Below are 55,295 nucleotides of genomic sequence, written 5' to 3'. Positions count from 1 at the left end.
CAAGGCGCTGAACCGCAAGGGCGAGATCGCCGCCCCGCCAGCACGGCCGCAGGCGGCGTAAGGGGCCTTGTCGTGGTCGAACACACCCGTCATCCCCGCGAAGGCGTTAGGGCATTCACGCATGTAGCTTTGTGCTAAGTCTTTGATAGCACAATAAAAGCCCCTCTCTCCTTGGGAGAGAGGGGTTGGGGTGAGGGGGCGTTACGGGCGGCAGCCCGGAAATAAGGTTCGCCTTCGGTGACGTATGATTGTTTCCGGCCAGCCAGAGGCTGGCGCCACCCTCACCCCAACCCCTCCCCCTCAAGGGAGAGGGGCTTTTCCCCGGAATTTCAGGCGCTTACCGCTCATGAGAAATGTGTGCATGCCGTAGCCCCCAAGGGGCGAGGGGCTTTGGTCAGGCGACCTTGGCGTGGGAGATGGCTTCGCGGACGCTGACGCCCTTGCGCAGGATGTTGTCCACGGCGCGGCCCTGGACCATGTTGATGCCGACCTTCTGGGCGTAGACGAGGCTCGACACGCTGTCGCAGCGGGCCAGGATGAACTTGCAGCGGTCCTGCTCGTTGATCCGGTCCATGAAGTACTTCTCGAAGGTCGGGTCCATTTCCAGCATGTCGCTGGACCAGAAGATCTTCGCGTAGTCGACGTTCAGGTATTCCAGATCGAAGTTGGTGACCCAGAAGGGATTCAGGCCATCGACCGCGATCTGGTACTGGCGGTCCTGGGCGAACTCCACCACCTCGTTGAACAGCGTCAGGTTCTCGATCAGGTCGCCCTTGGAGATCTCAAGAACGACATGGCCGCGGAAGTCGATCGGCAGGCGTTCGTCGAACTTCACGAAGCCGGTGGAAATCACCGTCGACAGGTTGATGTTGATGCCGATGCGCCGGCCGCGCATGAAGCTGAGCCCGTGGTTCAGCGCGCGCAGCACCGACTGGTCGAGGTTGGCCGTGAAGTAGTTGAACAGCCATTTGTTGGCGGTGATGTCGTAGTCCGGGCAGAGCCGCTCCTGGAGCAGCTTGATCGAGATGTACAGCTCGAAATAGGCCATCTCCTCGTCGGCGCTGCGGCCGATGTTGGCGATGGCCTGGTTGAACAGGAAGGGCGAGAGGTCGAACATCTGCATGGCGCGTTCGAGCTTCGCCATTTCCTCCAGCGTGATCGGCGGCTTCGTCTCGGTGGCGTGGTTGCCCGTTTCGGTCGCCTGAAGCTCCTCGATGAAGCGGATGACGTTGATGAAGTTCAACGCCAGTTCCATGATCGAGTAGAGCGAATATTCCTTGTAGGGGTTGGGCCCGGTCAGGGTGGTCTTGGACAGGAAAATCTGCTCGACCTTCTGGCAGACGTCGGTGACGCCGGTCAGCTTCAGGCCCTTGTAGAGGATGATGACGTCGCCGTTGGAGATGTTGAAGGACTGGAGGTAGGAGGCCTTGTTGGCCAGTTCCTGGATGATCGTGCGGACGATCATCTGGCTCGACGGGTCCTTGTCCTTCAGCAGCGACAGGTGCATGTGGATCAGCCGCATGCCCTGCAGTTCGGATTTCGCGGAGCGCAGAAGGTTCAGCAGCTTGTCGTTGTCGAACTCGGGCTTCTGGTCCTTGGCGGCGGCAACGGCGGCTTGCTTCTCCGTCGTGGAGAGGCGGACGCGGTCGCGCCCCATGGGTGGTCTGCCGCCGAACCTGCTCATACGCGAATTCCCCCAAGCCGGCACAAAAAGTTGTGCGCGCACCCTAAAGCCGGGCAGTGTCCCCGCGAACCGGATCCGCCGGTTACACGGCCTGGATACGGTGCCTAAGAGATATTAGCCCTATCCTTTTTTAAGAATGCCTTAAAGCGTGGTTAATTGGGGAAAAATGTTTCAAATTTTCCTTGGACAAGCTGAATTCTGTCAAGGCGAAAGCGGTGTGCGGGGCCATCCGGCCCCGCCGTCACGCGTCGTTTTCCACCCCGGTCGGCACGATGCGCACGCGCCGGTCGAGCACCGCGAGGCCCACGCGGCCATGCTTCAGCGCCAATGCGTCCTCGCCGAACAATTCGCGCCGCCAGCCATGCATGGCGGGCACCTGCGCGTCGTCGGCGGCGGCGATCGCCTCCAGGTCGGCGGCCGACGCCACCAGCTTCGAGGCAACATTGTTTTCTTCGCACTTCATCTTCAGAAGCACGCGCAGCAACTCAACGATCGGTTGAAGACCCGGCGGCGGCTCCTCCCGCGGCTCGATGCGCGGCAGCTCGGAGTCGGGCAGGTCCAGCCCCCGCTGCACGCAGGCCAGCACGTCGGCGCCCTGGCGCCCCTCGGCGAAGCCGCGGCCCATGCCGCGCGTGCGGGCGAGGTCGTCGACGGTGGTCGGCGCGTGCGCCGCGATCTCCAGCAGCGCTTCGTCGCGCAGGACGCGCGACCGCGGCTGGTCGCGCCGCTGCGCCTCGCGCTCCCGCCAGGCAGCCAGTTCCTTGAGGATGGCCATGAAGCGGGGCTTGTTGGTGCGCACCTTCAGCCGCAGCCACGACGTCTCCGGATCGACCTGATAGGTCGCCGGGTCGGTCAGGACGGCCATCTCCTCTTCCAGCCAATGGGCGCGGCCGGTGCGGACGAGGCGGCGCTTCAACTTCTCGTAGGCCGGGCGCAGGTGGATGACGTCGGACAGCGCGTAGGTCAGCTGGCGCTCCGTCAAGGGGCGCTGCGACCAGTCGGTGAAGCGGCTGGACTTGTCGATGCGGGCGCCGGCCAGCTTGGTGACCAGCGTCTCGTACCCCACGCTCTCGCCGAAGCCGCAGACCATGGCGGCAACCTGCGTGTCGAACAGCGGGTGCGGGATCTGGCCGGTCAGGTGCCAGAAAATCTCGACGTCCTGGCGGGCGGCGTGGAAGACCTTCAGGATCGAGGAATCCATCATCACGGCGAACAGCGGGGCCAGGTCGATTCCCTCCGCCAGGGGATCGATGGCGACGGCGCCGCTCGGGCCGCCGACCTGCACGAGGCAGAGCTGCGGCCAGTAGGTCTTCTCGCGCAGGAATTCGGTGTCGACGGTGATGTACTCGGCCCCCGCCAGCGAGCGGCAGAAGGCGTCCAAGTCTGCGGTCGTGGTGATCAGTGTCATGATCGCTTCATACACGAGCGCGGGGCCGCGCGAAAGCTCGCCCTTCGGCATGTCCGCCCGGTTGGGGAGGAGGGCACGAAAGCACGGATGCAGGGTTGACAATCGGCCGCTCTCGGTGTGGTGTGTCGGGCCGCCGTTACGCGCAGGATTCCGACCTTTTCCAAGGTGTTTCGACCCATGCACCCCTACCGCACGCACACTTGCGGACAGCTCCGTGAAGAGAACGCCGGCCAGACCGTCCGTCTGTCGGGCTGGATCAACCGCAAGCGCGACCATGGACAGCTGCTGTTCATCGATCTGCGCGACCATTACGGCCTGACGCAGTGCGTGGTCGATACCTCCAACCCGGCCTTCCAGGTGGCCGAGCGGCTGAAGCTGGAATCGGTCATCACGGTGACCGGCAAGGTGGTGAAGCGCACGCCGGAGACCATCAACGACCGTCTGCCGACCGGCCGCATCGAGGTGCAGATCGGCGAATTGACGGTGCAGAGCGAGGCGGAGCAGATCCCGCTGCAGGTCAACCAGGACGCCGACACCGGCGAGGACGTGCGCCTGCGCTACCGCTTCCTCGACCTGCGCCGCGAGCGCATCCACGAGAACATCGTCCTGCGCTCCCGCGTCATCGCCTCGGCGCGCCGCCGCATGATCGAGCAGGGCTTTACCGAGTTCCAGACGCCGATCCTCACCGCCTCCTCGCCGGAAGGTGCGCGCGACTACCTGGTGCCCAGCCGCAACCATCCGGGCAAGTTCTACGCCCTGCCGCAGGCGCCGCAGCAGTTCAAGCAGCTGCTGATGGTCGCCGGCTTCGACCGCTACTTCCAGATCGCCCCCTGCTTCCGCGACGAGGACGCGCGCGCCGACCGCTCGCCGGGTGAGTTCTACCAGCTCGACTTCGAGATGTCCTACGTCACGCAGGAGGACGTCTTCGCCGCCATCGAGCCGGTGCTGCACGGCATCTTCGACGAGTTCGGCGCCTTCCGCCGCGAGAGCAAGCCGGTCATCGACCAGGCGCCGTTCCGCCGGATCACGTTTGCCGAGTCGATGCTGAAGTACGGCAACGACAAGCCGGACCTGCGCAACCCGCTGGTCATCACCGACGTGACCGACGTCTTCAAGCGCGACGACGTCGAGTTCCGCGCCTTCAAGCAGACCATCGAGAAAGGCGGCGTGGTGCGCGCCATCCGCGCGCCGAAGGTCGCCGACAAGCCGCGCAGCTTTTTCGACAAGCTGAACGACTGGGCTCGCGGCCTGGGCGCGCCGGGCCTCGGCTACATCCTGTTCGAGGCGGCCGGCGGCAAGGGCCCGATCGCCAAGTTCGTGCCGGAGGCCGCCCAGGCGGAGCTGCGCACGGTGGTGGGCCTTGAGGACGGCGACGCGGTCTTCTTCGTCTGCGACCAGCCCGGCCCGGCGGCCAAGCTGGCCGGCTTCGCCCGCACGAAGATCGGCGAGGAGCTGGACCTGATCGAGAAGAACGCCTTCCGCTTCTGCTGGATCGTCGACTTCCCGATGTTCGAGCTGGACGAGGAGACCAACAAGGTCGTCTTCAGCCACAACCCGTTCTCCATGCCGCAGGGCGGCCTGGAGGCGCTGAACACGTTGAACCCGCTCGACATAAAGGCCTACCAGTACGACATCGTCTGCAACGGCGTGGAGCTGTCGTCGGGCGCCATCCGGAACCATCTGCCGGAGGTGATGTACAAGGCTTTCGAGATCGCCGGCTACCCGCCGGAGGAGCTGGAAGCCCGCTTCGGCGGCATGCTCAGCGCCTTCAAGCTGGGCGCCCCGCCGCACGGCGGCTCGGCCCCGGGCATCGACCGCATCGTCATGCTGCTGGCCGACGAGCCGAACATCCGCGAGGTCATCGCCTTCCCGCTGAACCAGCGCGCCGAGGACCTTCTGATGCAGGCTCCGGCCCCGGTGGACCAGGCGCGCCTGCGCGAATTGCACCTGAAGCTCGACCTGCCGAAGCCGAAGGTCGCGGCGGACGCGTCGAAGGCGGCGAACTGAGTTTGGGTTCCGTCCCTCTCCTCCTGCCAAGGGGGAGAGGGGGTCCAACAAAAAGCCCCTCGTCCGCGTGGACGAGGGGCTTTTTGTTTGGTCCGCTCAGGTTGTTTGGTCCGCTCAGGCCGCGACGCTGCCGGGCGGCGGCGGGACCAGGCGGTAGAAGTTGGTGTCGGTCAGGACGAGGCAGCTGAGCGTCTTGTAGTCGCCCTCGTCCTCCGTGCTGACGACCTGGGCGTGCGGGATCCCGAACAGGACCACGGTGGCCTTCACGCGCCAGCACCGTCCGTTGGTCGCGCCGACGGTCTGGAACACCTGGCCGACCTGAACCTGCTTCTTGCTCATCACGAACCCTCTCGTGCCATCGTTGCGCGTCCCGCAACGCCAAGTGGGTGCGGGCCGGCGCGACCATGCTTAGCCGGGCTTCCTCAAAATATGGTAAAGCGCAGGTGAACGGCCGAGGGAGGGGCTCGCCAGCCGGGCTCAGCAACCGGACTTCGGCAGGGCCTCGATCTTCTCCAGCACCGCGTTGACGGTGAAATCGCCGTAGTCGATCTGCATGGATTCGGCGACGCCGTTCTGCAGCAGGCGAAGGCTCATCTCGTATTCCGGCTGGGCGGCGTCGCTCTTCAGCGGAAAGAAAGCCATGCGCACCGGCCAGGCCGTCTTGCCCTTCAGCAGCGGGTCGGTCGTGTCCTCCTTGGCCTCGGCGGCGGTGCCGATGACCGTGGAGACCTCGGTGGCGCCTTCGGAGTCGGCGCCGTCGAAGACGATCCGGTTGAAGAAATGCTCGCCCGCCCCGGCATGGTCCAGGATCGCCAGCGTGTGGGCGGTCGGGAACATGGTCTGGTCGGGCAGCTTCATCTCCTGCGGCTCCGGCTTGGAGAAGCTGGCGGACCCGCTGCCGTCCTTGTCCAGAACCGCCTCGCCGCGCACCTCCTCGTCGACCTCGCCGTTGATCAGCTTGCGGACGTTGAAGCGGTAGCGCTGTCCGTCCTTGGCCTCCCAGGTCGTGTAGTTGGTGTTCATCGCCATCTCGTCGCCCTCCGAGTAGGCGAAGCGCAGCTGGAAGCGCTGCTCGGTCGTCCAGCCGTCGCAGGCGTCGGCCCATTCGAACAGCATGCGGCCGCGCACGTCCGTCACCTTGGAGCTGTTGCGCGCCGACAGGAGCGACATCTTGTAGACCGCGCGGTGCGGCAGGATGTTGCCAGCGGATCCGGAAAGGGCCGACCCGGACGGGGGCGTACCCGGTGCCGCCTCGGCCGGTTTCGCCAGGGCCAGCAGGGAAGCCGAGGTCACCAGGAACGCGCCGAAGGTCGCGCTAAGGGCGAGGCGGGCGGCGAAGCGGCGGTTCTGCAAGGCGAGTTCCACGGGTGATTGGTGTCGTCGGATGGATTATGGGTGTTTCGGTGGCGGATCGGAAGGCCCGACCACCCGAATAACCGGAAACGGGAGAATACACTCATGAGCACCGACGCCCAAGCTTCGCGGCCAACCCTGCTGGTCACCCGGCGCCTGCCCGCCGCCGTGGAAGCCCGCGCGGCGCGCGATTTCGATGCCCGTCTGAACGCCGACGACAGGCCGCTCGGCGCCGCCGACCTCGTGGCGCGGGCCGACGGCGTCCAGGGCATCCTGTGTGCGGCCGGCGACCGGCTGAACGCGGAGGCCATCGCGGCGCTGCCGGCCGGCGTGCGCATCCTGGCGACCTTCTCCGTCGGGACCGACCACATCGACCTGGCCGCGGCGAAGGCGCGCGGGCTGGTGGTGACCAACACGCCGGACGTCCTGACGGACGCAACGGCGGACATCGCGCTGCTGCTGATGCTGGGGGCCGCCCGGCGCGCGTCGGAGGGCGAGCGGATGATCCGCGCCGACGCCTGGACCGGCTGGACGCCGACGCAGTTGCTCGGCACCCACCTCGGCGGGAAGAGGCTGGGCATCGTCGGCATGGGGCGGATCGGACAAGCGGTCGCCCGGCGCGCCCGCGCCTTCGGGATGACCATCCATTACAGCAACCGCAAGCGCCTGCCGGCGGAGTTGGAGGAGGGGGCGGTCTTCCACGCCGATCCGGAGGCGATGCTGGCGGTCAGCGACGTGCTGTCGCTGCACTTCCCGGCCACGGCGCAAACCACCCACTGGCTGAACGCCGCCCGCATCGACCGGCTGCCGCCGGGGGCCATCGTGGTCAACACCGCCCGCGGCAGCGTGGTGGAGGACGCCGCCCTGATTGCCGCGCTGCGCAGCGGCCGGATCGCCGCCGCCGGGCTCGACGTGTTCGAGAACGAGCCGAGGCTGCACCCGGACTACCGAACCCTGGACAACGCCTTCCTGCTGCCCCACCTCGGCAGCGCGACGGTGGAGACGCGCAACGCCATGGGCTTCAAGGCGCTCGACAATCTGGACGCCTTCTTCGCCGGCGCCGAGCCGCCCGACCGAGTTATCTAAAATTAGAAACGGAATTGAATAAAATACCGATAAAAATTTGCCGACTTGGGTGGAGGTGGGAAAATGCTGCCGGGGCGCGGACCGGCCCCGGCGCGGGCCAAACCGCGGGAATCCTGGGTTGTGGCGCTGACTCACTGTTGGCACAGGGGTTGCGAGATGGCTTGGCGTAGGTTTCGCCGATCATGAGGAGCCCGCCCATGAACGCCATCGCCGCCGCCCTGAACCCCACCCTGGATCCTGGTGCCGCCACCGCCGCCGACCAGCATGAGGGAAGGGTGTGGACGCCGGTTCCGCGGGGGGTGCGCCTCGGCACGCCGCGTCCGATCGAACAGGAGTTCCTGAAGCAGCAACTGGCCGACGCCCAGGCGACCATCGCCGAGCAGCAGGAGCGGATCGCCCATCTGGAAAGCCTGACCATGACGGACGAACTGACCGGGCTGCTGAACCGCCGGGGCTTTTATGACCACTTCCGGCGGGAACTGGCGGCGGCCCGGCGCCTCGGCGTTCCTGGCGGCACCCCCGGCGGCGTTCCCGGCGGAACGGGCTGCGGCGTTGTGGTGATGATCGATTTGGATGGGTTCAAGGGGATCAACGACACCCACGGGCACCTCGCCGGCGACTCCTACCTGCGGCAGGTCGCGCGCCTGATCGCCTCCGCCGTCCGGCGCGAGGACGTGGTCGCCCGGATCGGCGGCGACGAATTCGCGATCCTGCTGACCGGGGTGAGCGCCGACGCCGGCGCGGCGCGCGCGCAGCAGCTCCTGGACTTGGCAACGGGCTGGCATCTCCATTGGAACGGCGCCGATCTGCCGATCCGCTTCTCGCTCGGCGTCCAGGCCTATGGTGCTGGCGACCACGAGGACGAGGTGATGCGCAAGGCCGACGCCCACATGTACGGGAACAAGGGCCGGCGGCGCCATCGCAAGGCCACCCGCCGCGCGTCCGCCTGAGCCGGTCTGGACGGGCGCCCGACATACGGCGGGCAGCGGAGCGGGGCAGCCTGTCGCACCCCCTCGCCGGCCCTTGACCGAACCTCGCCTTCGGCCTCAGCTTCGCGGACGTTGCGACACAGCGGGGCCTCTCCTGACCGATCCTTCGCCTCTCCCCACCATCACCGATGACGCGCCGGCGCTTCGTGCCGCCGAACCCCCGGGGATTCCCGTCGCCGCGGATCCGTCGGGTGAGCCGCGGCCCGATGGGCAGAGGATCGCGGACATGCTGAACGTCATCCGGCCGGGATTCGCAGCCCTGCGCGACGCCGCCGACGTCGAGGAACTGGCGGCGCGCGCGGCCTGGACGGTGCGCCGCCTGACAGGGCTGAACCGGGTGGCCGTTTGCCGGTTCGACGCGGCCGGCGACGGAGAGGTGATCGCCGAGGACCGGCTCGGCCCCGACGAACCGTCGATCCTCGGGTGCCGCATTCCGGCGGGCGCCATTTCGGTGGACGCTGGCGCCCTGCTCAGCGTGCCGGTCACGGTGGCGGGAAATCCCTGGGGGGTGATCCTCGGCCACCACCGCCAGCCCCGGTCTGTGCCCCCGGTGGAGCGGGCCTTGGCCGAGGCCGTCGCCGATACGGTCAGCCTGGGGATCCGCGCGCTGAAAGGCGCGGCGGGGCCGAATGCCCGGCCCGACGACGGAAGCCGGACGAAGTCGGAATTCCTGACCGAGGTGAACCACGAGCTGCGCACGCCGCTGAACGCCATCATCGGCTATTCGGAATTCCTGCTGGAGGCGGATGCCGGTCTGCTGACCGACCGCCAGCGCGACTTCATCCGCAATATCCGGGCGTCGGGCGCCCATCTGCTCGAAGTCATCAACGACGTGCTCGACCTGTCGAAGATCGAGGCCGGACGGTTCGATCTGCACGACGACGAGGTCGACGTCGCCCTGTCCATCGCGGAGGTCCACGCCCTGCAGGAGCACGCGCTGGTCTCCGCCGGGCTGAGCTTCGACGCCATCCTGCCGCGGCCGTTGCCCCGGCTGCGCGCCGACCGCCGTGCGCTCCGCCAGATGCTGCTGAACCTCGTGTCCAACGCAGTCAAATACACCGAGGCCGGCGGAAGGGTCGTGATTGAGATCGCGCGGACGGAGGATGGGCCGGATCACGGAGGGGTGTCCGTCACCGTCGTGGACACCGGAGTCGGCATTGCCGAAGAACATCACGCGATGGTGCTGGAGCCCTTCCGTCAGGTGCCGTCCGGGCGGATCCGCAACCGGACCGGCACCGGCCTGGGCCTTCCCATCGTGCGGTCGCTGGTCGAGGCCCATGGCGGGCGGTTGACGCTGGACAGCGCGCCGGGCCGGGGAACCCGCGTCGCGCTGCGATTCCCGGCAGAGCGCGTGATCGCATAACAGGGGTGGGCGAACCGCCCGTTCCCACGCCAACACGGCGATTCGCCATAAATGCTGTGTGGCGATGCGGCGATGGTAACGACAATTTAACCGTCGCGGCACGACAGTGATCGGGTTATACCGGTCCCTGACGCGTCCGCCAGCGGGAGTGGCCGCCACGTCCGGGACGGGCGACAGCCCTGGGAGGGGTTCGATGCTCGCGGAACCGAAAGGCCACACGATGTCGTCGGCGGAAGTCAGGCCGGTAAAACGGGTCCTCATCGTGGAGGACAACGAGCTGAACATGAAGCTCTTCCACGATCTTCTGGAAGCGCACGGCTATGAGACCCTTCAGACCCGCGACGGGGTGGAGGCTCTTGCTCTGGCGCGCGAGCACCATCCGGACCTGATCCTCATGGACATCCAGCTGCCCGAGGTGTCGGGCCTGCAGGTGACGCGGTGGATCAAGGAGGACGAGGCGCTGAAATCCATTCCGATCATCGCCGTGACCGCCTTCGCCATGAAGGGTGACGAGGAGAAGATCCGGGAAGGCGGCTGCGAGGATTACATCGCCAAGCCGATTTCGGTGACGAAGTTCCTCCAATCCGTTCAAAAGTTTCTCACCTAACCAAACCCACGGGATCGGTCGAACCTCGCCATGTCCGCGCGTGTCCTTGTCGTTGACGACGTCTTGCCGAACGTGAAACTGCTCGCGGCGAAATTGACGCGCGAGTATTTCGACGTCATCACCGCTTACAACGGTCCCGAAGCCCTGGAACTGGTGCGGAAGGAGTCGCCGGACATCGTCCTGCTCGACGTCATGATGCCGGGGATGGACGGCTTCGAGGTGTGCGAGAAGATCCGGTCTGATCCCGACACCATGCACATTCCGGTCGTCATGGTGACCGCCCTGTCCGACGTGGCCGACCGTGTCCGCGGGCTGGAGGCCGGGGCCGACGACTTCCTGACGAAGCCGGTCAACGACATCGCCCTGTTCGCGCGTGTCCGCTCGCTCGTCCGTCTGAAGATGATGATGGACGAATGGCGGATGCGCGAAAGCACGTCGGGCCAGTTCGGCGTCATCGAGCGGTCCGGCACGCTGCGCAACGAATCCTTCGAGCGCGCGCGGGTTCTGGTGCTGGAGGACTCCCTCCTCGATCTGGAGAAGATCACGGAGACGCTGAAGCGCGACCACGACCACGTGATGTCGGCCAACACCTGCGCCAAGGCACTGGAGCGCGCGCTGAGCGACGACCTCGACCTGGTGGTCATCAGCCTGACGCTGATGAACGAGGACGGCCTGCGCCTGTGCTCGCAGCTGCGCTCGCACGAGCGCACGCGGCAGGTGCCGATCCTGCTGGTGGTGGACGAGGGGGACCTGAACCGCGTCGCCAAGGGGCTGGAGCTGGGTGCCAACGACTACGTCATCAAGCCGCTGGACCGGAACGAGCTGCTGGCCCGCGCCCGCACGCAGGTCCGGCGCAAGCGGTACCAGGAGCGGCTGCGCGCGAATTACGAGCACAGCCTGTCCATGGCGCTGACCGACAGCCTGACGGGCGTCTTCAATCGGCGCTACGTCAACGCGCACCTGCCGCGCCTGCTGGAGCGGGCCATCGACAGCCACAAGCCGGTGGCGATCCTCCTGTTCGACATCGACCACTTCAAGGTCGTCAACGACAGCTTCGGCCACACCATCGGCGACGAGGTCCTTAAGGAGGTCTCCAACCGGGCCAGCCGCAACCTGCGCACCTTCGACCTAGTCGCCCGCCTCGGCGGCGAGGAGTTCATTGTCATCCTGCCGGACACCGACGTCGAGGCGGCCATGACCGTCGCCGAACGGCTGCGCAACCACATCGCCAACAGCATGTTCAAGGTGACCGCCGACGTTGGGGCGGTCCCGGTGACCGTGTCCATCGGCGTCGCCGTGGGTGGGCGCCTGGGCGATTCGTCGGAAGGGCTGATCCGTCGCGCCGACGACGCGCTGTACGAGGCGAAACGGTCGGGGCGCAACTGCGTGATCGCCGACCCGCGGTCCGACTTCCAGGGCGTTGCCGCCCCCGCTCCCGCGCCATAGCGGGGGATGGGGTGGGCGACACTGAGGTTTGCCATCGGTCGCGCGCGATGACCTGAAAATGCAAAAGGCCGCCTGATGAGGCGGCCTTTTCGATTCCGGCGGTTCCGGGAAACCTTACTTGATCTTGGCTTCCTTGAACTCGACGTGCTTGCGCGCCACCGGGTCGTACTTGCGGAACGACAGCTTCTCGGTGGTCTTCTTCGGGTTCTTCTTCTTCACGTAGAAGAAGCCGGTGTCAGCCGTGCTCACCAGCTTGATGAGGACGGTGTTCTGCTTCGCCATGATCTCAATCCCGACAAATATTCCGTGACCCGCCAGCCCGGCGGGGCGGCGTCGTAGCGGGGGAAGATACCCGCTACAGCCGCCATGTCAAGTCTTTGTAACCCACAAGCCCTTGTAATTCACAGGGTGAAGAGCCAGGACACGCAAGGAAACGCGCCCCGTTCACCGTCAGCGTTCCGCCACCGTGTTGCTGGAGGCGAGCGCCACCGCGCGCTGGTACATGGTCGGTTCCGACAGCAGGCGCAGCGCGACCTTCAGGTCCAGCTCCGGCTCATGCTCCTTCCAGGGGCAGGCTTCGCGCAGATGGGCCAGCGCGTCCTCGTCGTCGGCCGCCTTCGCGCGCCAGCCGGCGAACTGGGCCATGGGCCGGACACGGCCGTCGCGCAGGTCGGTCAGCAGGGCGGACGCGTCGTCCTGTCCGCCGCGGCTGGTGCAGACCGTGGGCTGGACGCCCTGGCGGTGCAGCGTGTAGCCGGCGGGCGTGTAGATGCGGCTCCAGGTCAGGAACAGCTCCCCGTCGTTCGGCAGGCGGGTCACCGTCTGGACGCTGCCCTTGCCGTAGGACGACGCACCGACAACCACGGCGCGCCCGGAGTCCTGGAGCGCCGCTGCGACGACCTCCGCCGAGGAGGCGGACCGTCCGTCGACCAGCACGACCATGGGCAGGCCGTCCGCGATGTCGTCCGGAGCCGCCTCGAAGCGCTGCCGGCTGTCCGGATGCCGCCCCTCGGTGGTGATGATCTTGCCGCGGGCGATGAACAGGTCGGCCACGGCGACCGCCTGGTCGAGGAGCCCGCCGGGGTTGCCGCGCAGGTCGAGCACATAGCCGCGCAGGCCCTTGCCGATGCTCTGGCGCGCGGCCATGGTGGCCTCGCGCAGATTGGCGGCGGTGGCCGCGTTGAAACGGTCCACCTTGAGGATGCCGACCTGGTCGGTGACCGACATGCTGACCGTGTTGGGCACCACGCGCTCGCGCCGGATCGGCGCGCGGCGCGGCGCGTTGCCGTCGCGCGCGATGGTCAGCAGCACCATGGTCCCGGTCGGGCCGCGCAGGCGGTCGCGCATCTCCGTCTCGGTCAACTTGGCGGTGAGTTCGCCGTCGATGGCCAGGAGCTGGTCGCCGTCGCGGATGCCGGACCGGTCGGCGGGGCTGCGCGCCAGGACGTTGCGGATCACCGTGCGGTTGGCGCTGGTTTCCAGCGACAGCCCGATGCCGCCATAGCCTTCACGCTGCGCCCGCTCGCTGGTCGCGCGCTGCGTGCCGGTGTAGCGGGAGTAGCCGTCGAGGTCCACCATCACCGAGTCGAGGACCGCTTGGTAGACCCGTTCGGGCGACGCCTGGTAGAGGGTGGGGGAATAGAGCCGGGCGCGCTCCGCCGCCTTGGTGGTCAGGGCGGCCCAGCCCGCTGCGTCGGACGCGGATGGCACTGCGTACTCGCCCACCTGATTGTCCGAGACGTACAGGCGTACGGCGTTGCCGGACCGCTCCACGCGGGTGGCCGGGTCGATGGTGGTCAGACCCTTCAGCCCGTCCAGCCCCAGCTTGGTGAAGTCGGGCAGTTGCAGGTACACCTCGGCGATCTTGCCGTAGGCGACGGAGAAGACCTGTTCGCTGATGAAGAAAGCGTCGGCGGCGGCGGCCGGCGGGGGTGGCTCCCCCCGATGGCCGAAGATCAGCATGACAGCTGCGATTGGGATTGCCGCGAGCGGGATAGCTAGGCGCCGTCGCGGCGAAGATCCTCGATTGCGAATGCCCATGGCGCGCCGAACGCGGCCTCCTTGTCCAGAGGCGGACCCGGACGGGGAACGTCCGGATTCGAATGGTCAAGGAATATCACTTCGGATGAAGGGTCGGACGCGACAAAAGTCGGCGCCTTACCCCTTTGTTGCGGAAACTCAATGGATGTGGCCTACCGGCCACGGTCGCGCTTCCGCGCTGCGGACAGGGTTTTCCGGACCGGGGCGCTTGGCCGGTGGCCGGAATGCAACGGTTGATCCGCTTCCTGGTCTGTCGGCAGGGCGAACAGCGTGCTTCCGGTCAGCGGGTCCGCCTCCACCAGGATCACCGTGACCGGCGCGCCGAGCCGGTAGACGCGGCCGGTGCGTTGGCCGACCAGGGCGTGGGCGTGCTCGTCATGCTCGTACTGGTCGTCGGGCAGGGTGCTGGCCGGGATCAGCCCGTCGGCGCCGCTCTCGTCCAGGCGGATGAACAGGCCGAAGCGGGTGACGCCGGACACCCGGCCGGTGAAGGTTTCTCCGACCCGGTCGGCCAGGAAGGCCGCGGTGAAGCGGTCCACGGCGTCGCGTTCCGCGGCAGCCGCCCGTCGTTCCATGGTCGAAATATGTTCGCCGATGTCCTCCAGCCCGGCCATCGCCGCGTCGTCCAGCCCCCCGGGGCCGAGCCCGTGGGCGCGGATCAGGGCGCGGTGCACGATCAGGTCGGCGTAGCGCCGGATCGGCGAGGTGAAATGCGCGTAGCGGGTCAGTGCGAGACCGAAATGACCGATGTTCTCCGGGCTGTATTCGGCCTGCGACTGGCTGCGCAGGATGACCTCGCTGACCAGCTGCGATTCTGGCTTTCCAGACGCCTTGGCGAGGATGCGCGTGAAGTGCGACGGCGTCAGCGTTGGGACCTTGGGCAGGGCGTAGCCGATGCCGCCCAGGAATTCCCGTAGGGACTCCTGCTTGTCGGGCGAGGGCTGGTCGTGCACGCGGTAGAGGCCGGGCATGCCGGCGCTCTCCAGGCTTTCCGCCGCGGCGACGTTGGCGCAGATCATGAACTCTTCGATCAGGCGGTGGCTGTCGAGGCGTTCGCGCGGGGCGATCTCCGCCACCCGCCCGCGGCCGTCCAGTCGGACCTTCCGCTCCGGCAGGTCAAGCTCAAGCGTGCCGCGCTTTCCGCGCGCCGCCCACAGGCAGGCGAAGGCGCCGTAGAGGGGTTGCAGGACCGTCTCCAGCAGCGGTGCCGTGACCTCGTCCGGAGCGCCGTCGCGGGCGGCCTGGACCTGTTCGTAGGTCAGGCGCGCGGCGGAGCGCATCAGGCCGCGCACGAACTGGTGCCGGAGCAAGGCGCCGTGGCGGTCGATCCACAGATGGACGGCGAAGCAGGCGCGATCCTCCTGCGGGCGGAGCGAGCAGAGGTCGTTGGACAGCGCCTCCGGCAGCATCGGCACCACGCGGTCCGGGAAGTACACCGAGTTTCCGCGCTCGTACGCGGCCCGGTCGAGCGCGGATCCGGGGCGTACGTAGAAGGCGACGTCGGCGATGGCGACCAGCAGGTGCCAGCCGCCCTCGTTCGCCGGATCGGGGTCCGGCTCCGCCCAGACCGCGTCGTCGAAGTCGCGGGCGTCGGCCCCGTCGATGGTGACCAGCGGGATGGTGCGCAGGTCGGTGCGGCCGGTGAGGGAGGGGACGGACGCCGCCTGCGCCTCGCGCACCGCGGCGGGCAGGAAGTCGGTCGGCAGGCCGTGGGTGTGGATGGCGATCAGGCTGACGGCACGCGGCTCCGCCGTATGGCCCAGCCGCTCCACCACGCGCGCCTGTGGCAGGCCGAGGCGTCCGGCGGGCAGGACGTCCACCAGCACCAGCTCGTCGGGCTCGGCGTCGTTGCGGTTGGCCGGCAGGACCATCAGCTCGGTCTTGTTGCGCTTGTCGGTGGGGATGACGCGGCCGCCGTCCGCAGTCGGGCGGTAGACGCCGAGGACGCGACCGACCGTGCCCTCGATGCGGCGGATGGTGCGCGCCTCGTAGAGGCGGTCGTTGATTCGGCTGATCTTGGCCAGGACGCGGTCGCCCACGGCCAGCGCGGGGTGGCCCTTCTTCTCCGGCATCATGAAGATGCGCGGCGGCTTGCCCTCGCCGGTCCAGGTCAGGGGGCGGGCCAGCACCTCGCCGTCGGGGTCGACGGCGGACACCTCCAGCACCGCGACCTCCGGCAGGGACTGCGGCGGGGCGACGCGCTTGCCGCGTCCGCGCTCCACGGTGCCGTCGGCCTCAAGTTCCTTCAGCAGCTCCTTCAGCCGCTCGCGGTCGGCGGTGCCGGACAGCTTGAAGGCGCGGGCGATCTCACGCTTGCCGACCGGAGTCGCGCTGTCGCGGATGAAACCGAGGATCGTGTCCTTGTCGGGAAAGGTGCCGGTGCGGCGGGGCGTGTCGCTCAAGGGAGTCCGGGGAGTTCGGAGGGAATGGCTTAAGTAAGCCCTGAGCGTGGGGAATCCAACCGCAACGCCGTGCTTCCGCCACAAACACGCGCGAGAACCAGCGGGAGCGTGGCGGGAGTGCATCCATGAAGCTGGTCGGGACCGTGTTGGCCCTGCTTGCGGGAGTGATGGGATTGGCGGCAGGGGCTTACCTGGTCGCCGCCACCCTGCTTGCCCGCGTGGCCATCGAGGGACAGCCAGCGGTCCGGGACGGGGTTGAGGTGTTCGTCTGCACAAACGGGGTCCACACCGACCTCGTGCTACCGGCCGTTAGCCGAAGCATGGATTGGACCACGGAGCTGAGGCGCAGCGATTTTCCCGGCGCCGATCCCTGGACGACGCATTTTTCCTTCGGTTGGGGCGACCGAGCCTTCTACGTGGAGACACGCCGGTGGGAGGATCTGCGCCCGGCCACCGTCCTGTCGGCGCTGTTCGGGGGCGGGCCGACGGTGATGCACGTCTACGCCCTCTACACGCCGGCCGGCAGCCCGGACTGCGGCGCGCTGACCCTGCGGGAGGGGCAGTACCGGGCGCTGGTGGACTATGTGCGGGGCAGTTTTCGCCGGGACGGGGGAGGGGTGGTCCGGCCGCTCCCCGGCAGCGGCTACGGCCTGACCGACCTGTTCTACGAGGCGGTCGGGCGCTACAGCCCCATTGACACCTGCAACGAATGGACGGGCCAGGGCCTGCGCGCGGCGGGTGTCACGGTGGGCGCGTGGACGCCGCTGGAGGGCGGCGTCATGCGCTGGGTCCGTTAGGCCCGCTTTCGGGCACCGTTCATCAGGCCCGCTTGCGGGCCGGGGCGGGCTTTTCCGCGTCGGCCTTTTCCGCCTTCTCCGCCTTGGCCTTGGGCTCGGCCTTCTTAGGGGCGGCCTTCTTGGCGGCCGGTTCCTTCTTGGTCGCGGCCTTCGCCTTGGTCGCCTTTTCCGCCTTCGCGGGCGCCTCGGCGCCCTCCGCGGCGGCGGGTTCCGCGTCCTTCGGCGCCTTGCCCTTCTTGGCGGCGTCCTTGGCGGCCTTGGCCTCCAGCAATTCCAGCCCCTGCTCCAGCGTCACGCTCTCCGGGTCGGTTCCCTTGGGGATGGAGGCGTAGGTGGAGCCGTGCTTGACGTAGGGGCCGAAGCGGCCGGAACCAGTGGTGACCGGCTTGCCGGTCTTCGGATGGTCGCCCAGTGTCTTGGCCGGCGCCGATGCCTTCTTGGCGGCACCGGCCAGCAGGTCCACCGCACGGTTGATGCCGATGGTCAGCACGTCGTCGTCCGGCGTCAGCGACTTGTAGACGCTGCCGTGCTTCAGGTAAGGGCCGAAGCGGCCGATGCCGGCGCTGATCTCCTCGCCCGTCTCCGGGTGCTTGCCGATGGTGCGGGGCAGGGCCAGCAGCTTCAGCGCGGTGTCCAGGTCCACGTCGGAGGCCGACATGCCCTTGGGCAGGGAGACTCGCTTGGGCTTCGGCTCCTCGACCTTGGCCTTCTTCTTGCCCTTGCCCTTCTTGCCGTCGGCGGGCGCCTCCTCGACCAGCTCGGCGGGCGCCGCGGCGGCGGGGGCCGGGCCCAGCTGGATGTAGGCGCCGTAGGGGCCACGCCGCACGGTGACGGGCAGGCTGGTCTCCGGATCGGCGCCCAGCTCGCGCGGGCCCTCTTGCGCCTCCCCGCCCTCGTCGTTGGCGACGGCGAGCGGGCGGGTGTAGCGGCATTCCGGATAGCGGGAGCAGCCGATGAAGGCGCCCATCTTGCCGAGCTTCAGCCCCAGCCGGCCCTGGCTGCACACCGGGCAGACGCGCGGGTCATGGCCGGGGCCGTTGGTGTTGGCCGGGAAGAAGTGCGCGCCCAGCTCCTCGTCCAGCGTGGTCAGCACCTGGGTGATGGTCAGGTCCTTGGTGCCGTCCACCGCCACGTGGAAGGCGCGCCAGAAGTCGCGCAGGACCGTCTTCCAGTCGATCCGCCCATCGGATATGTCGTCGAGCTGGTTTTCCAGCTCCGCCGTAAAGTTGTACTCCACATACCGGTTGAAGAAGTTCTTCAGGAAAGCGGTGACCAGACGGCCGCGGTCTTCCGGGATGAAGCGCCGCTTGTCGAGCCGAACGTAGTTGCGGTCCTGCAGCACCTGGAGGATGGAGGCGTAGGTGGAGGGCCGGCCGATGCCAAGCTCCTCCAGCTTCTTCACCAGGCTCGCCTCGGTGTAGCGGGGCGGCGGCTGGGTGAAGTGCTGCTCCGGCGCGATGTCGCCGCGGGCGAGGTCGTCGCCCTGCTCCATGGCGGGCAGGCGGCGTTCCTGCTGGTCGTCCTCGGCTCCGTCGTCGCGGTCCTCCTGGTAGACCTTCAGGAAGCCGTCGAAGACCACGACAGAGCCGGTGGCGCGCAGCACCACGTCCCTGGAGGGTGAAGCGATGTCCACGGCGACCTGGTCCAGCACCGCGCTTTCCATCTGGCTGGCCAGCGTGCGCTTCCAGATCAGCTCGTAGAGGCGCAGCTCGTCGCTTTCCAGATAGGCGACGACCGTCTCCGGCCGGCGGAACAGGTCCGTCGGGCGGATGGCCTCGTGCGCCTCCTGGGCGTTCTTGGCGGCGGTCTTGTAGACGCGCGGCTGGGCCGGGACGTAGCGCTCCCCGTAATGGGAGCCGATCAGGCTGCGCGAGCCCTCAATCGCCTCCTGCGAGAGGCTGACGCCGTCGGTTCGCATGTAGGTGATCAGGCCGACCGTCTCGCCGCCGATGTCCACGCCCTCGTACAACTTCTGGGCGGTCCGCATGGTGCGGGTGGCGCCGAAGCCCAGCTTGCGCGAGGCCTCCTGCTGGAGGGTCGAGGTGGTGAAGGGCGGGGAGGGGTTGCGGCGGCTCTGCTTGCGCTCCACCGTCGCGACCGCGAAGGCCTGCGGGCGGATGCGGGCCACCGCGGCCTCCGCCGCCTCGCGGGTCGGCAGGGCGAACTTGTCGAGCCGCTTGCCGTCCAGCTGGGTCAGCTGCGCCGTGAAGGCCGCACCGCCCGGCGTGGCGAAGCCCACGTCGATGGTCCAGTATTCCTGCGGCTTGAAGATCTCGATTTCCGATTCGCGCTCGCAGATCAGGCGGAGCGCCACGGACTGCACGCGGCCGGCGGACTTGGAGCCCGGCAGCTTGCGCCAGAGGACCGGCGACAGGGTGAAGCCGACCAGATAGTCCAGCGCGCGGCGGGCCAGATAGGCGTCCACCAGCTCCTGCGAGACGTCGCGGGGGGCTTCCAGCGCGGCCTGGACGGCGGTCTTGGTGATCTCGTTGAAGGTGATGCGCTGCACCTTGCTGTCGTCGATCAGCCGCTTTTCGCGCAGCAGCTCCGACAAATGCCAGGCGATGGCTTCCCCTTCGCGATCCGGGTCGGTGGCGAGGTAGACGCGCTCGGCCCCTTTGACCGCCTTGGCGATCTCATCGATGTGGCGCTTGGAGCGGTCGCCCAGCTCCCAGTCCATGGCGAAGTCCTCGTCCGGACGCACCGATCCATCGCGCGCCGGAAGGTCGCGCACATGGCCGAAGCTGGCCACCACGGTGTAGTCCGAGCCAAGGTATTTGTTGATGGTTTTCGCCTTGGCCGGCGATTCGACGATGACGACGTTGCTGCCCGGCAAGAGTCCGCGCCCCTGATAGTGCCTTTACCCACGAACGGTGGTGTGGACCGGGATCAGATCAGGTTCACCTGATTCCCCGGCTGGCGCTGGACCCGGCCCGCAAGCTCAAGTTCCAACACGACGGTCAACACCACCGGTGCGGACAATTGGCACCCGCGAACGAGTTCGTCAATGGCAACCGGACTTGGGGACAGGTTTTCCAAGACGGTGGTGCGGGCCTGCTCCAGCTCCGACTCGGTCGGCGGCGTGGGGCGCGGCGGCGCGAACAGGTCGCCCTGGCGCTCGCGCACCGCGGGTGGCGCCAGGCTTTCCAGCGCCCGGATGACGTCGTCCACGCTTTCCACCAGAACGGCCCCCTGGCGCAGCAGGTTGTTGGTGCCCTGGCAGCGCGGATCGAGCGGCGATCCGGGCACGGCCATGACCTCCCGCCCCTGGTCCAGCGCCATCCGGGCGGTGATCAGCGAGCCGGAACGCAGCGCCGCCTCCACCACCAGCACGCCCAGCGACAGGCCGGAGATCAGCCGGTTGCGCCGCGGGAAGTGGCGGGCCTGCGGCGTGGTGCCGGCCGGGCTCTCCGCCACCACCACGCCCTGCTGCACTATGTCGCGGTAGAGGCGCTCGTTCTCCGGCGGGTAGACGATGTCCACGCCGCCCGCCACCACGGCCGCTGTCCCGGTGCCAAGCGCGCCGGCGTGGGCGGCGGTGTCGATGCCGCGGGCGAGGCCGGAAACGACCAGCAGCCCGGCCTCCCCCAGCTCCCGCGCCAGCCGTTCGGCGAACTTCTTGCCGTTCATGGAGGCGTTGCGCGCCCCGACCATGGCGACCCCGCGCCGCCGCAGCAGATGCGCGTGGCCGAGCACCGAGACGACTGGCGGCGCATCGTCCAGCGCGGCCATCGGTTCCGGATAGTCCGGCTCGCAGGAGCAGAGCAGGCGGGCGCCGACGCGTTCGTTGGCGAGCAGTTCGCGCTCTACATCGGGCTTGGCGGCGATGCGCAGGGGCTTCGCCCGGCCGCCACGCTTGGCGAGGTCGGGCAGCGCCTCAAGCGCCGCGCGGGCGGTGCCGTACCGCTCCAGCAGCCTGTGGAAGGTGATCGGCCCGACGTTCTCCGTCCGGATCAGGCGGAGCCAGTCGAACCGTTCGGCGTCGGAAAGGGTGCGGCGCGGTTGAATCATGCGCCATTTTGTACAACCTGAACCGTGCCATTTTCAACATGCATGCGTGTGCGGAGGAACGGTTTTACGCGCGCGAGGGCTGGACTCCGCAATCATCCTGATCCGGTCGCCGCACCGTCCAGCGCCACGCGTATTGGACGATGAACAGCGTGGTCGCAATTTCAACGATGCTGAAGAAAATGTAATAGGGCGTGGGCGTGCCGGAGAGCAGCGTCGCGAGTTGCACGGCCGTCATGATCGTGCCTGCGATGATGTTCGCCAAGCGGTTGGGGCGGTGCGCCAGCGTTCGCGACAGCAGGACCATCGCGATCGGGATTTCCATCAGCACCGAGGCACCGAGCAGGAATGCCTGGTCGATTTGCATGCCCTCGACGGACCCGCTGAGAAACTGCTTCAGCTGGCCCGGATCCATGAGGGTCACAATGTCGCAATACAGGTAGTTGAGCATCGCGAAAACCCACAGGAGGGATAATCGCTTGCCTTCCTTTGGTGCGCCTGCGCCGTTTGTGTTGTCGTCCATTGTGTCCGCCCTGCGGATCGGCTTCGAATTGGAGGCGCCGTAGGTTGCGCTGCGCTCCACTCCACCCAACTTACGAAATGCTATGCTGCTTTCTTCTTCCCGAAGCTGATCTTCGGTTCTTCACCCTTCAGGAGGCGGCGGATGTTGGCGGCGTGGCGCAGGTAGACCAGCGCCGCGATGAAGAGGCATAGGGCCGCCACCAGCGGACCGCCGAAGAACCAGCCGACGATTGGGCTGAGGCCGAGCGCGGTCAGGGCGGACAGGGACGAGATCTTGAACAGGAGGGCCATTGCCAGCCACGTCGCGCAGGCGATGACGCCGACCGGCCAGGACACGGCCAGCAGGACGCCCAGCGCGGTCGCCACGCCCTTGCCGCCGTTGAAGCCCAGCCAGACCGGGAAGGTGTGGCCGAGCATGGAGGTGCCGCCGGCGATCAGGGCGGCGTCCGGGCCGAAGAAGGCTTGGGCGAGGAGAGTGGCGATCGCGCCCTTGCCGCTGTCGAGGATCAGCGTGGCGGCGGCGAGCGGCTTGTTGCCGGTGCGCAGGACGTTGGTGGCGCCGATGTTGCCGGAGCCGATCTTGCGGATGTCGCCCAGGCCGGCCAGGCGCGTCAGCACCAGGCCGAAGGGGATCGAGCCCAGCAGGTAGCCGAGCAGGGCCGAGATGAGCAGAGTCACCGCGTCAGCCCTCGAACTGCCAGACGGGGCGGCCGTCCACGACGGTGCGCAGCGGGCGGCCCTGGACGGGGCGGTCCTCGAAGGGGCTGTTCTTGGACTTGGACTTGAATTTGTGCACGTCCACCTGCCACGGCACGTCCAGGTCGAAGGCGACGAGGTCGGCGGGCGCACCCTTGGCGATGCGGCCGAGCGGCAGGCCCAGGATTTCCGCGGGCTTCACCGTCACGCAGGCCAGGGCCTTCAGCAGGGGCAGGGCTCCTTTGTGCACCAGCTCCAGCGTCAGGGGGAACAGCGTCTCCAGCCCGATCACGCCGAAGGCGGCCTGGGCGAAAGGCAGGCGCTTCTGATCCTGGTCCTGCGGCGTGTGGTCCGACGCGATGGCGTCGATGGTGCCGTCGGCCAGACCCTCCACGATCGCGCGGCGGTCCATCTCGCCGCGCAGCGGCGGGGAGACCTTGGCGAAGGTGCGGTAGTCGCCGACGTCCGTCTCCGTCAGGGCGAAGTAATGCGGGGCGGTGTCGCAGGTGACCTTCAGCCCGCGCGCCTTGGCGCGGCGGATCAGGTCGACCGACTCGCCGGTGCTGACATGGGCGAAGTGCAGGCGGCCGCCGGAGAGTTCGAGCAGGCGCAGGTCGCGCTCGATCATGATGATCTCGGCCTCCCGCGGGATGCCGACGAGGCCGAGGCGCGTGGCGCGCTCGCCCGAGTTCATCATGCCACCGCTGGCGAGGCTGGGCTCCTCCGGGTGCTGCACGATCAGCTTGTCGAAGGTCTTGGCGTAGCTGAGCGCGCGGCGCATCGCCTTGGCGCTGGTGATCGCCTTGGTTCCGTCGGTGAAGGCCACGGCGCCGGCGCGAGCCAGCAGGCCCATCTCGGTGATCTCGTTGCCGTCCGTCCCGCGGGTGGCGGCGGCGTAGGCGAAGACCTTCACCAGACGCACCTCGCGGGCGCGCCGCGCGATGAACTCCAGGCTCGCCACCTCGTCGGTCACCGGGTCGGTGTTGGGCAGCAGGACCATGGCGGTGATGCCGCCGGCCACCGCGGCGCGCGACGCGCTCTTGATGGTGTCCTTTTCCTCCTCGCCGGGCTCGCCGATCAGGACGCGCATGTCGACGAGGCCAGGGGCGAGGCACTGGCCGCGCAGGTCGACCGCTTCGATCCCCTCCGGAACGCCGTCGTTGAACAGCGACGGACCGAAATCGGCGATCTTCGCGCCCTCGGTCAGCAACGTGCCGGTCTGGTCCAGGCCGCTGGCGGGGTCGAGCAGGCGGGCGTTGCGGTAGGCGACGCGATTAGACATTGGAACCCCGGCGGTCACGGGTCAGAAGGTCGAGGACGGCCATGCGGACGGCGACGCCCAGCTCCACCTGGTCGAGGATCATGGAGCGCTTGAGGTCGTCGGCGACCTCCGAGTCGATCTCAACGCCGCGGTTCATCGGGCCGGGGTGCATGACCACCGCGTGCGGCTTGGCGACCGACAGCTTCTCGTAGTCCAGGCCGTAGAAGTAGAAGTATTCGCGCGTGGAGGGGACGTATTGGCCGCTCATCCGCTCCGTCTGGAGGCGCAGCATCATCACCACGTCGGCGTCCTTCAGGCCGGTCGCCATGGAGTGGTGGACCTCCACGCCCAGCCGGTCGATCTGCGAGGGGATCAGGGTCGGCGGGGCGACGACGCGAACGCGGGCGCCCATGGCGTTCAGCAGGTGGATGTTGGAGCGCGCCACGCGGCTGTGCAGGATGTCGCCGCAGATCGCCACGATCAGCCCTTCCAGGTGGCCCAGGCGGCGGCGGATCGCCAGCGCGTCCAGCAGGCCCTGCGTCGGGTGCTCGTGGTGGCCGTCGCCGGCGTTGATGACCGAGCAGTTGACCTTGTCGGCCAGCAACTTCACCGCGCCCGAGTCGGCGTGGCGAACGACCAGCGCGTCCAGGTGCATGGCATTCAGCGTCATCGCCGTGTCGATCAGCGTCTCGCCCTTCTTCACCGAGCTGCCGTCCGACGACATGTTGATCACGTCGGCGCCCAGCCGCTTGCCGGCCAGCTCGAAGCTGGTGCGGGTGCGGGTGGAGTTCTCGAAGAAGAGGTTGACGATCGTGCGCCCGTCGAGGAGCGACGACTTCTTCGAAGGCTGGCGGTTCTGCTCGACATAGCCGTTGGCGAGGTCGAGGATCGTGGTGATCTCGCCCGCCGTCAGCCCCTCGATGCCAAGGAGGTGGCGGTGCGCGAAGATCGTGCTGCTGTGGGGCGATCCGGTCATGGGCCGGGACTATAGGAGCGGCGTGTTGCGGTCGCAAGCGCGCCCGCAGCGAACTTTGTTCGCTGCGGATTCATATGGCCTCACACGCCGGCCGGGCTTCGGTCGCATGTGCGACCGGGCCCGCCGTCGCGGTCCTCGGCGGATTATTATCCGCCTAATGCAACTCCCTGTCCGGCGTTTGATGGGTGGAGGGTTTGCGGTGGGACGGCTGCGTGATGGGGTGGGCGGCGCGCTCGGTCGGGGCCGCCTCCTCGAACAGCCAGTCGCGGAAGGTCTTCACCTTGGGCCGTGAGAAGTGGTGCGGCGGCGCCACCACGTAATAGGCGTAGTCGCCCGGCAGATGGACGTCGAACAGCCGCACCAGCCGGCCCGCGGCGATGTCGTCGGCGACCAGGACGCCGCGCGCCAGCGCGACGCCGGTGCCCTCCGTCGCCGCCTGGAGCAGCAGGCCCGAATCGTCGAATCGGGGGCCGCGGGTGACGTCCAGCCCGGTCAGGCCCGCCGCGTCGGCCCAGGTGCCCCAGGTGATGAAATAATCGTCGTGCAGCAGTGTGTGGTGGCGCAGGTCCTCCGGCTTTGCGAGCGGGCGGTCGCCGGCCAGCAGGGACGGGCTGCACACGGGGTAGATGTCCTCCGTCAGCAGCCGTTCGCAGCGCAGCCCCGGCCAGCGGCCGGCGCCGAAGCGGATGGCGATGTCGACGTCCTGCTGGTTGAAGTCCACGATCTGCGAGGTGGTGTGCAGCCGCACCTCCAGCTCCGGATGGCGGCCCTGGAAGCGGCCGAGCCGCATCACCAGCCACTTCGCCGCGAAGCTGGGCATTGTGGAGATGGTCAAAGCGCCGGAGCCGTCGCGGCGCAGAAGCCGCTCCGTCGCGTGGGACAGCGTGTCGAGCGCGTCCTTGACCGCGGGCAGGTAGGACTCGCCAGCCTCCGTCAGCTCCAGCGCGCGGTTCAGGCGGCGGAACAGCGGCAGGCCCAGCCAGTCCTCCAGCCCCTTGATCTGGTGGCTGATGGCGGCCTGGGTCACGTGCAGCTCGTCCGCCGCCTTGGTGAAGGACAGGTGGCGGGCGGCGCATTCGAAGGCGCGCAACGCGTTCAGCGGGGGCAGGCGGCGCGGCATTTCGCCTCTTCGGGTCTGGAGGGCTTCGGATTAGTTTTCCTTATCCAGACTATGAGAAAGCGTCGTTTGTGCGCAAGAAGCGGGTGGCCCATTCTCCCTTCACGGAACACAGTTTCGACACCGGAGCGAAGGCTTCGAACGAAACGCCTTCGGATGAGGAGATGCACGATGACGCAGAGCATGAACACGGTTGCCGCTGGTGCTTCTACCCGCAGCGCGGCCTCCGTTGGTCGGTCGGTTGTGGCCCTGTTCGACATGGTCGCGACCTGGAACGAGCGGCGCCGGCAGCGCCTCGCCCTGGAGGCTTTGCCCGACCATCTGTTGCACGACATCGGCCTGTCGCGCGCCGACGCGGAGAACGAGGCCGAGAAGCCCTTCTGGAAAGGATGAACGGATGACTGGGACGGTGGCTGGGGCCAAGGCAGGAGTTGAACGCGTGTGGACGGGCGGCTGCGCCTGCGGCGGCGTGCGGTACGAGATCACGACGCAGCCGGGCCCGATCTCCTTCTGCCATTGCGGGCAGTGCCGGCGGCAGCACAGCCACGTCGGCGCATACACCACCTTCCCGCGCGGCGCGTTGCGGGTGGTTCAGGAGGACACGCTGGCCTGGTACGCGTCGTCCGACCGGGCGCGGCGGGGCTTCTGCTCGCGCTGCGGCTCCGGCCTGTTCTGGGAAGGGGAAGGCAACCCGAACGTCGACGTCACCGCCGGCAGCCTGGACGAGCCCACCGGCCTGCGCGCCGACCGGCACATCTGGATCGACTTCAAGGAAGACTACTACGACCTGCCGGACGACGGCCTGCTGCGCCGCGCCAGCACCGATCCGGACAACCACTCCAAGACGGAGACATGACCGCACCGGAAGACCCTTCGCGTGTGGGGCTTATTCCGGAATCGCGGTGGGGGTATTGACCTCTGCGACAAAAGGTGCGAATGATTTGCAGAAGCAGTCGCACCTTTCCCCGTGAGGTCTCCCAGAATGCGTCGTCTTGCCGTCCCGTTCGTCGCTTGCGTCCTGTTGGCCCTGCCGGCCGTCCTGGTGCCGGCCGCCCCGGCCTCGGCCGCGGACGGCGACGTCACCATCGTCATCAAGGACCACAAGTTCGAGCCGGCCGAGGTGACTGTCCCGGCGGGCAAGAAGGTGACCCTGGTGGTGGACAACCAGGACGCCAGTTCCGAGGAGTTCGAGAGCAAGCCGCTGAAGGTCGAGAAGATCATCGGCCCGAAGAAGCAGGCGCGCATCTCCGTCGGTCCGCTGGAGCCCGGCCGCTACACCTTCTTCGGTGAGTTCCACGAGAGCACCGCCCAGGGAGTGCTGATCGCCCAGTAACGCCGCGCCCGGTCACCGGCCGCAGCGGCCGGTGGTCCCGACGCAGAAGGTCCCCGTCGCTCGGTCGTAGGAGAGCCGGATGCTCGCCAGCCTCATCATCGTCTTCCGCGAAGTGCTCGAAGCCGGTCTCATCATCGGCATCGTGCTTGCCGCCACGCAGGGCGTGGCCGGGCGGGCGCGCTGGATCATGCTGGGCATCGTCGGCGGCATCGCCGGCTCCTGCCTGGTCGCCGCCTTCGCCGACGTGATCAGCGCCCAGTTCGCCGACAGCGGGCAGGAGCTGTTCAATGCCTCCGTCCTGCTGCTCGCCGTGCTGATGCTCAGCTGGCACAACGTGTGGATGGCCCAGCACGGCAAGGAGCTGGCCCGCGAGATGGCCGCGGTCGGCCGCGACGTGTCCTCGGGCAACCGCTCGCTCGGCGCGCTGGCGCTGGTCATCGGCCTGGCCGTGCTGCGCGAGGGGTCGGAGGTCGTGCTGTTCCTGACCGGCATCCTGGCGTCGGAGGACGGCGGGATCACCACGGTCGCCATCGGCGGAGCCGGGGGCATGGCGCTGGGCGCCGTGGTCGCCGGGCTGCTCTACGCCGGCCTGCTGCAAATCCCGACGCGCCACCTGTTCGGCGTCACCACCTGGCTGATCACGCTGCTGGCCGCGGGCATGGCGTCGCAGGCCGTCGCCTTCCTGGCCCAGGCCGGCATCGCCAACGTCGGCGGGACGATCCTGTGGGACAGCTCCGCGCTGCTGGACGAGACGACCATGATCGGGCGCACGCTGCACGTCCTGGTCGGCTACACCGACCGCCCGACGGAACTGCAGCTGATCGTCTACGTCACCGTCGTGGCCGCCATCACGCTGCTGACCCGCTGGACCCGCGGGATGTCGGACAGCCGCCGCGTCGCCGCCGCGCGCTGAATTAAAAAAACCCTCTCCCGGCCTTGCCGGGAGAGGGTTTTTCGGCGCCGGCGTCACCGGTGTCAGGCATCGCCGCCGTCCTCGTCGCCCTGTTCCATCGCCTCCTGCGCCATGCGGCGCTGGTGGGCCAGCGCGTCGAGCGCGCCTTGCAGGATGTAGGCGGCGGCCATCTTGTCGACGACCTCGTCCCGGCGCTTCCGGGTCATGTCAGCCTCGCCGATCATGAAACGCTCCACGGCGGAGGTGGACAGCCGTTCGTCCCAGAAGGCGATCTCCGCCTCCCAGCCCAGCAGGTCCGGACGCTCCATCAGGTTCTTGGCGAAGGCCCGGGTGGATTCCGCGCGCGGCCCTTCCGAACCGTCCATGTTCAGCGGAAGCCCGATCACCAGCCCGCCGATCCCGTAGTCGCGGATCGTCTTCGACAGCTCCCGCGCGTCCTGGGTGAACTTGGTTCGGCGCAGCGTGCCGATGGGCGAGGCGACGACGAGGTTCGGGTCGGCGACGGCCAGGCCGACCGTCTTGGTGCCGACATCGAGGCCGAGGAGCCGCTGGCCACGACCGAGGCGGGCGGCGAGTTCGGGAAGCGTGTGAATCATGTCACCAACCATAGAAGCTGCCCAGCCCTGCGGCAAGATCGCTTGAGTTGTCAAAGAAGATACTTATTCTTCTAAGCAAACAGCCGGAGCACCGCGATGCTTACCCACCGTGCTCTGGCCGACGCCGATATACCGCACATCTGCGGCTTTCCGCGTGACCGGCTGGAGCTTTACTACCTGTTTCCCCGGGCAAACTGGCCCCTGACCCCGGAGCAAATCCGGGAGTCGCTGGACATCCGCCGCGACCCCACCGTCATCCTGCGGGGCGACACGGTGGTGGGCTACGCCAACTTCGCCACGTTCGACGAGGGGCTGAGCGCCAGCCTGGGCAACGTCAGCGTGGCCCCGTCGGCCCGCGGAACCGGCGTGGCGAAGCACATCCTGCACGTGATGATGGACCGCGCCTTCGCCCACCACCGCCTGCCGGAGCTGGTGCTGCGCTGCTTCAACACCAACACGCCGGCGTTGGTGCTGTACGGCAAGCTGGGCTTCGTCCCGGTCGCCATCGAGGAGCGCACCACCCCCTGGGGCGAGCGCATCGGCCTGTTCACCCTGCGCATGGACCGTGCGGTCTGGGAAGGTCGGCACCGGGAAGCGACCAGGGCGGCCGCCTGAATCATTGCGATGACAGTTTTCGGGTGTTAGCTTCCAACCCGTTTTTCCAGACGTTTCGGAAGAGAGTGGAAGGCATGTCGCTCGACAAGGCCACCGTGGCCAAGATCGCGCATCTGGCCCGCATCAAGGTGCCGGAAGAGGAACTGGATCACCTGGCGGGTGAGCTGAGCCAAATCCTGACCTTCGTGGAACAGCTGAACGAGGTGGACACGGGCAACGTGCCGCCGATGACCAGCGTGGCCGCGCAGAAGCTGCGCCGCCGCAAGGACGAGGTCACGGACGGCGGCTACCGCGACGCCGTCCTCTCCAACGGCCCGGAGACGGCCGAAGGCTTCTACGTCGTTCCGAAGGTGGTCGAGTGATGGCCGAGCTTACGCATCTGACCATGGCGGGGGCGCTGGATGGCCTCGCCAAGAAGGACTTCACCGCGGTCGAGCTGGCCGAGGCCCACGTCAAGGCGGTGGAGACGATCCGCCCGCTGAACGCCTTCATCACCGAGACGCCGGACAAGGCGCTGGAGATGGCCAAGGCCTCCGACGCCCGCCGTGCCAAAGGCGAGGCCGGCCCGATGGAAGGCCTGCCCATCGCGGTGAAGGATCTGTTCTGCACCAAGGGCGTCCTGACCACGGCGGCCAGCCACATCCTGGACGGCTTCAAGCCGGAGTACGAGTCCACCGTCACGTCCAACCTGTGGCGCGACGGCGCGGTCATGCTGGGCAAGGTGAACCTGGACGAGTTCGCCATGGGCTCCGCCAACATCACCTCGCACCACGGCAACGTGATCAGCCCGTGGAGCCCGGGCGAGGTCGGCAACTGGTCGCGCCAGCTGGTGCCCGGCGGTTCCTCGGGCGGCTCGGCCGCCGCGGTGGCCGCGCGCGCGGCGCTGGGCGCCACCGGCACCGACACCGGCGGTTCCATCCGCCAGCCCGCCGCCTTCACCGGCATCGTCGGCATCAAGCCGACCTACGGGCGCTGCTCCCGCTGGGGCGTCGTGGCCTTCGCGTCGTCGCTGGACCAAGCCGGGCCGATGACCCGCACGGTCGAGGACGCGGCGATCATGCTGCGCTCCATGTGCGGCTTCGACCCGAAGGACAGCACCTCCGTCGACATGCCGGTGCCGGATTTCCGCGCTGCGCTGACCGGCGACATCCGCGGCCTGAAGGTCGGCATTCCGAAGGAATACCGGGTGGAGGGCATGCCGGCCGAGATCGCCGCGATCTGGGACCAGGGCATCGAGTGGCTGAAGGCCGCCGGCGCGGAGCCGGTCGAGATCAGCCTGCCGCACACCAAGTACGCGTTGGCGACCTACTACATCGTGGCGCCGGCCGAGGCGTCCTCGAACCTCGCGCGGTACGACGGCGTCCGCTTCGGCCTGCGGGTCGAGGGCGGCAACCTGAAGGACCTGTACGAGAACACGCGCGGCGCCGGCTTCGGCAAGGAGGTCCGCCGCCGCATCCTGATCGGCACCTACGTGCTGTCGGCCGGCTATTACGACGCCTACTACAACAAGGCCCGGCAGGTGCGCACGCGCATCAAGTGGGACTTCGACGAGGCGTTCCAGCGCTGCGACGTCATCCTGACGCCGACGGCGCCGAGCACGGCCTTCGCCATCGGGGAGAAGATGGACGACCCGATCCAGATGTACCTGAACGACGTGTTCACGGTGCCGGCCTCGTTGGCCGGCCTGCCGGGCATGTCGGTTCCGGCCGGCGTCGGGTCGGACGGCCTGCCGCTGGGTCTCCAGCTGCTTGGCCGGCCCTTCGACGAAGAGACCGTGCTGCGCGTCGGCCAAGTCATCGAGAAGGCCGCCGCCGTCACCGCCACCCCGCCGTTCATGGCCTGAGCCGGATCGAGAGAGCAGACCGATGTCGTACATTCAGGGCGAAACGGGCGATTGGGAAATCGTGATCGGGCTGGAGGTCCACGCCCAGGTCATTTCGAACGCCAAGCTGTTCTCCGGCGCCGCGACCGAGTTCGGCGCGGAGCCGAACAGCCAGGTCAGCTTCGTCGACGCCGCCTTCCCCGGCATGCTGCCCGTCATCAACGAGCATTGCATCGAGCAGGCCGTGCGCACCGGCCTTGGGCTGAAGGCGCAGATCAACCTGCAGTCGGTGTTCGACCGCAAGAACTACTTCTACGCCGACCTGCCGCAAGGCTATCAGATCAGCCAGTTCCAGCAGCCGATCGTCGGCAAGGGCGAGATCGTGTTGGACCTGCCGGACGGCTCCTCCCGCACGGTCGGCGTCACCCGCCTGCATCTGGAGCAGGACGCCGGCAAGTCGCTGCACGACCAGCACCCCGCCAAGACCTACATCGACCTGAATCGGTCGGGTGTGGCGCTGATGGAGATCGTGTCGGAGCCGGACATGCGCAGCGCGGAGGAAGCCGGCGCCTATGTGCGCAAGCTGCGCTCCATCCTGCGCTACCTTGGCACCTGCGACGGCAACATGGAGGAAGGCTCCATGCGCTGCGACGTCAACGTGTCGGTGCGCAAGCCGGGCGAGCCGTTCGGCACGCGCTGCGAGATCAAGAACGTCAACTCGATCCGCTTCGTCATGCAGGCGATCGAGTATGAGGCGCGCCGCCAGATCGAGATCATCGAGGAAGGCGGCAAGATCGACCAGGAGACGCGTCTGTGGGACACGACGAAGTTCGTGACCCGCTCCATGCGCTCCAAGGAAGAGGCGCACGACTACCGCTACTTCCCCGATCCGGACCTGCTGCCGCTGGAGCTGGACCCGGAGTGGGTCGAGGACATCAAAAAGACCCTGCCGGAGCTGCCGGACGACAAGAAGGCGCGCTTCATCGCCGACTACAAGCTGTCGCCCTACGACGCCAACGTGCTGGTGTCGGAAAAGGCGCGGGCGGATTTCTACGAGTCCGTCGCCAAGGGACGCGACCCCAAGCTGGCCGCCAACTGGGTCACCGGCGAGCTGTTCGGCTACCTGAACAAGGCCGGCAAGGAAATCGAGGAGAGCCCCGTTTCGGCGGAGAACCTCGGCGGCCTGATCGACCTGATCGCCGACAACACCATCTCCGGCCGAATCGCCAAGGAGGTGTTCGAGGCGATGTTCGAAACCGGTGAGAAGGCCGCCGACATCGTTGAGAAGAAGGGGCTGCGCCAGGTCACCGACACCGGCGCCATCGAGGGGTCGATCGACGCGGTCCTGGCCGCCAACGCCGACAAGGTGGCGGAGTTCCGGTCGGGCAAGGACAAGCTGTTCGGCTTCTTCGTCGGCCAAGTGATGAAGGCCACCCAGGGCAAGGCCAACCCGGCTCTGGTCAACGAGATCCTGACCAAGAAACTGAAGGGCTGAGCAGGCCGCCGCCGGGTTGAACCGGCGGCTTGCCTGAAAGTACCGGGTGCGATCCTCCTTTCGGAGGAACGCGACGATATAATCATTGATTTTGCTCTCCCGCCGGGCTCCAGTGGAGGCCGGCGGGGGGCTTCATGATTGAATGCGGGCTGTTCGTTGCGCTTGTGGCTCTGTGCGCCGGCATCCTTGCGGGGGCGGCCGGTGGAGCCGTCATCGGGTGGCGCTCCGGCCGGTCCCATGACTTGAACGCTTTGCGCAAAGCCGACGCCGACCGCCGCGACTTGGCGGAGCGGCTGGAGATGGCGTTCGACGCGACGAACGCCGCCGCCTGGGACGCCGACGTCGTGAACGGCACCTGCTGGTGGTCGGACGGCTTTCCACGCCTTCTCGGATTCGCCGAAACGCCAGCGATGCCCCGCGACTTCTGGGAGGCGCGGCTGCACCCCTCCGACCGCGAGCGCGTGCTGGCCACCATTGGCGCGCACCTGCGCGGCGACACGACGACCTACGTCTATGATTACCGCATGCGCCGCGAGGACGGCGGCTGGGTCTGGATCGCCGCCAAGGGGCGGGCCATCCGGGACGCAGACGGGCGCGCCGTGCGCTACCTCGGCATCATGACCGACATCACCGACCGCAAGGCTGCGGAAGCCGCCGTGGTCGCCGCCAAGGAGGAGGCGGAGCACGCGCTGGCCGAGTTGCGCGCCGCGCAGGAAAGCCTGGTCCAGGCGGAGGCGATGGCGTCGCTGGGGCAACTGGTGGCCGGCGTGGCGCACGAGATCAACACGCCCATCGGCATCGGCCTGACCGCTTCCACCCACATCGCCGAGCAGACGCGGACCGTGCGCGACCATTTCACGGGCGGCACGCTGAAGAAGACCGGCCTTGCCGACTATCTGGACACGATGGCGGAATGCGCCGGGCTGCTGGACGCCAACATCCGGCGGGCGGCGGCGCTGGTGCAGAACTTCAAGCAGGTGGCCGTGGACCAGGCATCGGGCGAGCGGCGGGTCTTCGACCTGAAGACGACCATCGACGAGGTGCTGTTCGCGCTCCGCCCGCGCCTGAAGCGCACGCGGCTGGGCGTGGAGGTGACGTGCCCGGATGGTGTGTCGATGGACGGCGTCCCCGGCGCGCTTGGGCAGGTGCTGACCAACCTGGTCATCAACGCCGTCCTGCACGCCTACCAGGAAGGGGAGGCCGGGACTATTCGAATCACCGCGTGTCCGGAGGGCGACGACTGGGTGGTGCTGGACTTCGCCGACGACGGCTGCGGCGTCCCTCTGGAGAACCTGCCGAAGATTTTCGAGCCCTTCTTCACGACGAAGCGCGGGCAGGGGGGCTCGGGCCTGGGCCTGCACATCGTGCACAGCACGGTGACAGGCGTGCTGCGCGGGACGGTGTCGGTGCAATCGACACCGGCGCCCGCAGTCGGGCAGGGCACCCGTTTCACGCTGCGGCTGCCGCGCGCGGTGCCGCCGCCGGCAACTGGTGCGATGGAGGCCGGTGTTGTTGGGGCCGGCTTGGCAGGGGCCGCGGTGCGTCCGGCGGCGTAGGGGAGGCGGGGCCCGGTTGCCCGGTCACGCGACGTGGAGGTCCTGGTACTGCAGGTGCTTGGGTCGGCGGCCGCGGCGCTTCGGCGCCGCGAAGGCGGCCAGAGCGCCATTTTCGCCGCGCAGTTCGGCGTTCAGCTCCTGGACGCAGCGCATCAGAAGCTCCTTTTCCTTCAGGTCCTCGCGGTCTGTGACCTCCAGGCAGCTCAGCTTGATCTCGACCAGATCGATCAGCGTTTCAGTGCAGCGGCGCGACAGGCCCATGGCGTCCTCCTACTCCGGAGATTTCTCATCGCTTATGGTGCCACCATAGACCAATCTGGATAAAAAATACATAAAATTTTATAAGTATTTTCCACAGATTTGAGCAAATGCGTTTTTTGCTGCGTAAGCACAGATTTGAGCAAATGCGTTTTTTGCTGCGTAAGCGTTGACAGGCCCCCGCCGGATCGTTAGAACGCACGAACGCCAGCGGCGCCCACAAGCGCCGACCCGGTAGGAGGGGTGGCCGAGAGGCTGAAGGCGGCGGTTTGCTAAACCGTTATAGGAGCTTAAACTCCTATCGTGGGTTCGAATCCCATCCCCTCCGCCATTCCCTTTCCCTTCAGATACTTAGCTGGCTGAATTGGCGGTTTCCTGGGGCTGCAACCCAGACGGAACCGTTATAGGTGTGCCGGTTTTTGTGCCGACCCCGTTCGGGACGTACCCCAGATAAATCTCTGTGGTCTTCACGCTGCTGTGCCCCAGGTGCTTGGACAGCGTGTAGATGTCCCAACCGTTCTGAAGCGCCCGAATCGCGAAGCCGTGCCGCAGATCGTGGCAGCGGAAGGGGCGGAACAATGTGCCGGCCTGCTGTGCCGACTTCTGTGCCGACCGCACCATCTCCCTGAAGCGGGACGCCACGTTCAGGTAGCGGCTTCCCTCGCCGTGCCAGAACACCGCGTCAGAGCCGAGGAAGCGGGGCAGCGCGGTCAACATCGCCACGGTCTCCGGTTCCAGGCGGATCGTCCGCGGCCGGCTGGTCTTCGTCTTCAGGAACGTGACCGTGCCGGCCTTGAGGTTGACCTGCCCCCAAGTGAGCCCAGCGGCCTCCTCCTGGCGGCAACCGGAGTGGGCGAGGAATCGAACCATGCTGGCGAACATGCCGGGGCAACGTGTGACGACGGCCTCGACGTCGGCGCTCGCCGGCGGGTGGATCGATTCGCGGCGTTCACGGGTCAGCCGTCGATTGTAGTCGCGCGCGGGATTCGATTCGCACACTCCCCATTCGACCGCGGCACCGAGAACGGCGGACACCGCGGTCAGGTCCCGATTGATGGTGGCGTTGCTGGTGCCGGCCTTGCTGCGGGCCGACACCAGACCGGAAATTGTCTTCCGGCCGATCTGGTCGACGTAAAGCGATTCGAGATACGGCCCCACCTGACCCAGGCTGACGGTATAGCGCTTCAAGGTCGCGGGCTTGACCGCGTTCGGGCCGACCTCGGTGAGGTAGCGGACCACGGCGGCCTTCCAGCTTAGCCGTGATTCGCCGAAGTGGACGGCGGCGGTGATCTCCTTCTTGAGCTGGTCGAGTCGTTTCTGGGCTTCCTTCCGATCAGACGTGCGTAGAGATCGTCGGTGCTCGGACCCGCCGGCCTGTATGCGGGCCCACCAGACGGCGCCGCGCTTGTAAAGGTTGGATGGCATTTCGTTTGTGCCTCTTGATCGTTGATCCAGCGCCGAAGCCGTTCGATGTCGAAGGTCCAGCGCCCGAAGAGCTTAGCAGCGCCGGGAATGTCGGCGGCGCGGTGTTGAATGGTGCGGAGGGAAAGGCCCGAGATGCGGGCAGCCTCCGGCGCACCGATGCGTTCGGCCTGGGGCTGGCTCATCTACGTTGCCTCCTGTTCGGTTCGGTGGGTGCCTTCATTCTCCCGAATCTGCGCCGGTGGCCGGCTACACCGGGAGCAGCGGTATCCGCCGTGACCGCCGCCCACCAAGTGGGGCAGGGGCGGTGGGCCGGCGCAGCGACCATCCTTGGCGGACGAAACGCCTATGATGCCCAGGAGCGAGAGGCCTCCTCCGCTGGGCAATTGGCATTGCGTGTTGCGCGGTTCTACGCTGGTGCCGCCATGTGATTTCGATGGGAACCCGCTATGAGGTTCCGGTACGAAATTGTTCGGCTGGGCGCCACCTGGGCGGTGGTTCAAGAGGCGGTGGACGATCGGGGTATTGTCCGCCCGCATCTGAGGCGATTGCTCGCCTACGACATCAACCTGGTCAAGGCGATCACCCTGATCCAATTCCTTGAACGCACTGGCGTTGGGTTCGTGGCAAACCACCCCTGACGCTGCGCTGCTACTGGTCCGGTTGGTGGCGCACTCGCGATGGCCACGAGGAAGATCGCGCCGAGAAGGGCGCACACGGCCAGCACCAGAGTGCGATGGAACGGGTCCTTGCCCAAGGTGAACCTCTCTAAGCATGCCGACCAGGAAAATGCCCCGACGGTGCAGCTCGACTTCGATCTGGACGTTTCCGGCCGGTACTGCCCGCACACGAGTTGGTACAAGCGCCGACATCCGCCGCGAGTCGACAGGATCGGTGGAGGACGTCGCCGGGTGTAGCGTCAGACAAAGGACGGACAGCCGGAAGGTGCAGCAGGGTACGTTCACAGCTGCTCCTCCGGCTTTTTGACCGTTTTCGCTGCCACCTTGCCTATGCTGCCACGCGAACGTCTTGCTTGCCCTCTGAGAGGTTGGTTGGGAGCGCTGAGGGGGCCTAGGCTGACCGCGCCATGACGGTGCGGTTTGAAGTCGTTCACATTGGTGAGGCTTGGGCAGTCATCCAGTTTGGAGACGGAAATGCTCCTCGGTGCCAGCCCTATTGTGGGCGACTGGTGGCCTACGGCATGGAATTGCACGAGGCTATCAAACTCGCCGATTTTCTTAAGCGAATGGGTATCGGGCCTATTGCCAATCTGCCCTGAGCACACCAGGCCGACGCTCAACATGCCGAGCAAGTTAAGCTGGGCGAGCCGCCCGCAACGGGTTCGGGCGGCGTTCTCCCGGTGCAAGGCCGCATCGTAGGTGAGATGGCATTTCTGGCACATGGCGGCCAAGTTCTCGTCTCGGCAGTCAGTCGGATCGTGGTTCAGATGGGCAACCGTCAGCACGACCTTGGAGCCGGTCACGGGGTGCAGCTGTCCGTTGATGGCCTCCTTGCAGAACTCGCAACGTCCGCCGGCCCGCTCGGTCCGGATACGCAGACTGATCGCCCGCCAGTCCTTCGGATAGAGAGCGCGCTGCTCAGGTCGGATGGGCATTCGAGCCTACCTCCGCCGAATTGACGATGATGAGAGCCAAATCACACTCTAGAGTGGCTTTCGGCGTTAGATTAGGCTTCGACGCCGTCGAGCGCTGAGAGGTGCAAGCATGTCTGCACGTAGGAGGCTTCGTTTCATCATACGAGCTGATGATGATGGAAATACCTGGAGCGTTTTTGATCGGAAAGAGCGCATGTATGTTCAATACCGATCCTGGCCGTTGATTGGTTTGGACAGGGACTATGCTGCTGCTGCCGCTGAAATGCTCAACGAAGTTTTGGTTGGGCAGGGCAAGGTTCATTGAATGACTGAATGGTGAAACGGCACTGAAGCTCATGAATTCACCTGTCAGTGCAGACCCTCCGCTGTCTGCACTGAAGACGCTGCTGGCGTCATGCTTGGCGCACCTCTCCAGCAACGGCTGCATCAACCCGTCGCGATAGATTGTGTCCAGCGGCTCGGCCCCGGTCGCTTCGTTGCCGCCCCAACCCTGCGGCCCAGTCTTCGTCACCGCTCCGAACGTGACTTGGGTCTCCAGCGCTCGGCCGAGCCCTAAGCGGCGATGGGAGTTACTCACGGGATAGCCGCATGTGTTTATGCGGGCCCTCTTTCCTCCTTCAACCTTAGGTACATAAGCTTGTCCTTCCGGGTCGGCGCATGCTTCGTCTTCGCTGTGTTCTGCGCTGCCGCAAAAGGCCATTCTGATCCCATGAGGAGCTGCCACGAGATAAAGGCTGACAAACGGGGTAACGGATGGACGGTGATCAACATCTCTAATAAAATACCAGATATTTTTGAGGGAACACCACAAGGCGGTTTGCTTGCCCGTGAAGCGGAAGACACATCGGAAGTCTGTTCCAACAACTGCCGTATCAAAAAACGCCATGTGTTGGTTTTCTTCTGGGATGCGCCGAGAAAATATTACAGTTGTATTCCAAGAGGCTGAACCCCTGGTATGTCCGTACGATACGAAATCGCGCGTTTCGGTGATGCGTGGGCTGTGTTTCAACGAGCCGACGACAGCTGTGTGAACGCTGAGCCTCATTTTCGGCGCGTAATGGCTCGCGGGATCGACCATGCTGTGGCGGTTGACCTGGTTCGCTTCCTTGCACAGGTCGGCATTGGCCCGGTTGCCAACGTGAATTGAAAGAGTGGATCGGCGCGTCTGCGTTTTCGGTCCGTCGAGGAGCGCGCGAACCATCGACACGCTGCAGGTGATAGGGATGTCACGCGCCATGACTGGGCTCGTTGGCGGAGAATGTGGAGTGGGCGGCACCTTCCTTGGCGGCGCATGCGGTCATGCCACTAACCTTCTGTTCATCTTGCTGCAGCGCAGCATTTTCGGCATTAGTACGCCCATGACGCAACACGACATACCCCGCTATGCTGTCGGCTTGAGTGAGGACGGACTCTCTTGGACTGTGATCGATCACAGCACAGGCGGGTATGTCCCCGTTAAAGGCGGATTTCTCACCCTTGCTGACGAAGAGCAGGCCGGTCATTGGGCTGAACTGCTGAACGGTGTCGACAAACGGCAGGCGCAGAGAGGGGAATAAGGGCAGGCCGCATGCCCGACTTTCTCCCAGTGGATTCTGGTGTGTGACGAAGGCACAATTACATTCCATCATACACTCCCCCTGGGTGCTCTTGCGCGTCTAGCCGCGCCAGATAGGACGCTGGGTCGAACGCTTCCGGGTTGCGACCGAACGCCTCGACGTCCTTCACGGCACGACGCAAATCCTCCGTCTGTCGACGCAACGGGTAGAGGTCGGGCGCCTTGAGCGCCCGAACCATGCCGCGGGAACGAGTATTGCGGCCGGCCATCACTTCTTCCCCTTGGCCTGGAAGCTGGCCGTCCGGCCCTGGGCGAATTCGCGCCAGGCGGCAGCGTGCGTCCCACCGTTCGCGGCGATCACCGCGGTGATCCGGTCGGCGTGGTCGTCGAGGAAGGCAGTCCACTGGCCGAAGGTCTGGCAGGTGCTGCCGATGCGCTGAAGCTCCGCAGCCTCATCTGCCCACTCGTCGCCGGCCGGCGCGGCGGTGTCACCCTGGGCCGCGGAGGTGGCATCCGGCTGTCCGGCCTGCTCCGGCTTGCCCTGCTCGACCTCCGGCTTGGGCAGGTAAGCTTGGCGCAGGCGGGCCAGCGTGTCGTCCCCACCTTCGGTCATGTCGGCGGCCCACTCGGCGGCGTCGCTGTTCAGCTCCCACAGCTTGGCCGGGTCAGCGGCGCCCTGCAGCGCGGCCTCGAAGCGGGCGAGCCATTCGGCGCTGCTGGTGAACTCCTTCACCTCGCCATCGAGCGTCACCAGGGCGTAGGTCTGCTGGGGCGGTTCCCAGGTGCCGCCCGCGTCGGATACCTCGTGCTCCAGCGCCGGGGCGATGCTGAAGCTGGCGAGCTGCTGGGCGGAGTTGACGGCGGAGATGGAAGGACCGGCCTGACGGCGTTCGTCCGCGGCGTGCATCGCGTCGTCCCGCTCGATGACGCGCTCCAGCTCCTCGGACAGCGGGAGGGACTTCATCAGCCGGCGCAGGACAGTCTTGCGGGCCATCTCGCCCCACCAATCCTTCCACGGACCGGAATCCTTCGACCGGCTGACAGACCTGACCTTCTCGATCTCCTTGAAGCTCATCACCTCGACGTGCTTCTCGTCGTCGTCCGTGATGGCGATAGAATAGGCGCCGATGGCCGGCCCGCGGTCCATATCGAGGGTGGGCGGCTTGTGATGGATGTTGGCCTCGAACCCAAGCTGGTAGTCGAACTCGTCGTTCTTGTGGACGACGTAGGCGTCGAGCCGCTTGATCTGGCCGCTGTTCATTGCGAGCTTCCGCAGCCCGCGCACCATCGGCATGTACTGGACCTTCTTGATCCAGACCTCCCTGCCGCCCTGCTTCTCCTTGGTATTGAAGATTACCAAGGCGGCCTCCTTGCCATTGGGCATCAGGCCATCGGCAGCTGCCTCCAGGCAGGAGTTGAAGAGGGACCGCCGATCGGCCTGGGCGAGGTCGGGATTCTTCGCAGCGGCGGTCATCACCACGCGGGCGAACTTGTCGGGCGTGATGTGGCTGGGCAGCGCGACGGAAAACTGCGCCTTCACCGCCTCCTTGGACAAGTCGGCCTGCAGCTCCTTCACGGGGTCTCGCTGGGCGACAGCGGTTCCGGTGTTCGTGCTCATGGGGATCAAACCTCGCGAATCGTCATGGCCCCGCGATGCGGCCCGTTCTTGCCGTTCACGTAGACCCAGGTGATGTTGAATCCGGCGGCCTTGGCGCGAATCGTCTCCGGCGCGGCGCCGAGCTTGGTGGCGATCTCGGCTTTCACGCGGCTCTCGGCGCTCTCGGCCCGCTTGCGGATGGACTGCGTCTTCAGAAGCCGGGCACACAGCGTCGGCAGCCGGTTGTCCATGGTCAGGTCCAGCGGCGCCGAGCGCACCCCGGCACCCAGCAGCGAGAGGTCGGCCACCGTGTCGAAGTCAGCGACGTCGAGCGGCGGTGTGCCGGCGGCGATGGCCGCCCAGAAGGCGGCGACGGCCTGCTCGATCTTGGCGATGGTCGGCTCGTGCCGCTCGATCCGGCCGCGCTTCAGGCTGCTCCCCCCGACGCAGGCGATGATCCAGCCATAGGGCGCCTGGATGCGCTCGCAGGCAATCTGGTGTTGGAGCTGCAGCGTGATGTCGATCGGCGGCGCCTCGATGTCGTCGCCCTTGGCCTGCCAGAGATCCCTGAAGACGAGATAGTCGACGTTCTTGATCTCGACCGGTGGCAGGCCGGGCTCGTGCACCTCGAAGTCCCGGCTGGCGCCCATGCCGGGCACGGTGGCGTGGCGCAGGTAGCGGTGCACCTTGCGCAGCGGCCAGGGTGCCCACTTGTCGCGGGCAGCCTCGGCGATGCCGGCCTCCAGGCAGCGGCCGAGCCGGATGCGCTCATTTCCGTCCAGATCCTCCGGCGGCAGGATCTCAGCCTTCTGGTGGTAGAGCCGGAAGCCGGTGGTGTGGCGGGACACGCAGCCCAGCATGGTGGCGCCGGCGGGCGGCATCTCGAACATGTGCAGGTAGGCCAGCTGCCCGTTAGCGAGCTGCCACAGGTAGAAGAGGCTGGCGATCTCCGACCCGCCGATGTGCTGGGCGCGCAGCTCGTGCCAGTCGTCATGGGACTTGGGGAGGATGGCGTTCATCGCGTGTGGGGCTCCTGGCTCCAGCGCTCCTCGTGGGCGCCGACGATCTGGTCGAGTTCGGCCTGCTCGGCCGGGGTGAGGCGCTCCAGCACGCCGACCATGAGGGGAGCGAGCCGGTTGTGCGGGGCGTGGTGGTCGGCGTTGATGCCGGTGATCAGCAGCGCGCGGCCGTGCAGCAGGATCAGGCTGCCGTAGGCGGTCTCGTCCGATTCGGTGACGGTGTAGGGCGAGGCCATGCCCATCACTCCGCGGCCGCCAGCTGGCGCAGCCACCGGGAGCGGTTCAGCGCGTCGGTGAACCAGGTCTTGGCAACCTCGGGCGTGACCAGCAGCCAGCGGCGGGCATCGTTCAGCAGGAAGGCGGCGCGGGCCCGGTCGATCAGGGCGGTGTCGATGACGCGGGTCTCGTCGTAGACGCTGGCGATGTACACGTCCCGCTCGGGATCCCAGACATCGATGACGAGGGACAGCTCCCGCGCGCCGAGTTGACGGACATGAGAGCCGAGTGCCGGTTGGACGACGGGCCCGGGCCCAGGCGCCGTGGCCACCGACTGGGGCAACCATCCGCCGAGCTGCCCGCAGCACTGGCGGTGGCGGTCGCGCTGGTAGGCGAGTTCCTTGCGGGCGGATTGCTCCGTCCAATCGCAGCCCCCGTCGCGAACCGTGTGCGCCTCGGGGTGCAGCTTCAGGAAGCGCAGGATGCCGACCAGCATGCGGGCGGTGTTGCGGTGCTGCTCGGCGCGCCGGCGCCAGCGGTTCACCATGCCCCGTGGATCGGAGGGCAGGGGCGTGTGGTTGGCCAACTCCAACTGGCGGACCCGGCCGCTGGTGTGGGCGTGGTCGTCCATCCGCTCCAGTTCCTCGACGGTCATGGGCGGAGCGGCGGGGCGGGTGGGCATGGCGATCAGGTTCATCGCGTCTTCCGGGGGTGATCGGCTCTGGCGGCCGGGCGAAGAGGGGCGAGAGAGCCGGCCTTCTATCTCAGGCGCCGATGCCGGCCACACGCCCCGCCATTGGTCCTGCGCGCTGCGCAGTTTTCGCGGCTGGGCTGACGCGCCACGGCTCTCTCTGATGCCTCAAGCCGGCTGGGATCACCCATGCCGGCCGGAGCGCGTGAACGCGTGGTATGGAGGTTTCAGCCGCGGTCAGTGCGCGGGCGGGACCAGCGCCAGCCAGCCGACAGAGGCGCCCAGCCAGACGGCGGTGACGATGAGGAGTTCGTGGGCGGCAAACATCAGGCGCACCGCCGATCGAGCGTTAGGCCGTGCAGGGCCTCCTCGAGCCACGCTTCTGCCCGCTCGCGGGTGACGAAGGGGCCGTTGGGCTCGCCGTCGTCGGTCAGGCGGCTGACGTACCAGCCGCGGGTCGGCTCAAGGTCCGTCGTGGCGAAGGGCCCGACGTGGTATACGGAAGGCGTGTCCATCAGGCGGCGAGCTCCAGGGAGGGCTTCCACGCCGGCCGGTCGGCCGGATGCTCCACTCCGTAGGACCGCAGCGCCTCCTTGATCACCGCCAACTCGGCGGCCTCCGGCACGCCCACAATCGACCAGTCCCAGGCGCACTCGATCCCGTCGGCGGCGCGCGTCGCGTCGGCGAAGCTGGGCGCCACGCCGATCAGCGCGCCGTTCGGCAGGTGCGTGAGATTCCAGCCGTCCTCGTCCCGGTGGATACCGAAGGCACGGCGGGCGTTGCCAAAGTCCACTTCCATCGGCCCCTTCACCGTGGCGATCAGGAACAGGTAGGCGGCCCAGGTGTCCTGGCTGGACGGGGTGTGCAACGACAATTTCGACGTCCGGCAGGCGTCAACTACGATGGCCTGTCCGGTCGGGGCTGATCACTCGTAGCGCATCAGTGCAGCGCGTCGTTTCGCGGCACGCACAGCGGAGCGGACAGCACGATCGGTTTTCGCGAGGTCGAATTTTTCGGGATGGAACGCACGTCCGGCCCAGCGTCTCATATCGGCATGTTCGGGGTGGCTCGGGTCGTGAAAAGCTTCCAGGAAATCGGCGTAGCCGTAGACACCCCCGACATCTTCCGGTGGCCGTGAGCGCGCACCATCAATGCAGGCGGGGTATTTGCGATCGGTCTCGGGCAGCCGCAACGTTTCGGCCTCGATGCGGTGATGCCAATCGTCGCCGAAGTCATAGAGGTAGATGAACGGCGGCGGATTGGGCAGGAAGTCGAACAGGCGCACATCGTCCTCCGGCAGAGCCTGGGCGTCGTCATCGAAGGCATCCGCGTTGAGCATGTCGGGAGCGCCAAAGCGCAGGCCGCCGATCTCGAACTGATGCAGGTGGTAGTCCAGCCACCCGAACGCGGCTTGGATGATGTGGTGCAACTCGCCCAGCGTGGTCCGCCGCGGCACCAGCAGCCGCCGCCAGACCGGCGGCTCGATGTCCAGGATCGTGATCTTCAGCTGGGCGATGGTCGGGGGCTCGAACATGCCCGCCATCATGCCGGCATGCGCGCCCGGCGACAATTACGCCGTTGCGGCGTCAATTACCCCTCGGGACTCATCGCGCTCTGGGCCGCGGCCATAGCGGAGCGCCGGCGATAACTTTCCGTGTTCAGCTCCAGGATGATGGCGTGGTGCACCAGCCGGTCAATCGCGGCTACGGTCATCGCGGGATCGGGAAAGATCGCGTTCCAGGCGCTGAAGGGCTGGTTACAGGTCAAGATCAAGCTGCGCCGCTCGTAGCGTTCGGCAATCAATTCAAACAGCACCGCCGTTTCCGCTTGGTCCTTACGGACGTAGCCGAGGTCATCGAGGATCAGGCCGTCGAAGCGGTCGAGCCGGCTGAGCAGGCCGGGCAAGGCCAGATCACGCCGCGCGGCCTGGAGCTTTTGCACAAGGTCGGTGGTGCGGGTGAACAGGACGCGCCGTCCGCCTTCGATGAGCGCCGTGCCAATGGCGGACGCGATATGCGTCTTGCCGACGCCGCTGGGGCCGAAGATCAGCACATTGGCGCCACGCTCGATCCAGCCGTCGCCATGCCCCAACGCCTCGACATGCGGTTTGCGGAGGGTCGGCACGGCGGCGAAGTCGAAGGTGGCCAGCGTCTTGCCCTCCGGCAGGTCCGACTCGGCCATGTGGCGGGCGATGCGCCGCTCGGTGCGCTCAGCCAATTCGTGCTCGCACAGAACGGCCAGAAAACGGGCGGCGCCCCAGCCTTCCCGATCCGCCCGCTCGGCGAAGCCCGGCCATAAGCGGCTGATCGTCGGCAGGCGCAGAGACGAGAGCATCACCGGCAGCTTGGTGGCGTCGATGTCGGTCATGTCGGCTCCGGATCGGGGGTGGGAGGCGCCGGCCGCAGGAGACGGTCGTATCCCGCCAAGTCGGGCAGCGGCACGGCGATCAGCGGGATCGCCGCCGGCTGGGGTGGGGCTACGGCGGCCCGGGCGGTTTCAAGGTCGGGCAATTCGCCGCGGTCGAGCACGGCATCGAGATGGTCGGCCAGAGCGGCCTCACAAGCGCCGGTGGCGGCCAGGTGCAGCAGGCCGACATAGACGCGACAGGCCTTGCGATCGTCGAGGCCGTCGTCGAGGACCTCCCAGGCGCGACGAAAGGCGGGGCGTGGGAAGAGCTCCTCGCGGAACACCGAACGGCGGAACGCCTGCGGCTTGCGCACCAGTGAAGCGGCCAAGTGGCGGTAATCGACGACGCGATCGCGCCGCTTGCCTTTGGGATGCTTGCGGGGGAGCGTCAGCACCTGGGTGGTGCCCAGCCAGCAGACGAGCCGATCATCGTAGATATGCACCTTGAGCCGGCATCCCACGAGCCGGGATGGCACGGTGTAGAGCACCTTGCGCACGGAAATGGAGCCGGTCCGGACCACGGTGACGGTGGTGGTGGAGAAATCGGTGGTGCGGTGTCGGGGCAGCGGCTTCAGCTCCGGCAGCTCGACCTCCAGGGCCTTGCGCCGGCGGGCATTCTTGCGGGCGACGGTGTCCTGCAGAAAAGCCTGGTAGGCGGCCAGATCGGAGAAATCGCGCGAGCCGCGCAGGTCGAGAGCCTCGCGCAGTGCCGTTTTGAGATGGCCATGCGCCGCTTCGACACTGCCGTTCTCGTGGGCGACGCCGCAGTTGTTGCGGGTCGGGGCCATGGCGTAATGGCGGCAGAAGGCTGCGTAATCGGCAGCCTCATCGTCTTCGCTGGCGAGATTGCGGTAGGCGGCGGACAGCCGGTCGGTGCGGTGGGTGTGGGGCACGCCACCGAGCTGCCAAAGCGCCTCCTGGAGCCCCTCGGTGAGCGCCGTGAAGCTCTCGCCACCCTGGACGACCTTGACGAACTCCCAGCCGCTGTAGGCCAGCCAGAAATGATAGAGGAGGTGATCGAAAGGAGCGCCGTCGATGGTGACGCCGAGGCTGGCGGCCTCGGTGAAATCGGAGAGGGCCTGATGCCCAGGCGGGTGCTCCTGGCGGAAAATCAATTCCCGCTCCGGGCCTTCCGTCGCCCGCCACCGAGCGACCCGTCGCTGCAGGGACCGCAGCAGGCGGTCCGGGTAGGCGCTGGGATGGCGCCGCTGGAGTTCCTCCAGCAGCGTCGTCGCCCGGATGTGCGGCACGGATCGCAAAACGGGGACCAGCTCTTCCTCCCAGACGCCAGTGAAGGGGTCATCCCGCGTGCGCCAGGTTCGTTCACACGACCGTTGGCTGGGCAGAACCGGGTCAGTGTCGATCCGCCGCGCCGTTCGTTCGCTGAACCCGGCCTTTGCTGCGGCCCCGACTTGGGTCTGTCCTCGCCTGCGCTCGTCCATGTACCGCCTGACCTGCCGGTCGGTGATCCGTGCTCCCGTCATCAGCCTGTCCCCGCAATTGCGGGGACAGGCTGATGACGCAACCGTCAACCGGCCATTCCAATCGTCGTTAGGCGGTCAGTGTAATTGGCGCTGTGCAACGGGGAGTTGAGCGGCGCCAGGTTCATCACGCGGCCCTCCGGCGGGGCTGGGCCGGCGGCGGCGTCAGCACGTCGATGGGCAGCGGCGTGCCGGCGGCTTCCAGGCGGTCGGCGATCAGCTCATGCCTGCGGCCCGGGTGCGTCAGCCCCTTGTCGAAGCAGCGGAGCGCCTCCTGGCGGTGAAAGCGCGCGGCGATCCGCACGTTGCGGCGTTGGTCGGCCAAGCCGTCCGTGCGCTCTCGGTGTTCTTGCATCCATCCCTCCCGTCTGTCCTTCTCCCCGAGAGGGGCCGGAGCTGCGTGAGCCGCGCTCCGGCCGAGATCAGGGAGGAGACTGAGCACCGCCGATTTGGAGGTGCCGCACCGCCCGATCCGTAGGAGATGGAGTGCCCCAGGAGGGGGTGGTGTGCGACAAACATCACATACAGCTGTGAGTGTAGTCAAGGCTGCATTCACATGATCATGTGATTTTCCGACGCACTGCCGATGGAACGCCTTGACAGGAGGGAGGTTGAGTGAGAGAACGTAAAGAGAACAAAACGGAGGTAAGCGGTGCCATTAGAGACGTTTTTCGTTTGCCAGCCCTACATCCGCGGCCGAAAAGGCGGTTTGCAGCCCGACTCGGCAGTAAGGGTTGCGAGTGCTGAGGCCGCTCAACTCAGGGCGGAAAGAATGCTGGCAGCTGGAGGGCGGATCGTTGGCGTCGACGTCGTGAGGACAGGTGGGGACGAAGACGCTGGTGACTATGAAGAGCCGGTGTTCGTAGCCCGACTGGGGGACGTTCCGGAGCTGGCAGCTTGAAGTAGATCACGGAAAAGCCCGCCTTCTTGGGCGGGCTTTTGCATGGGGCTACTTAACGCCGCTTGTTGTACTTGCCTACGATCAAGTGCACACCAACCACATCAACACGATCGACATCGAACTCCTGTTCTTCTCCTGGTGGAGGGTTCCACTGACGCAGCTTGAGTCGGCGACTGTCCATCCGAACAAGACGTTTGACCATAGCTTCGTGCATGCCGTCCTCAATGGCGCCCAGCACCACCAGCACATCGTCCCCAGGAAGGGGCGGCTTAGTCGGGTGGACTAAGATGTTGTCGCCCTGTTCGTAGGCGGGGATCATCGAATCACCGACCACATAGACTGCGAAGCCTTTTGGAACACCAAATAATGGTTCTGGCCGTTTGACCCACTCAATCGGTTCGTAACTGATAAGCATCATCCCAGAGCCGCCCTGAGCGCTGGCGTAGACAGGCAGATCCTTGTCTCCGACGAGCCCTTCTGCCCTTGGTTGTTGAGCCATCGGTGCTGAGGCGGGTGCGGGGCGGCGCTCGACTTCCGCCTTCGCAGCAACCATAAACCCACCCGTTCCTACAACTGGGTCGCCGATAATCGCAGAGATGGGCTCGCCGCGTTCGGCGGAGAGCTTTTCCAGCGTGCCCTGGCTGAGAGATTGGGTCGAGCCGTTCAGGAAGTTGTTCAGCGCATTGACGCTCAGCCCAGCGGCCTTCGCCCAGCTCGACGGCTTGAGGCCGTGCTGTTCCATGTACCGGCGTAGCGCTGCTCGCCGCTTTTCGGCCAGATCACTCATCGACGGGATGATAGCGTGCATCACACCGGCATGTGATAACATCATTATGTGATATCCGCTTGTAACTCACAGCATTATGTGATTAAATGAGGGCATGGCGCACGTTGATGATATCATTCGTCGTGTGCGGGCTTTCGCGAAGCTGACGAAGCCCGCCACGCTCGCTCGCGAAGCCGGTTTGGGGGTTAACACTCTTCGGGGGCTGCACTCGGACGATTGGAACCCGCGCGCCGATACGCTCCGCAAGCTCGAAATGTATCTCGAGAGGAAGCGGGGGGCACCTCCGGCTCCACGCCGCAAGCGGTTATCAGGCCAAGACGCCCAACCCGAACAGGGGGCGGCATAAGCCGCAGCCGCGCCATGCCGATCGCGCGGAACCATCCCCATGAAGAGCGTCGGTCGAAGCTGGGCGCAAACTCCCAGGTTTCGCGCCCGTGTCAAGCCTACGCCGCCGCGCGCCGCGCCGTCGCTTAGGCATTCGGCGATGCCGGCTACCCCTGGCGCAGCAGCGCCCATCACTTCCGCGTGGTCCTGCTCGGCATCGCCCTGCTGGCCGCGATCGCGCTTGGAGCCTGACACATCGGGGCGGGCATGGGGCGTCTGTCTCATGCCTTAAGCCTCGCTTATTCGGAGTAGGATCGTGCCCCGAGGCGTGGTGTCTGAGGGGGCCTCTGTGCTCTTCGGCGGGTTGAGGCCGCCGGTCTACTCCGCTGCGATGGACAGCGGATCAGGGGTGTGAGGGTGGCACAGCTCGGCCAGGCTTTCCATGGTCATGTAGCGCCGGGCCACCGCCCATTCATCATGCTGCTCCAGCAGCAAGGCGCCGACGAGGCGCACAACCGCCCCTTCGCCAGGGAAGATGCCGACGACGTTGGTGCGCCGCTTGATCTCGCCATTCAGCCGCTCCAGAGGATTCGTGCTGTGCAATTTGGTGCGCAGGTCCTTGGGGTACTTCATGTAGGCCAGCACGTCGAACTCCGCCTCGTCCATCAGCGCCGCCAGCTTGGAAAAGCGCGGCCGCAGGCTGTCGGCCACCCGGCGCCACTGCTCATGCGCCGCCTCAGCGGTCTCCTGGGCAAAGGCGGTGCGAATGGTGGCCGCGACCATCGTCTGGTGCGCCTTGCCGACGCAGGCGAGGAGATTCCTCATGCAATGAACACGACAGCGTTGAAGTGTGGCGCCCAGCACCTTGGAAGCGGCGGCCTTCAGCCCGAGATGCGCATCGGCGATCACCAGCTTTACGCCGCGTAGGCCCCGGCGGGTGAGGGTGCGCAGGAAATCGGTCCAGAAGGTCTCGGCTTCCGACAGCCCGAGGCCGAGCCCCAGCACCTCGCGCCGGCCATCGCTGTTGACGCCGATGGCCAGTATGGCGGCGAGCGAGACGATGCGGCCGTCCTGGCGCACTTTCACGTAGGTCGCATCCAGCCACACAAAGGGCCAGTCGCCTTCCAGCGGCCGGTTCAGGAACGCCTGCACGCGCTCGTCGATGTCCTGGCACAGGCGGCTGACCTGGCTCTTGGAGATGCCGGTCATGCCCATCGCCTTGACTAGATCATCGACGTTGCGCGTCGAGATGCCCTGCACGTAGGCCTCCTGAATCACCGCGATTAGCGCCTTCTCCGCGGTGCGGCGCGGCTCCAGGAAGGCCGGGAAGTAGGAGCCGCGCCGCAGCTTGGGGATGCGCAGGTCGATGGCCCCGGCGCGCGTCTCCCAGGTCCGCTCCCGGTAGCCGTTGCGCTTGGTCTGGCGGTCCTCGCTGCGTTCGCCATACCCGGCGCCGCACAGGCTCTCCACCTCCAGCTCCATCAGGCGCTGGGCGGCGAAGCCGACCATCTCGCGCAGAAAGTCGGCATCGGCGCTCTTCCCAATCAGCTCCTGAAGAGCGATCCTGTCCTCGGTCATCGTGGTCTCCGTCTTGGTTGATGGTCGTTAAGCAACCTCAACTTAGCCGAAGAACACGGTGACCGCCGCTCCCGAACGGCCGGCCCGCCTGCGCCAGCTATGGGGGAGCGCTCCGGCGGGCCAGCCTCACGCCTCAGACACCACGCGGTGGGACGCGATCCGGAGTAGCAATACCGTGCTGAAAGTTCGCGATATCACCACCGATCTGGTCAAGGCCAAGCTGTCTCGCCTGCTGCGGCAGCGGATCGGGCGCGGGATGACCTACTCCGTGAAGGAGGCGGCGGAGATCCTCGACGTCGACCACCGCACGATGGACAGCTACGTGCAGGGCGAACGTGCCCCGCAGCTCGATGTCTTCCTGCGCATGTTCCTGCTGCCCGACGGCGGCGACCGCATCCTCAATGAGATGCTGGCGCTGGTCGGCTATCAGGCCCGCCCGACCGGGGCCGGCGATCCGGACGTGTTCCGCATGAACGCCGAGCTGGTCAGCGCGCTGCGCGACCTCGCCGACATGCTGGCCGACGGCCGGATCGACCACGTCGAGGACCCGATCTGGCAGGCTAAGGCCCTCGACCTCGCCATGAAGCTGATCGGTCACGTCAACGCACGCCGCGCAGGGAGAGTGGGGGAATGAGCGCCTGCACCTGCCCGACCTGCGACCCGCCTGCGCTGGATTCCCCCGAGCCGTAAGGACTTCGACCGGGACAGCGATTGGATCACCGAACCGGCTGAGACAGCCGTGGCCGCCGAATAGAGGAATTCTGACCATGGCCCGCATCCGCTCCACTCTGCCCGGCCAATGGACCGACGAGGACTTCGTCGAATGCCAGCCGCTCGCCCGTTTGCTGGCCATCGGCCTGCGCAATGAGGCCGACGACCAGGGCGTCTTCGAATGGAAGCCGGTCACGCTGAAGATGCGCCTGATGCCGGTGGACAACGTGGACATGCGCACGCTGCTCGCCGACCTGGAGGAGCACCGCCAGATCAAGCGCTTCGAGGTGGACGGGAAGGTCTACGGCGCGATCCGCAACTTCGTGAAGTACCAGCGCCCCAAGAAGCCCTCCAAGGTGCACCCGCTGCCGGCCGAGCTGCGGTCCTGGGTTCGCATGGACCTGTGGGGAACCAAGAAGAACGGTTCGGAATCCGACGCCGACCAGCAGGACGACGGTTCCGATCTCGACGCTGACGATGAGGCGCAAGGTTCCGAACCTGCCCATGCTTTAAACGCGCCGAGTTCGGAACTCAGCAACGCTCAACGCCCCCTCAGTTCCGAACCGAAGCCCTTTCAACGAACCCGAGTTCCGAAAAAGTCGGAACTGGCCGCGCAGAGGGAGGAGGTAGGAGGTAAGAGGGAAGTAAGTACTGGAATCGGTAAATCCTCGGCTGGCGGGCCGCGTGCGCCCGCACGAGAGGAAGCCCGCCCGCCGGCGGAGGATCGTGATCCAGGGATTCCGGCTGCGGTCAGCACGGTCCACCAGGGTCTGGCCGACGCCTTCGAGCGCTGGTTTGACCTGCCGGACCGCCCGCTCACGCCCGCCGACCTGGAGCTGATCGAGGGCTGGATTGCCGCCGGCACCGAGCGCGGCCTCTCGCCTGCCGACAGTGCCGCCGCCGCGGTCGAGGAGGTCCAGCGCCAGTTCCGCCGGCTGGACGAGCGGGGAGGTGGCGTGCCGCGCAGCCTGCGCGCCGTGCTGGACGCCGACGTCCGCACCGCCATCGCCAACGCCCAGCCTGCCCGATCGGGCGCTGCTGGTCTCACGACCGCTGCCGAGGTGCCCGCTCCCTACGCCGGGTATCTCACGGCGACCGAGTACACGTCCTGGATCGTCCCCTGCACGGTGCAGGCCGACGACACCTCGGCCACGATCATCGCCCCGAACCGGCCCATCCGCGACTGGGTCTCTGCTCAGCTGACGGACAAGCTCCGCGCCGCTCTGTGCGTGACCGAGATCACTGTCGAACTCGCCGCGCCGTCCCATCGCCCCGACCACGCTGCCGCCTGATCGGCCATGAACGCAAGCTTGCCCGCCCCCCTCCGCCGCGCCGAGGAAACCTGAGGCAATGGATATGTTCTCCGACCGGGAGTGGTTCGCCGTGGTTTCCCATGTGGGAACCCAGCATTACCTGCGAGCGTCCAAGGAGCTGGAGCGCCAGGGGTACCGAGTGTTTGCCCCAATGTGCCGGCGCGAGCGGCGGAACGCCAGCAAGGTGGAGGCGGTCATTCGTCCGCTTTTCGACCGGTACCTGTTCGTCGGCATGCACTCGGAGCAGCCGTTCCACCCAATCACTTGCACCCGCGGTGTGGCCTTCGTGGTTCGAGGCTTCAGGAATATGCCTTCCCGCGTGTCCCCGTTGGCTCTGCGACGGGTTAAGGCCAGATGCGACGCCTTCGAGGATGGGGTGATTGACTTCACGTCCAGCAAGCGGAAGGAATTGGCCGCAAAGTGGTCAAAGAATCAACCAGTGCGGATCAGCAGCGGCCCGTTTGCCGACTTCATCGGCCTTTTCGCCGGTGCATCCGGCAACGTAGTTCAAGTCGTGATCGAGATTTTCGGCCGCCAGACACCTGTTTCGATCGCGCCTCAACATCTTCGACCCACTGAAGTGGCGGGCTAGAGCTCGTCTGGAATTTAGCGGCAAATTAAAGCTACCGTAGATTGTGTCCATTTTTGCCGATGGCGAAAGTCTGAAATGATCGTAGTCTATATGAACACAATATGGATCTTTGGGTTGTATGCACATAGGATGTGTTGAACAAATATACCCCATTTTGATGCCTAATCTTGTCTCCCCACGCCGCCATATTTACAAGGAGCATGCATCTTTGGGCAGGGCGACCGACTCTTGAGAGAACCGGGGCAGCACATGCATTTCCTTGCTATCTGGGGCGGATTGCGCCGTAACTATGCTCTTCGCGCACCAGAGCAGGAAAGCGGCGGACCAGACCCGCATCGGCAGCAACGGCCGGAAAGCGCGAAGCGGATCGCGGTTGCTCTGATCGATGATCGCGCCCTGTTCGGCGAAAGCCTTGCTACCGCGATGAACGACCGGGCAACCGATTTGGTCGTGAAGCACTGGAAGAGCGTAGATGCGCTTGCATCCGTTCCGTCGGCGCTTCAAGGCGTTGATCTTGTTTTGATCTGCATTGGGCGAACAAGCCTTTTCCGGGGTTCCATGAGCCGACTGATCAAAGTGCTCCTGAAGCAGGATCGTCACCTACCCATCGCCATTCTGGCCGATACGGCCGATCCAGCCATGGTGGCGACGGGGAGGGCCATGGGGCTTCGTGGCATCCTATCGAGCAAGGCCTCTCTCGACGCGGTCGCCACCGCCCTGCGCCAAATCTACGCGGGAGGAACTGTCGTTCCGAATGAACACTGATGTGACGGCGGCGCCATCACCCAGCGACGGCTGCCGCGCAGTTGTGCAGGTGAGTCCAAATGAACTGGTTAATCCGTATCACGTAAGCTGAGATTGACAGCCTCGGCACGGTTGGTCAGGCCAAGCTTCTTCAAAATGCTGCGCACGTGAGTCTTAACCGTGCTCGTGCCCATGCCAAGCTCATGTGCGATTATCTTGTAGGGCTTGCCTTCTTTCATGCACTTCAGAACGGAACGCTGACGGGGCGTGAGTTCGCTCATAGGGCTGCCGTTACTGAGATGGCCAACGCTGGACGATGCGTCCTCGTCCGCCCCTCGCTGATCCATCGTGCCGTCGTTGTCCTTCATGAGCCTGTTTGGAAAGTCAGCCGGAACGAAGGTGCCTCCTGCGGCGACCAGGCGGATGGCTTCCAGCGCCACCGACAGGTCAACGGCAGTCGAAATGTAGCCGTGCGCCCCACACTGGAAAGCTTCATGTATGACACCGCCGTCTTCCCGTTCTGACAGCACGATCAAAGGCGTACTCCCAAACGCCTCGACCACGTCTCGCACCTGGGATGCAAAGAGGCCTTCAGTCGAATCCAACGCGGTGAAACTACAGAGGACCACATCGGGCTTAGTATCGCCCTGGAACAATTGCGCCGCGTCGGATACGGATGTAGCGGTCAGCACGCGCACGCCGCGGTCGCAAATGTTGATGCTGAGTGACAGACACTCCCGCGTCAGCGGCACATCGTCGAGCAGCAGAACTGTAACGCTCTGGGTGTCTCGGGCGTTCATTAGGTCCGGTCTGCCATTTTCAGCGGTACCGGTCGTGCTTTCCTCCCTTTCGTCGGAAGCTTCGGAGTTCAAGCCTCCTCGCGCCAAACCCTCCGACATTGGGAACGTGCGTCCGTGCAAAGTCATAAATGCTCACCTTCTCACACGTTTACCGTTCGCCGGTTTTCCGGAAAAGGGGGATCGTGTTTATCCACGGCCGATATGGCTAAAGGCATTGGAAACTAAGCATTTCTGGAAAACCCAGAGATGCGGAAAGATGCCAAAACGCCCCCGTCTCTATGATCCGCGTTAGCAAGGGATTCAAAGGACGTGTATAGAACCTCGCGCGATTGCTTTGGTCAACGCCAAGGAAGAGCATGTAAGCCATTCATTATCAAAACCCATACCTCCTAATTTGAGAATGTTGCAGGTTTGCGGCAGCGCTCCATTCCAAATGAACGTGCTCTAGCCATACGCAATTAGTCCTGGGCCAGGCTTCTCGTTCATACTCCCATCTCATAGGGTTTAGAGGAAAATCCACCAAATCATAGGTTATCCATCCTTATAATTTACCTATACGAGCAGCGCGAGCACACCTGGAGAACCGCGAATTCCGACTTCGTTCACGTAGTTCACCGAGATATTCCAGCGGCGTGATGCAAACCGGCCAAGTTCCCGCTTGACATCGAAAGTGGTAGCGCCCTAATATTGGCGGTAGGCAGTTCCATGGCTCGCGAGCCATATGGGACTGCGGTAGCCGTACAAGACCATGATCCGTCGCTCGCCCGGTCCGCCGCGCGAGCTTTTTGTCGTCCGAATTCGGAACGATCGTTCCGCCAAGACCCGCAGACACGCGGCGCCGTCCTGGGTATTCCCCGCTATAACCGGCGACGCCACACCGCGTTGCTGCAGTATCGACACATGGCCGAAATTCAGCCCGTCTTCGTGATCACCAAGTGTGCCGATCCGGTGCTGAAGGCGCAGGTCCACAGCCTCGATGGAGTCTGCCGCGCCAACTTTGGCACCCAAGGAACCGCCCTCGCCTACTGCCGGCAGATGCGGCACCGCGTCACGGAGGTGGTGGACGAAGCGGACTTCTGGCGCAAAGGCGCGGGTTAGTCACGCCGTGAATATCCAGCGCGGGGCGAAGAATGCGCGAGTGAACCGAGCAACTTGTCAGGCTGTGGCCTCGTCACCTGCCCCTGCCTTGTGGG

At 66.3% G+C, this 55,295-nt stretch carries 57 protein-coding genes and 1 tRNA gene (1 of these 58 only partly in view); 25 read left to right on the top strand and 33 right to left on the bottom strand.

Annotation, left to right across the window (positions count from 1 at the left end; all coding sequences use genetic code 11):
- Positions 1-61, top strand: the 3' portion of a protein-coding gene (locus M2351_RS41030) for a Ppx/GppA family phosphatase (RefSeq protein WP_264661709.1). 1,454 nt of this gene lie to the left of the window's left edge; only the last 61 of its 1,515 coding nucleotides appear in the window; its start codon lies beyond the left edge, outside the window; its stop codon occupies positions 59-61.
- Positions 62-394: 333 nt separating this feature from the next.
- Here the strand turns inward: M2351_RS41030 and M2351_RS41025 are convergent, their stop codons facing one another.
- Together M2351_RS41025 and rnd are read right to left on the bottom strand one after the other, a co-directional pair.
- Positions 395-1,684, bottom strand: coding sequence for an EAL domain-containing protein (locus tag M2351_RS41025; RefSeq protein ID WP_264661708.1), 1,290 nt, complete (start codon positions 1,682-1,684; stop codon positions 395-397).
- Between the two features lie 241 nt (positions 1,685-1,925).
- Complete coding sequence (gene rnd / locus M2351_RS41020) at positions 1,926-3,092, bottom strand: ribonuclease D (RefSeq protein ID WP_264661707.1); 1,167 nt, start codon at positions 3,090-3,092, stop codon at positions 1,926-1,928.
- 177 nt (positions 3,093-3,269) lie between these two features.
- Here rnd and aspS point away from each other — a divergent pair, with 177 nt between their 5' ends.
- On the top strand, positions 3,270-5,099 hold the full coding sequence (gene aspS, locus M2351_RS41015; protein WP_264661706.1) for an aspartate--tRNA ligase: 1,830 nt from the start codon (positions 3,270-3,272) through the stop codon (positions 5,097-5,099).
- A gap of 114 nt (positions 5,100-5,213) precedes the next feature.
- Here aspS and M2351_RS41010 read toward each other — a convergent pair whose 3' ends face one another.
- Positions 5,214-5,438, bottom strand: coding sequence for a hypothetical protein (locus tag M2351_RS41010; protein WP_264661705.1), 225 nt, complete (start codon positions 5,436-5,438; stop codon positions 5,214-5,216).
- A 138-nt stretch (positions 5,439-5,576) separates the two neighbouring features.
- On the bottom strand, positions 5,577-6,464 hold the full coding sequence (locus tag M2351_RS41005) for a cell envelope integrity EipB family protein (protein ID WP_264661704.1): 888 nt from the start codon (positions 6,462-6,464) through the stop codon (positions 5,577-5,579).
- Positions 6,465-6,557: 93 nt separating this feature from the next.
- On the opposite strand from M2351_RS41005, the gene M2351_RS41000 reads away from it, so the two are divergent.
- From M2351_RS41000 to M2351_RS40980, 5 genes are all read left to right on the top strand, one after another.
- Positions 6,558-7,538 carry a 2-hydroxyacid dehydrogenase gene (locus tag M2351_RS41000; RefSeq protein WP_264661703.1) on the top strand — a complete coding sequence of 327 codons (981 nt, stop codon included), beginning with the start codon at positions 6,558-6,560 and terminating at the stop codon, positions 7,536-7,538.
- A gap of 197 nt (positions 7,539-7,735) precedes the next feature.
- Complete coding sequence (locus M2351_RS40995; protein ID WP_264661702.1) at positions 7,736-8,488, top strand: GGDEF domain-containing protein; 753 nt, start codon at positions 7,736-7,738, stop codon at positions 8,486-8,488.
- A gap of 265 nt (positions 8,489-8,753) precedes the next feature.
- Complete coding sequence (locus M2351_RS40990; protein WP_264661701.1) at positions 8,754-9,890, top strand: GAF domain-containing sensor histidine kinase; 1,137 nt, start codon at positions 8,754-8,756, stop codon at positions 9,888-9,890.
- Positions 9,891-10,083: 193 nt separating this feature from the next.
- Positions 10,084-10,497 carry a response regulator gene (locus M2351_RS40985; protein WP_319801972.1) on the top strand — a complete coding sequence of 138 codons (414 nt, stop codon included), beginning with the start codon at positions 10,084-10,086 and terminating at the stop codon, positions 10,495-10,497.
- 30 nt (positions 10,498-10,527) lie between these two features.
- Positions 10,528-11,943 carry a PleD family two-component system response regulator gene (locus M2351_RS40980; RefSeq protein WP_264661700.1) on the top strand — a complete coding sequence of 472 codons (1,416 nt, stop codon included), beginning with the start codon at positions 10,528-10,530 and terminating at the stop codon, positions 11,941-11,943.
- Positions 11,944-12,057: 114 nt separating this feature from the next.
- Here M2351_RS40980 and rpmG read toward each other — a convergent pair whose 3' ends face one another.
- The 3 genes from rpmG to rnr form a co-directional block, all read right to left on the bottom strand.
- The gene (rpmG, locus tag M2351_RS40975; protein ID WP_012974790.1) at positions 12,058-12,225 is read right to left on the bottom strand and encodes a 50S ribosomal protein L33; all 168 of its coding nucleotides are present in this window, start codon (positions 12,223-12,225) and stop codon (positions 12,058-12,060) included.
- A 168-nt stretch (positions 12,226-12,393) separates the two neighbouring features.
- Positions 12,394-13,905, bottom strand: a complete 1,512-nt coding sequence (locus M2351_RS40970) for a S41 family peptidase (protein ID WP_264661699.1) — start codon at positions 13,903-13,905, stop codon at positions 12,394-12,396.
- A gap of 230 nt (positions 13,906-14,135) precedes the next feature.
- Positions 14,136-16,385 carry a ribonuclease R gene (rnr, locus tag M2351_RS40965; protein WP_264661698.1) on the bottom strand — a complete coding sequence of 750 codons (2,250 nt, stop codon included), beginning with the start codon at positions 16,383-16,385 and terminating at the stop codon, positions 14,136-14,138.
- 125 nt (positions 16,386-16,510) lie between these two features.
- Between rnr and M2351_RS40960 the strand changes: the two genes are divergently transcribed.
- The gene (locus M2351_RS40960; protein WP_264661697.1) at positions 16,511-17,182 is read left to right on the top strand and encodes a TIGR02117 family protein; all 672 of its coding nucleotides are present in this window, start codon (positions 16,511-16,513) and stop codon (positions 17,180-17,182) included.
- A 22-nt stretch (positions 17,183-17,204) separates the two neighbouring features.
- Here M2351_RS40960 and topA read toward each other — a convergent pair whose 3' ends face one another.
- The 7 genes from topA to M2351_RS40925 all read right to left on the bottom strand — a co-directional run bounded on the left by topA (position 17,205) and on the right by M2351_RS40925 (position 25,765).
- Positions 17,205-20,018: a type I DNA topoisomerase gene (gene topA, locus M2351_RS40955; RefSeq protein WP_264661696.1), complete on the bottom strand. Its 2,814-nt coding sequence runs from the start codon at positions 20,016-20,018 to the stop codon at positions 17,205-17,207.
- A 53-nt stretch (positions 20,019-20,071) separates the two neighbouring features.
- Entirely contained in the window at positions 20,072-21,193 is a 1,122-nt protein-coding gene (dprA, locus tag M2351_RS40950) for a DNA-processing protein DprA (protein ID WP_264661695.1), read from the bottom strand.
- Between the two features lie 64 nt (positions 21,194-21,257).
- A complete protein-coding gene (locus M2351_RS40945; RefSeq protein ID WP_264661694.1) occupies positions 21,258-21,713 on the bottom strand; it encodes a DUF6326 family protein in 456 nt (151 codons plus the stop codon).
- Positions 21,714-21,793: 80 nt separating this feature from the next.
- Positions 21,794-22,390, bottom strand: a complete 597-nt coding sequence (plsY, locus tag M2351_RS40940) for a glycerol-3-phosphate 1-O-acyltransferase PlsY (RefSeq protein ID WP_264661693.1) — start codon at positions 22,388-22,390, stop codon at positions 21,794-21,796.
- A gap of 4 nt (positions 22,391-22,394) precedes the next feature.
- Complete coding sequence (locus M2351_RS40935) at positions 22,395-23,690, bottom strand: dihydroorotase (protein WP_264661692.1); 1,296 nt, start codon at positions 23,688-23,690, stop codon at positions 22,395-22,397.
- Positions 23,683-24,645: an aspartate carbamoyltransferase catalytic subunit gene (locus M2351_RS40930; protein ID WP_264661691.1), complete on the bottom strand. Its 963-nt coding sequence runs from the start codon at positions 24,643-24,645 to the stop codon at positions 23,683-23,685. Before M2351_RS40930 ends, M2351_RS40935 begins: the two co-directional genes overlap by 8 nt.
- Before the next feature lie 154 nt (positions 24,646-24,799).
- Positions 24,800-25,765, bottom strand: a complete 966-nt coding sequence (locus M2351_RS40925; RefSeq protein ID WP_264661690.1) for a transcriptional regulator GcvA — start codon at positions 25,763-25,765, stop codon at positions 24,800-24,802.
- 168 nt (positions 25,766-25,933) lie between these two features.
- On the opposite strand from M2351_RS40925, the gene M2351_RS40920 reads away from it, so the two are divergent.
- The 4 genes from M2351_RS40920 to M2351_RS40905 all read left to right on the top strand — a co-directional run bounded on the left by M2351_RS40920 (position 25,934) and on the right by M2351_RS40905 (position 28,008).
- Positions 25,934-26,155, top strand: coding sequence for a DUF1127 domain-containing protein (locus M2351_RS40920; protein ID WP_264661689.1), 222 nt, complete (start codon positions 25,934-25,936; stop codon positions 26,153-26,155).
- A 4-nt stretch (positions 26,156-26,159) separates the two neighbouring features.
- A complete protein-coding gene (locus tag M2351_RS40915; protein WP_264661688.1) occupies positions 26,160-26,618 on the top strand; it encodes a GFA family protein in 459 nt (152 codons plus the stop codon).
- Positions 26,619-26,744: 126 nt separating this feature from the next.
- Positions 26,745-27,095 carry a cupredoxin domain-containing protein gene (locus M2351_RS40910; RefSeq protein ID WP_264661687.1) on the top strand — a complete coding sequence of 117 codons (351 nt, stop codon included), beginning with the start codon at positions 26,745-26,747 and terminating at the stop codon, positions 27,093-27,095.
- Positions 27,096-27,174: 79 nt separating this feature from the next.
- Entirely contained in the window at positions 27,175-28,008 is an 834-nt protein-coding gene (locus tag M2351_RS40905) for an FTR1 family iron permease (protein WP_264661686.1), read from the top strand.
- A gap of 62 nt (positions 28,009-28,070) precedes the next feature.
- On the opposite strand, the gene ruvX is transcribed toward M2351_RS40905, so the two are convergent.
- On the bottom strand, positions 28,071-28,604 hold the full coding sequence (gene ruvX / locus M2351_RS40900) for a Holliday junction resolvase RuvX (protein ID WP_264661685.1): 534 nt from the start codon (positions 28,602-28,604) through the stop codon (positions 28,071-28,073).
- A gap of 96 nt (positions 28,605-28,700) precedes the next feature.
- Here ruvX and M2351_RS40895 point away from each other — a divergent pair, with 96 nt between their 5' ends.
- The 5 genes from M2351_RS40895 (at position 28,701) to M2351_RS40875 (ending at position 34,092) form a co-directional block, all read left to right on the top strand.
- Positions 28,701-29,219 carry a GNAT family N-acetyltransferase gene (locus tag M2351_RS40895; RefSeq protein WP_264661684.1) on the top strand — a complete coding sequence of 173 codons (519 nt, stop codon included), beginning with the start codon at positions 28,701-28,703 and terminating at the stop codon, positions 29,217-29,219.
- 74 nt (positions 29,220-29,293) lie between these two features.
- On the top strand, positions 29,294-29,581 hold the full coding sequence (gene gatC / locus M2351_RS40890; protein WP_209763458.1) for an Asp-tRNA(Asn)/Glu-tRNA(Gln) amidotransferase subunit GatC: 288 nt from the start codon (positions 29,294-29,296) through the stop codon (positions 29,579-29,581).
- Positions 29,581-31,062, top strand: a complete 1,482-nt coding sequence (gatA, locus tag M2351_RS40885; protein WP_264661683.1) for an Asp-tRNA(Asn)/Glu-tRNA(Gln) amidotransferase subunit GatA — start codon at positions 29,581-29,583, stop codon at positions 31,060-31,062. Before gatC ends, gatA begins: the two co-directional genes overlap by 1 nt.
- A gap of 22 nt (positions 31,063-31,084) precedes the next feature.
- Entirely contained in the window at positions 31,085-32,536 is a 1,452-nt protein-coding gene (gene gatB / locus M2351_RS40880; RefSeq protein WP_264661682.1) for an Asp-tRNA(Asn)/Glu-tRNA(Gln) amidotransferase subunit GatB, read from the top strand.
- Positions 32,537-32,670: 134 nt separating this feature from the next.
- Positions 32,671-34,092, top strand: coding sequence for a PAS domain-containing sensor histidine kinase (locus M2351_RS40875; RefSeq protein WP_264661681.1), 1,422 nt, complete (start codon positions 32,671-32,673; stop codon positions 34,090-34,092).
- A 24-nt stretch (positions 34,093-34,116) separates the two neighbouring features.
- Here the strand turns inward: M2351_RS40875 and M2351_RS40870 are convergent, their stop codons facing one another.
- Positions 34,117-34,353, bottom strand: a complete 237-nt coding sequence (locus M2351_RS40870; protein ID WP_264661680.1) for a hypothetical protein — start codon at positions 34,351-34,353, stop codon at positions 34,117-34,119.
- 234 nt (positions 34,354-34,587) lie between these two features.
- On the opposite strand from M2351_RS40870, the gene M2351_RS40865 reads away from it, so the two are divergent.
- Positions 34,588-34,681, top strand: a tRNA-Ser gene (locus M2351_RS40865).
- 20 nt (positions 34,682-34,701) lie between these two features.
- On the opposite strand, the gene M2351_RS40860 is transcribed toward M2351_RS40865, so the two are convergent.
- Positions 34,702-35,775: a site-specific integrase gene (locus tag M2351_RS40860; protein ID WP_264661679.1), complete on the bottom strand. Its 1,074-nt coding sequence runs from the start codon at positions 35,773-35,775 to the stop codon at positions 34,702-34,704.
- A gap of 446 nt (positions 35,776-36,221) precedes the next feature.
- On the opposite strand from M2351_RS40860, the gene M2351_RS40855 reads away from it, so the two are divergent.
- The gene (locus M2351_RS40855; protein ID WP_264661678.1) at positions 36,222-36,413 is read left to right on the top strand and encodes a hypothetical protein; all 192 of its coding nucleotides are present in this window, start codon (positions 36,222-36,224) and stop codon (positions 36,411-36,413) included.
- Between the two features lie 320 nt (positions 36,414-36,733).
- Here M2351_RS40855 and M2351_RS40850 read toward each other — a convergent pair whose 3' ends face one another.
- Together M2351_RS40850 and M2351_RS40845 are read right to left on the bottom strand one after the other, a co-directional pair.
- Positions 36,734-37,387, bottom strand: a complete 654-nt coding sequence (locus M2351_RS40850; RefSeq protein ID WP_264661677.1) for an HNH endonuclease — start codon at positions 37,385-37,387, stop codon at positions 36,734-36,736.
- Positions 37,371-38,624 carry a hypothetical protein gene (locus tag M2351_RS40845; RefSeq protein WP_264661676.1) on the bottom strand — a complete coding sequence of 418 codons (1,254 nt, stop codon included), beginning with the start codon at positions 38,622-38,624 and terminating at the stop codon, positions 37,371-37,373. Before M2351_RS40845 ends, M2351_RS40850 begins: the two co-directional genes overlap by 17 nt.
- Before the next feature lie 28 nt (positions 38,625-38,652).
- Between M2351_RS40845 and M2351_RS40840 the strand changes: the two genes are divergently transcribed.
- Positions 38,653-38,943 (top strand): hypothetical protein, encoded by a 291-nt coding sequence (locus M2351_RS40840; RefSeq protein WP_264661675.1) that lies wholly within the window; start codon positions 38,653-38,655, stop codon positions 38,941-38,943.
- Between the two features lie 58 nt (positions 38,944-39,001).
- On the opposite strand, the gene M2351_RS40835 is transcribed toward M2351_RS40840, so the two are convergent.
- From M2351_RS40835 to M2351_RS40775, 13 genes are all read right to left on the bottom strand, one after another.
- Complete coding sequence (locus M2351_RS40835) at positions 39,002-39,211, bottom strand: hypothetical protein (protein WP_264661674.1); 210 nt, start codon at positions 39,209-39,211, stop codon at positions 39,002-39,004.
- On the bottom strand, positions 39,211-40,560 hold the full coding sequence (locus tag M2351_RS40830; protein ID WP_264661673.1) for a recombinase RecT: 1,350 nt from the start codon (positions 40,558-40,560) through the stop codon (positions 39,211-39,213). The genes M2351_RS40835 and M2351_RS40830 overlap by 1 nt, the downstream gene beginning before the upstream one ends.
- A gap of 5 nt (positions 40,561-40,565) precedes the next feature.
- Positions 40,566-41,558, bottom strand: a complete 993-nt coding sequence (locus M2351_RS40825; protein ID WP_264661672.1) for a hypothetical protein — start codon at positions 41,556-41,558, stop codon at positions 40,566-40,568.
- Complete coding sequence (locus tag M2351_RS40820; RefSeq protein ID WP_264661671.1) at positions 41,555-41,794, bottom strand: hypothetical protein; 240 nt, start codon at positions 41,792-41,794, stop codon at positions 41,555-41,557. Before M2351_RS40820 ends, M2351_RS40825 begins: the two co-directional genes overlap by 4 nt.
- A 5-nt stretch (positions 41,795-41,799) precedes the next feature.
- Positions 41,800-42,471 carry a hypothetical protein gene (locus M2351_RS40815; RefSeq protein ID WP_264661670.1) on the bottom strand — a complete coding sequence of 224 codons (672 nt, stop codon included), beginning with the start codon at positions 42,469-42,471 and terminating at the stop codon, positions 41,800-41,802.
- A gap of 320 nt (positions 42,472-42,791) precedes the next feature.
- On the bottom strand, positions 42,792-42,980 hold the full coding sequence (locus tag M2351_RS40810) for a hypothetical protein (RefSeq protein ID WP_264660901.1): 189 nt from the start codon (positions 42,978-42,980) through the stop codon (positions 42,792-42,794).
- A complete protein-coding gene (locus M2351_RS40805) occupies positions 42,980-43,339 on the bottom strand; it encodes a hypothetical protein (protein WP_264661669.1) in 360 nt (119 codons plus the stop codon). The genes M2351_RS40810 and M2351_RS40805 overlap by 1 nt, the downstream gene beginning before the upstream one ends.
- 51 nt (positions 43,340-43,390) lie before the next feature.
- Complete coding sequence (locus M2351_RS40800) at positions 43,391-43,999, bottom strand: plasmid pRiA4b ORF-3 family protein (protein WP_264658938.1); 609 nt, start codon at positions 43,997-43,999, stop codon at positions 43,391-43,393.
- A 56-nt stretch (positions 44,000-44,055) separates the two neighbouring features.
- On the bottom strand, positions 44,056-44,832 hold the full coding sequence (gene istB / locus M2351_RS40795) for an IS21-like element helper ATPase IstB (protein ID WP_264658937.1): 777 nt from the start codon (positions 44,830-44,832) through the stop codon (positions 44,056-44,058).
- Entirely contained in the window at positions 44,829-46,355 is a 1,527-nt protein-coding gene (istA, locus tag M2351_RS40790) for an IS21 family transposase (RefSeq protein ID WP_264658936.1), read from the bottom strand. Before istA ends, istB begins: the two co-directional genes overlap by 4 nt.
- Positions 46,356-46,479: 124 nt before the next feature.
- Positions 46,480-46,707 carry a hypothetical protein gene (locus M2351_RS40785; RefSeq protein ID WP_264661668.1) on the bottom strand — a complete coding sequence of 76 codons (228 nt, stop codon included), beginning with the start codon at positions 46,705-46,707 and terminating at the stop codon, positions 46,480-46,482.
- A 598-nt stretch (positions 46,708-47,305) separates the two neighbouring features.
- Positions 47,306-48,085 (bottom strand): LexA family transcriptional regulator, encoded by a 780-nt coding sequence (locus M2351_RS40780; RefSeq protein ID WP_264661667.1) that lies wholly within the window; start codon positions 48,083-48,085, stop codon positions 47,306-47,308.
- Between the two features lie 657 nt (positions 48,086-48,742).
- Complete coding sequence (locus M2351_RS40775) at positions 48,743-49,942, bottom strand: IS256 family transposase (RefSeq protein WP_264654291.1); 1,200 nt, start codon at positions 49,940-49,942, stop codon at positions 48,743-48,745.
- A 175-nt stretch (positions 49,943-50,117) separates the two neighbouring features.
- Here M2351_RS40775 and M2351_RS40770 point away from each other — a divergent pair, with 175 nt between their 5' ends.
- The 4 genes from M2351_RS40770 (at position 50,118) to M2351_RS40755 (ending at position 53,323) form a co-directional block, all read left to right on the top strand.
- Positions 50,118-50,576: a hypothetical protein gene (locus M2351_RS40770; protein WP_264661666.1), complete on the top strand. Its 459-nt coding sequence runs from the start codon at positions 50,118-50,120 to the stop codon at positions 50,574-50,576.
- A gap of 133 nt (positions 50,577-50,709) precedes the next feature.
- Entirely contained in the window at positions 50,710-51,945 is a 1,236-nt protein-coding gene (locus M2351_RS40765; protein WP_264661665.1) for a DnaA N-terminal domain-containing protein, read from the top strand.
- 58 nt (positions 51,946-52,003) lie between these two features.
- A complete protein-coding gene (gene nusG, locus M2351_RS40760) occupies positions 52,004-52,558 on the top strand; it encodes a transcription termination/antitermination protein NusG (RefSeq protein ID WP_264661664.1) in 555 nt (184 codons plus the stop codon).
- A 249-nt stretch (positions 52,559-52,807) separates the two neighbouring features.
- Positions 52,808-53,323, top strand: coding sequence for a DNA-binding response regulator (locus tag M2351_RS40755; protein WP_264661663.1), 516 nt, complete (start codon positions 52,808-52,810; stop codon positions 53,321-53,323).
- A 68-nt stretch (positions 53,324-53,391) separates the two neighbouring features.
- On the opposite strand, the gene M2351_RS40750 is transcribed toward M2351_RS40755, so the two are convergent.
- On the bottom strand, positions 53,392-54,174 hold the full coding sequence (locus M2351_RS40750) for a response regulator transcription factor (RefSeq protein WP_264661662.1): 783 nt from the start codon (positions 54,172-54,174) through the stop codon (positions 53,392-53,394).
- Positions 54,175-55,002: 828 nt separating this feature from the next.
- On the opposite strand from M2351_RS40750, the gene M2351_RS40745 reads away from it, so the two are divergent.
- On the top strand, positions 55,003-55,200 hold the full coding sequence (locus tag M2351_RS40745) for a hypothetical protein (protein WP_264661661.1): 198 nt from the start codon (positions 55,003-55,005) through the stop codon (positions 55,198-55,200).
- The last annotated feature ends 95 nt before the right edge of the window (positions 55,201-55,295 follow it).

Source organism: Azospirillum canadense (assembly GCF_025961225.1).
GTDB lineage: Bacteria > Pseudomonadota > Alphaproteobacteria > Azospirillales > Azospirillaceae > Azospirillum > Azospirillum canadense.
This window is presented reverse-complemented; position numbering and strand designations above follow the sequence as displayed.

Bases quoted from the DNA above. Each gene is read 5' to 3' on its own strand.
- M2351_RS41025 (WP_264661708.1), bottom strand. From the start codon at position 1,684: ATGAGCAGGTTCGGCGGCAGACCACCCATGGGGCGCGACCGCGTCCGC.
- rnd (WP_264661707.1), bottom strand. From the start codon at position 3,092: ATGACACTGATCACCACGACCGCAGACTTGGACGCCTTCTGCCGCTCG.
- aspS (WP_264661706.1), top strand. From the start codon at position 3,270: ATGCACCCCTACCGCACGCACACTTGCGGACAGCTCCGTGAAGAGAAC.
- M2351_RS41010 (WP_264661705.1), bottom strand. From the start codon at position 5,438: ATGAGCAAGAAGCAGGTTCAGGTCGGCCAGGTGTTCCAGACCGTCGGC.
- M2351_RS41000 (WP_264661703.1), top strand. From the start codon at position 6,558: ATGAGCACCGACGCCCAAGCTTCGCGGCCAACCCTGCTGGTCACCCGG.
- M2351_RS40995 (WP_264661702.1), top strand. From the start codon at position 7,736: ATGAACGCCATCGCCGCCGCCCTGAACCCCACCCTGGATCCTGGTGCC.
- M2351_RS40990 (WP_264661701.1), top strand. From the start codon at position 8,754: ATGCTGAACGTCATCCGGCCGGGATTCGCAGCCCTGCGCGACGCCGCC.
- M2351_RS40985 (WP_319801972.1), top strand. From the start codon at position 10,084: ATGCTCGCGGAACCGAAAGGCCACACGATGTCGTCGGCGGAAGTCAGG.
- M2351_RS40980 (WP_264661700.1), top strand. From the start codon at position 10,528: ATGTCCGCGCGTGTCCTTGTCGTTGACGACGTCTTGCCGAACGTGAAA.
- rpmG (WP_012974790.1), bottom strand. From the start codon at position 12,225: ATGGCGAAGCAGAACACCGTCCTCATCAAGCTGGTGAGCACGGCTGAC.
- M2351_RS40970 (WP_264661699.1), bottom strand. From the start codon at position 13,905: ATGCTGATCTTCGGCCATCGGGGGGAGCCACCCCCGCCGGCCGCCGCC.
- M2351_RS40960 (WP_264661697.1), top strand. From the start codon at position 16,511: ATGAAGCTGGTCGGGACCGTGTTGGCCCTGCTTGCGGGAGTGATGGGA.
- dprA (WP_264661695.1), bottom strand. From the start codon at position 21,193: ATGATTCAACCGCGCCGCACCCTTTCCGACGCCGAACGGTTCGACTGG.
- M2351_RS40945 (WP_264661694.1), bottom strand. From the start codon at position 21,713: ATGGACGACAACACAAACGGCGCAGGCGCACCAAAGGAAGGCAAGCGA.
- M2351_RS40935 (WP_264661692.1), bottom strand. From the start codon at position 23,690: ATGTCTAATCGCGTCGCCTACCGCAACGCCCGCCTGCTCGACCCCGCC.
- M2351_RS40930 (WP_264661691.1), bottom strand. From the start codon at position 24,645: ATGACCGGATCGCCCCACAGCAGCACGATCTTCGCGCACCGCCACCTC.
- M2351_RS40925 (WP_264661690.1), bottom strand. From the start codon at position 25,765: ATGCCGCGCCGCCTGCCCCCGCTGAACGCGTTGCGCGCCTTCGAATGC.
- M2351_RS40920 (WP_264661689.1), top strand. From the start codon at position 25,934: ATGACGCAGAGCATGAACACGGTTGCCGCTGGTGCTTCTACCCGCAGC.
- M2351_RS40915 (WP_264661688.1), top strand. From the start codon at position 26,160: ATGACTGGGACGGTGGCTGGGGCCAAGGCAGGAGTTGAACGCGTGTGG.
- M2351_RS40910 (WP_264661687.1), top strand. From the start codon at position 26,745: ATGCGTCGTCTTGCCGTCCCGTTCGTCGCTTGCGTCCTGTTGGCCCTG.
- M2351_RS40905 (WP_264661686.1), top strand. From the start codon at position 27,175: ATGCTCGCCAGCCTCATCATCGTCTTCCGCGAAGTGCTCGAAGCCGGT.
- ruvX (WP_264661685.1), bottom strand. From the start codon at position 28,604: ATGATTCACACGCTTCCCGAACTCGCCGCCCGCCTCGGTCGTGGCCAG.
- M2351_RS40895 (WP_264661684.1), top strand. From the start codon at position 28,701: ATGCTTACCCACCGTGCTCTGGCCGACGCCGATATACCGCACATCTGC.
- gatC (WP_209763458.1), top strand. From the start codon at position 29,294: ATGTCGCTCGACAAGGCCACCGTGGCCAAGATCGCGCATCTGGCCCGC.
- gatA (WP_264661683.1), top strand. From the start codon at position 29,581: ATGGCCGAGCTTACGCATCTGACCATGGCGGGGGCGCTGGATGGCCTC.
- gatB (WP_264661682.1), top strand. From the start codon at position 31,085: ATGTCGTACATTCAGGGCGAAACGGGCGATTGGGAAATCGTGATCGGG.
- M2351_RS40875 (WP_264661681.1), top strand. From the start codon at position 32,671: ATGATTGAATGCGGGCTGTTCGTTGCGCTTGTGGCTCTGTGCGCCGGC.
- M2351_RS40870 (WP_264661680.1), bottom strand. From the start codon at position 34,353: ATGGGCCTGTCGCGCCGCTGCACTGAAACGCTGATCGATCTGGTCGAG.
- M2351_RS40860 (WP_264661679.1), bottom strand. From the start codon at position 35,775: ATGCCATCCAACCTTTACAAGCGCGGCGCCGTCTGGTGGGCCCGCATA.
- M2351_RS40855 (WP_264661678.1), top strand. From the start codon at position 36,222: ATGAGGTTCCGGTACGAAATTGTTCGGCTGGGCGCCACCTGGGCGGTG.
- M2351_RS40850 (WP_264661677.1), bottom strand. From the start codon at position 37,387: ATGCCCATCCGACCTGAGCAGCGCGCTCTCTATCCGAAGGACTGGCGG.
- M2351_RS40845 (WP_264661676.1), bottom strand. From the start codon at position 38,624: ATGGCGCGTGACATCCCTATCACCTGCAGCGTGTCGATGGTTCGCGCG.
- M2351_RS40835 (WP_264661674.1), bottom strand. From the start codon at position 39,211: ATGGCCGGCCGCAATACTCGTTCCCGCGGCATGGTTCGGGCGCTCAAG.
- M2351_RS40830 (WP_264661673.1), bottom strand. From the start codon at position 40,560: ATGAGCACGAACACCGGAACCGCTGTCGCCCAGCGAGACCCCGTGAAG.
- M2351_RS40825 (WP_264661672.1), bottom strand. From the start codon at position 41,558: ATGAACGCCATCCTCCCCAAGTCCCATGACGACTGGCACGAGCTGCGC.
- M2351_RS40820 (WP_264661671.1), bottom strand. From the start codon at position 41,794: ATGGCCTCGCCCTACACCGTCACCGAATCGGACGAGACCGCCTACGGC.
- M2351_RS40815 (WP_264661670.1), bottom strand. From the start codon at position 42,471: ATGAACCTGATCGCCATGCCCACCCGCCCCGCCGCTCCGCCCATGACC.
- M2351_RS40810 (WP_264660901.1), bottom strand. From the start codon at position 42,980: ATGGACACGCCTTCCGTATACCACGTCGGGCCCTTCGCCACGACGGAC.
- M2351_RS40800 (WP_264658938.1), bottom strand. From the start codon at position 43,999: ATGTTCGAGCCCCCGACCATCGCCCAGCTGAAGATCACGATCCTGGAC.
- istB (WP_264658937.1), bottom strand. From the start codon at position 44,832: ATGACCGACATCGACGCCACCAAGCTGCCGGTGATGCTCTCGTCTCTG.
- istA (WP_264658936.1), bottom strand. From the start codon at position 46,355: ATGACGGGAGCACGGATCACCGACCGGCAGGTCAGGCGGTACATGGAC.
- M2351_RS40785 (WP_264661668.1), bottom strand. From the start codon at position 46,707: ATGCAAGAACACCGAGAGCGCACGGACGGCTTGGCCGACCAACGCCGC.
- M2351_RS40780 (WP_264661667.1), bottom strand. From the start codon at position 48,085: ATGATGTTATCACATGCCGGTGTGATGCACGCTATCATCCCGTCGATG.
- M2351_RS40775 (WP_264654291.1), bottom strand. From the start codon at position 49,942: ATGACCGAGGACAGGATCGCTCTTCAGGAGCTGATTGGGAAGAGCGCC.
- M2351_RS40765 (WP_264661665.1), top strand. From the start codon at position 50,710: ATGGCCCGCATCCGCTCCACTCTGCCCGGCCAATGGACCGACGAGGAC.
- nusG (WP_264661664.1), top strand. From the start codon at position 52,004: ATGGATATGTTCTCCGACCGGGAGTGGTTCGCCGTGGTTTCCCATGTG.
- M2351_RS40755 (WP_264661663.1), top strand. From the start codon at position 52,808: ATGCATTTCCTTGCTATCTGGGGCGGATTGCGCCGTAACTATGCTCTT.
- M2351_RS40745 (WP_264661661.1), top strand. From the start codon at position 55,003: ATGGCCGAAATTCAGCCCGTCTTCGTGATCACCAAGTGTGCCGATCCG.